The organism is Mesopusillimonas faecipullorum (genome assembly GCF_020539505.1).
Taxonomy (GTDB): Bacteria; Pseudomonadota; Gammaproteobacteria; order Burkholderiales; family Burkholderiaceae_B; genus Mesopusillimonas; species Mesopusillimonas faecipullorum.
In genome coordinates, this window is sequence record NZ_JACDXW010000004.1 from 1 (window position 1) to 57417 (window position 57417).

The 57417-nt window shown below is 60.3% G+C and carries 53 protein-coding genes and 1 pseudogene (1 of these 54 only partly in view); 31 read left to right on the plus strand and 23 right to left on the minus strand.

Features of this window, described 5'->3' with window-relative positions:
• The 18 genes from H0484_RS08330 to H0484_RS08415 all read left to right on the plus strand — a co-directional run.
• A partial coding sequence (locus H0484_RS08330; protein ID WP_226954130.1) for a TraM recognition domain-containing protein occupies positions 1–761 on the plus strand: 761 nt, incomplete at its 5' end.
• On the plus strand, positions 758–1507 hold the full coding sequence (locus H0484_RS08335) for a TIGR03747 family integrating conjugative element membrane protein (protein WP_226954131.1): 750 nt from the start codon (positions 758–760) through the stop codon (positions 1505–1507). The genes H0484_RS08330 and H0484_RS08335, both read left to right, overlap by 4 nt.
• A gap of 98 nt (positions 1508–1605) precedes the next feature.
• Complete coding sequence (locus H0484_RS08340) at positions 1606–1989, plus strand: integrative conjugative element protein, RAQPRD family (protein ID WP_226954132.1); 384 nt, start codon at positions 1606–1608, stop codon at positions 1987–1989.
• Complete coding sequence (locus H0484_RS08345; protein WP_022579861.1) at positions 1986–2219, plus strand: TIGR03758 family integrating conjugative element protein; 234 nt, start codon at positions 1986–1988, stop codon at positions 2217–2219. The genes H0484_RS08340 and H0484_RS08345 overlap by 4 nt, the downstream gene beginning before the upstream one ends.
• A gap of 16 nt (positions 2220–2235) precedes the next feature.
• Positions 2236–2595, plus strand: coding sequence for a TIGR03745 family integrating conjugative element membrane protein (locus tag H0484_RS08350; protein ID WP_226954133.1), 360 nt, complete (start codon positions 2236–2238; stop codon positions 2593–2595).
• 13 nt (positions 2596–2608) lie between these two features.
• Entirely contained in the window at positions 2609–3019 is a 411-nt protein-coding gene (locus tag H0484_RS08355; RefSeq protein ID WP_033981950.1) for a TIGR03750 family conjugal transfer protein, read from the plus strand.
• Complete coding sequence (locus H0484_RS08360; protein WP_033981951.1) at positions 3016–3708, plus strand: PFL_4703 family integrating conjugative element protein; 693 nt, start codon at positions 3016–3018, stop codon at positions 3706–3708. The genes H0484_RS08355 and H0484_RS08360 overlap by 4 nt, the downstream gene beginning before the upstream one ends.
• Positions 3705–4634 (plus strand): TIGR03749 family integrating conjugative element protein, encoded by a 930-nt coding sequence (locus tag H0484_RS08365; RefSeq protein ID WP_041025070.1) that lies wholly within the window; start codon positions 3705–3707, stop codon positions 4632–4634. Before H0484_RS08360 ends, H0484_RS08365 begins: the two co-directional genes overlap by 4 nt.
• Positions 4624–6033: a TIGR03752 family integrating conjugative element protein gene (locus H0484_RS08370; RefSeq protein WP_226954134.1), complete on the plus strand. Its 1410-nt coding sequence runs from the start codon at positions 4624–4626 to the stop codon at positions 6031–6033. Before H0484_RS08365 ends, H0484_RS08370 begins: the two co-directional genes overlap by 11 nt.
• A complete protein-coding gene (locus H0484_RS08375) occupies positions 6014–6463 on the plus strand; it encodes a TIGR03751 family conjugal transfer lipoprotein (protein WP_226954135.1) in 450 nt (149 codons plus the stop codon). Before H0484_RS08370 ends, H0484_RS08375 begins: the two co-directional genes overlap by 20 nt.
• Positions 6463–9372 carry a conjugative transfer ATPase gene (locus H0484_RS08380; protein WP_226954136.1) on the plus strand — a complete coding sequence of 970 codons (2910 nt, stop codon included), beginning with the start codon at positions 6463–6465 and terminating at the stop codon, positions 9370–9372. Before H0484_RS08375 ends, H0484_RS08380 begins: the two co-directional genes overlap by 1 nt.
• Positions 9373–9387: 15 nt before the next feature.
• A complete protein-coding gene (locus H0484_RS08385; protein ID WP_226954137.1) occupies positions 9388–10152 on the plus strand; it encodes a DsbA family protein in 765 nt (254 codons plus the stop codon).
• Positions 10153–10344: 192 nt separating this feature from the next.
• The gene (locus H0484_RS08390; protein WP_033981957.1) at positions 10345–10839 is read left to right on the plus strand and encodes a JAB domain-containing protein; all 495 of its coding nucleotides are present in this window, start codon (positions 10345–10347) and stop codon (positions 10837–10839) included.
• A 162-nt stretch (positions 10840–11001) separates the two neighbouring features.
• On the plus strand, positions 11002–11448 hold the full coding sequence (locus H0484_RS08395; RefSeq protein WP_226954138.1) for a TIGR03757 family integrating conjugative element protein: 447 nt from the start codon (positions 11002–11004) through the stop codon (positions 11446–11448).
• Complete coding sequence (locus tag H0484_RS08400) at positions 11445–12392, plus strand: TIGR03756 family integrating conjugative element protein (RefSeq protein WP_058137603.1); 948 nt, start codon at positions 11445–11447, stop codon at positions 12390–12392. The genes H0484_RS08395 and H0484_RS08400 overlap by 4 nt, the downstream gene beginning before the upstream one ends.
• A gap of 10 nt (positions 12393–12402) precedes the next feature.
• A complete protein-coding gene (locus tag H0484_RS08405; protein WP_226954139.1) occupies positions 12403–13809 on the plus strand; it encodes an integrating conjugative element protein in 1407 nt (468 codons plus the stop codon).
• Complete coding sequence (locus H0484_RS08410; RefSeq protein WP_058137601.1) at positions 13806–14162, plus strand: hypothetical protein; 357 nt, start codon at positions 13806–13808, stop codon at positions 14160–14162. Before H0484_RS08405 ends, H0484_RS08410 begins: the two co-directional genes overlap by 4 nt.
• A gap of 12 nt (positions 14163–14174) precedes the next feature.
• Positions 14175–15692, plus strand: a complete 1518-nt coding sequence (locus tag H0484_RS08415) for a conjugal transfer protein TraG N-terminal domain-containing protein (protein WP_226954140.1) — start codon at positions 14175–14177, stop codon at positions 15690–15692.
• Positions 15693–15711: 19 nt separating this feature from the next.
• Here the strand turns inward: H0484_RS08415 and H0484_RS08420 are convergent, their stop codons facing one another.
• From H0484_RS08420 to H0484_RS08430, 3 genes are read right to left on the minus strand one after another with little or no spacing between them, the layout of a single operon-like run.
• On the minus strand, positions 15712–16086 hold the full coding sequence (locus tag H0484_RS08420; protein WP_023112374.1) for a DUF3742 family protein: 375 nt from the start codon (positions 16084–16086) through the stop codon (positions 15712–15714).
• A gap of 26 nt (positions 16087–16112) precedes the next feature.
• Positions 16113–16571, minus strand: a complete 459-nt coding sequence (locus tag H0484_RS08425) for a type II toxin-antitoxin system YhaV family toxin (RefSeq protein ID WP_226954141.1) — start codon at positions 16569–16571, stop codon at positions 16113–16115.
• On the minus strand, positions 16571–16888 hold the full coding sequence (locus H0484_RS08430; protein WP_226954142.1) for a type II toxin-antitoxin system PrlF family antitoxin: 318 nt from the start codon (positions 16886–16888) through the stop codon (positions 16571–16573). Before H0484_RS08430 ends, H0484_RS08425 begins: the two co-directional genes overlap by 1 nt.
• Before the next feature lie 308 nt (positions 16889–17196).
• On the opposite strand from H0484_RS08430, the pseudogene mobH reads away from it, so the two are divergent.
• A pseudogene (mobH, locus tag H0484_RS08435) lies at positions 17197–19020 on the plus strand (MobH family relaxase).
• Positions 19021–19081: 61 nt separating this feature from the next.
• Here mobH and H0484_RS08440 read toward each other — a convergent pair.
• The 9 genes from H0484_RS08440 to H0484_RS08480 all read right to left on the minus strand — a co-directional run bounded on the left by H0484_RS08440 (position 19082) and on the right by H0484_RS08480 (position 34551).
• Entirely contained in the window at positions 19082–20479 is a 1398-nt protein-coding gene (locus tag H0484_RS08440; RefSeq protein ID WP_075117007.1) for a UvrD-helicase domain-containing protein, read from the minus strand.
• Positions 20472–22199, minus strand: coding sequence for an ATP-dependent nuclease (locus H0484_RS08445; protein WP_075117008.1), 1728 nt, complete (start codon positions 22197–22199; stop codon positions 20472–20474). Before H0484_RS08445 ends, H0484_RS08440 begins: the two co-directional genes overlap by 8 nt.
• Before the next feature lie 75 nt (positions 22200–22274).
• A complete protein-coding gene (locus H0484_RS08450; protein WP_226954143.1) occupies positions 22275–25280 on the minus strand; it encodes a type III restriction-modification system endonuclease in 3006 nt (1001 codons plus the stop codon).
• Complete coding sequence (locus H0484_RS08455) at positions 25277–25786, minus strand: gamma-glutamylcyclotransferase family protein (RefSeq protein ID WP_226954144.1); 510 nt, start codon at positions 25784–25786, stop codon at positions 25277–25279. The genes H0484_RS08450 and H0484_RS08455 overlap by 4 nt, the downstream gene beginning before the upstream one ends.
• A complete protein-coding gene (locus H0484_RS08460; RefSeq protein WP_226954145.1) occupies positions 25786–27777 on the minus strand; it encodes a site-specific DNA-methyltransferase in 1992 nt (663 codons plus the stop codon). Before H0484_RS08460 ends, H0484_RS08455 begins: the two co-directional genes overlap by 1 nt.
• A 26-nt stretch (positions 27778–27803) precedes the next feature.
• Complete coding sequence (locus H0484_RS08465) at positions 27804–28598, minus strand: DUF4391 domain-containing protein (protein ID WP_226954146.1); 795 nt, start codon at positions 28596–28598, stop codon at positions 27804–27806.
• Positions 28595–30382, minus strand: coding sequence for a DUF262 domain-containing protein (locus tag H0484_RS08470; protein ID WP_226954147.1), 1788 nt, complete (start codon positions 30380–30382; stop codon positions 28595–28597). The genes H0484_RS08465 and H0484_RS08470 overlap by 4 nt, the downstream gene beginning before the upstream one ends.
• A 14-nt stretch (positions 30383–30396) precedes the next feature.
• Positions 30397–33630 (minus strand): DEAD/DEAH box helicase, encoded by a 3234-nt coding sequence (locus H0484_RS08475; protein WP_226954148.1) that lies wholly within the window; start codon positions 33628–33630, stop codon positions 30397–30399.
• Between the two features lie 12 nt (positions 33631–33642).
• The gene (locus H0484_RS08480) at positions 33643–34551 is read right to left on the minus strand and encodes a WYL domain-containing transcriptional regulator (protein ID WP_088142968.1); all 909 of its coding nucleotides are present in this window, start codon (positions 34549–34551) and stop codon (positions 33643–33645) included.
• Between the two features lie 232 nt (positions 34552–34783).
• On the opposite strand from H0484_RS08480, the gene H0484_RS08485 reads away from it, so the two are divergent.
• The 4 genes from H0484_RS08485 to H0484_RS08500 all read left to right on the plus strand — a co-directional run bounded on the left by H0484_RS08485 (position 34784) and on the right by H0484_RS08500 (position 39641).
• On the plus strand, positions 34784–35674 hold the full coding sequence (locus H0484_RS08485) for a LysR family transcriptional regulator (RefSeq protein WP_033982007.1): 891 nt from the start codon (positions 34784–34786) through the stop codon (positions 35672–35674).
• A 134-nt stretch (positions 35675–35808) separates the two neighbouring features.
• Positions 35809–36126, plus strand: coding sequence for a helix-turn-helix domain-containing protein (locus tag H0484_RS08490; RefSeq protein ID WP_023464296.1), 318 nt, complete (start codon positions 35809–35811; stop codon positions 36124–36126).
• Positions 36119–37150 (plus strand): AAA family ATPase, encoded by a 1032-nt coding sequence (locus H0484_RS08495; protein ID WP_033982009.1) that lies wholly within the window; start codon positions 36119–36121, stop codon positions 37148–37150. The genes H0484_RS08490 and H0484_RS08495 overlap by 8 nt, the downstream gene beginning before the upstream one ends.
• Before the next feature lie 139 nt (positions 37151–37289).
• On the plus strand, positions 37290–39641 hold the full coding sequence (locus tag H0484_RS08500) for a S8 family peptidase (protein ID WP_226954149.1): 2352 nt from the start codon (positions 37290–37292) through the stop codon (positions 39639–39641).
• Positions 39642–39739: 98 nt separating this feature from the next.
• On the opposite strand, the gene H0484_RS08505 is transcribed toward H0484_RS08500, so the two are convergent.
• Positions 39740–40045, minus strand: coding sequence for a helix-turn-helix domain-containing protein (locus tag H0484_RS08505; protein WP_003158903.1), 306 nt, complete (start codon positions 40043–40045; stop codon positions 39740–39742).
• Between the two features lie 121 nt (positions 40046–40166).
• On the opposite strand from H0484_RS08505, the gene H0484_RS08510 reads away from it, so the two are divergent.
• Positions 40167–40808, plus strand: coding sequence for a substrate-binding domain-containing protein (locus H0484_RS08510; protein WP_033982394.1), 642 nt, complete (start codon positions 40167–40169; stop codon positions 40806–40808).
• 298 nt (positions 40809–41106) lie between these two features.
• Here the strand turns inward: H0484_RS08510 and H0484_RS08515 are convergent, their stop codons facing one another.
• Both H0484_RS08515 and H0484_RS08520 read right to left on the minus strand, forming a co-directional pair.
• A complete protein-coding gene (locus tag H0484_RS08515) occupies positions 41107–41274 on the minus strand; it encodes a hypothetical protein (RefSeq protein WP_226954150.1) in 168 nt (55 codons plus the stop codon).
• 238 nt (positions 41275–41512) lie between these two features.
• Complete coding sequence (locus tag H0484_RS08520) at positions 41513–41980, minus strand: MgtC/SapB family protein (protein WP_226954151.1); 468 nt, start codon at positions 41978–41980, stop codon at positions 41513–41515.
• A 56-nt stretch (positions 41981–42036) separates the two neighbouring features.
• On the opposite strand from H0484_RS08520, the gene H0484_RS08525 reads away from it, so the two are divergent.
• Positions 42037–43092, plus strand: coding sequence for a DUF72 domain-containing protein (locus H0484_RS08525; RefSeq protein ID WP_226954152.1), 1056 nt, complete (start codon positions 42037–42039; stop codon positions 43090–43092).
• Here H0484_RS08525 and H0484_RS08530 read toward each other — a convergent pair.
• From H0484_RS08530 to hppD, 4 genes are all read right to left on the minus strand, one after another.
• A complete protein-coding gene (locus H0484_RS08530) occupies positions 43085–45430 on the minus strand; it encodes a sulfatase-like hydrolase/transferase (RefSeq protein ID WP_226954153.1) in 2346 nt (781 codons plus the stop codon). The two genes, H0484_RS08525 and H0484_RS08530, sit on opposite strands and share 8 nt — an antisense overlap.
• 150 nt (positions 45431–45580) lie before the next feature.
• A complete protein-coding gene (gene phhA, locus H0484_RS08535) occupies positions 45581–46456 on the minus strand; it encodes a phenylalanine 4-monooxygenase (RefSeq protein ID WP_226954154.1) in 876 nt (291 codons plus the stop codon).
• A gap of 31 nt (positions 46457–46487) precedes the next feature.
• On the minus strand, positions 46488–46802 hold the full coding sequence (locus H0484_RS08540; protein ID WP_226954155.1) for a 4a-hydroxytetrahydrobiopterin dehydratase: 315 nt from the start codon (positions 46800–46802) through the stop codon (positions 46488–46490).
• Positions 46799–47884, minus strand: coding sequence for a 4-hydroxyphenylpyruvate dioxygenase (gene hppD, locus H0484_RS08545; RefSeq protein WP_226954156.1), 1086 nt, complete (start codon positions 47882–47884; stop codon positions 46799–46801). The genes H0484_RS08540 and hppD overlap by 4 nt, the downstream gene beginning before the upstream one ends.
• 124 nt (positions 47885–48008) lie before the next feature.
• Between hppD and H0484_RS08550 the strand changes: the two genes are divergently transcribed.
• A complete protein-coding gene (locus H0484_RS08550; protein WP_226954157.1) occupies positions 48009–48491 on the plus strand; it encodes an Lrp/AsnC family transcriptional regulator in 483 nt (160 codons plus the stop codon).
• Positions 48492–48587: 96 nt separating this feature from the next.
• Here H0484_RS08550 and H0484_RS08555 read toward each other — a convergent pair whose 3' ends face one another.
• Positions 48588–49511: a LysR family transcriptional regulator gene (locus tag H0484_RS08555; RefSeq protein ID WP_226954158.1), complete on the minus strand. Its 924-nt coding sequence runs from the start codon at positions 49509–49511 to the stop codon at positions 48588–48590.
• Positions 49512–49638: 127 nt separating this feature from the next.
• On the opposite strand from H0484_RS08555, the gene H0484_RS08560 reads away from it, so the two are divergent.
• From H0484_RS08560 to H0484_RS08580, 5 genes are all read left to right on the plus strand, one after another.
• Positions 49639–50625, plus strand: coding sequence for a 3-hydroxyacyl-CoA dehydrogenase family protein (locus H0484_RS08560; protein WP_226954159.1), 987 nt, complete (start codon positions 49639–49641; stop codon positions 50623–50625).
• A gap of 40 nt (positions 50626–50665) precedes the next feature.
• A complete protein-coding gene (locus H0484_RS08565) occupies positions 50666–52255 on the plus strand; it encodes a class I adenylate-forming enzyme family protein (protein ID WP_226954160.1) in 1590 nt (529 codons plus the stop codon).
• The gene (locus tag H0484_RS08570) at positions 52242–53390 is read left to right on the plus strand and encodes an acyl-CoA dehydrogenase family protein (protein ID WP_226954161.1); all 1149 of its coding nucleotides are present in this window, start codon (positions 52242–52244) and stop codon (positions 53388–53390) included. The genes H0484_RS08565 and H0484_RS08570 overlap by 14 nt, the downstream gene beginning before the upstream one ends.
• 32 nt (positions 53391–53422) lie before the next feature.
• The gene (locus H0484_RS08575) at positions 53423–54319 is read left to right on the plus strand and encodes a BKACE family enzyme (protein ID WP_226954162.1); all 897 of its coding nucleotides are present in this window, start codon (positions 53423–53425) and stop codon (positions 54317–54319) included.
• Positions 54320–54400: 81 nt separating this feature from the next.
• A complete protein-coding gene (locus tag H0484_RS08580; RefSeq protein ID WP_226954163.1) occupies positions 54401–55534 on the plus strand; it encodes an ABC transporter substrate-binding protein in 1134 nt (377 codons plus the stop codon).
• Positions 55535–55583: 49 nt separating this feature from the next.
• On the opposite strand, the gene H0484_RS08585 is transcribed toward H0484_RS08580, so the two are convergent.
• The 3 genes from H0484_RS08585 to H0484_RS08595 form a co-directional block, all read right to left on the minus strand.
• Positions 55584–56492, minus strand: coding sequence for a LysR family transcriptional regulator (locus H0484_RS08585; RefSeq protein ID WP_226954164.1), 909 nt, complete (start codon positions 56490–56492; stop codon positions 55584–55586).
• Positions 56493–56567: 75 nt separating this feature from the next.
• Positions 56568–57404, minus strand: a complete 837-nt coding sequence (locus H0484_RS08590; RefSeq protein WP_226954165.1) for a class III extradiol dioxygenase family protein — start codon at positions 57402–57404, stop codon at positions 56568–56570.
• Positions 57405–57406: 2 nt separating this feature from the next.
• A protein-coding gene (locus H0484_RS08595; RefSeq protein ID WP_226954166.1) for a protocatechuate 4,5-dioxygenase subunit alpha crosses the window boundary here: on the minus strand, positions 57407–57417 show its end. It continues 346 nt past the right edge of the window; 11 of the gene's 357 nt are visible here — the last part of the coding sequence; its start codon lies beyond the right edge, outside the window; it ends in the stop codon at positions 57407–57409.

Genomic DNA, 57417 nt, shown 5'->3' on the forward strand with positions numbered 1-57417 from the left:
ATTCCATGTTCTCCGACTTGGTTTCGGTCGCCGGCCACATCTACAAGCACGGGATCGACGACGGCCTGCCGGGCGCATCGGCTGGCTCGCGCGTGCCGATCAACGTCCATGCCGATGAGTTCAACGAATTGATGGGCGACGAGTTCATTCCGCTGATCAACAAGGGCGGCGGCGCTGGCCTGCAAGTCACCGCGTACACGCAGACCCTCTCGGACATCGAAGCTCGCATCGGCAACCGCGCGAAGGCCGGTCAGGTGATCGGCAACTTCAACAACCTGTTCATGCTGCGCGTGCGCGAGACGGCTACCGCTGAATTGCTGACCCGGCAATTGCCGAAGGTTGAGGTCTATACGACCACCATCGTCAGCGGCGCGACCGACAGCTCCGACATTCGCGGCGCGACGGACTTTACGTCGAACACCCAGGACCGCATCAGCATGTCCAGCGTGCCGATGATCGAGCCATCGCACATCGTCGGCCTGCCCAAAGGCCAGTGCTTCGCGCTGCTGCAGGGCGGTCAGCTTTGGAAGGTGCGCATGCCGTTGCCGGCGCCAGACCCGGATGAAGTGATGCCGGCGGACTTGCAGCAACTCGCGGGGCACATGCGTCAGAGCTACAACGAGGCCACGCAGTGGTGGGAATTCACCAGCTCCCCGGTCTTGCAGAACGCGGCCTTGCCGGACGACCTGCTCGATGAGGCGGTCATCGCCACACCCATCACCGACACCGGCGATACGGCCAGCGAAGAGGCCGCGCCATGAGCGACGCTGCCTCCACTGCGCAGCGCGAGCAGAACCGCCGCCAGGGCCTGATCGTCGGCACCATCACCTTGCCGTTCCGGCTGCTCGGAGTACTGGTCGGCTCGCTGCTGTTCTCGATCCTGATGGAGTGCATCGGCATGCACCTGTTCTGGAAGGACCAGGGCTGGCAGCACTCTCAGCAGATGTTGCAGTACGAGCTGGGGCACCTGTCCAACCACTTCACGCGCAGCGTGGTCGTGCAGGAACCCGGACGCACGGCGCACGCGCTGGTGGACACCGGCTACGAATGGGTGTTCGTGCGCTCAGGACTGCTGGAGCGCATGAGCCAGACCGCCGAGCGCGCCCGTGCGCCCAGTCAGGGGCAGACACGAAACTTCCGCTACTTCATCAGCCAAGTCTATGTTTGGGCCGAAAGCTACCTGATCGCTGCCGCCTTCACCACGCTCACTTTTTTGGTGCGTCTGTTGGTCCTGGCGCTCACGCTTCCGCTGATCTTCACGGCGGCATTTGTCGGTTTGATCGACGGTCTGGTGAGGCGTGACGTGCGCCGGTTCGGCGCGGGCCGCGAATCCGGCTTCATCTACCACCGAGCAAAAGCCAGTCTGATGCCGCTGGCCGTGCTGCCCTGGGTCACGTATCTGGCCTTGCCGATCTCGGTGCATCCGCTGCTGATCCTGCTGCCGAGCGCCGCCTTGCTGGGACTGGCCGTGAGCCTGACTGCAGGGAGCTTCAAGAAGTATCTCTAAGCGATCAATCCGGTCATTCGCAGGTTCTTATTGTTTGCGGCCTGAAACGCCTCTGATCGCCACGATCAAGCCATTGCTGATCACACAGGAATGGCGCGATGTTGGCTCCGATCAGGCTGCGCGCCGCGCATCGCGGCGTGCCCACTTTTCTCGTGACGGCCCTACTGATGGGGCAGTCTTCGATGGCGTTGGCCGAATCCCCGATGCAGCGTCAGGAGCTGGTTGCCGCGCTGCGCCAGCTCGCCGCGCTGGAGCGCACCGTCGCAGATAGCGCGACGCATACCCCCATCACACCGGGCGAGCGCTACCACTTCGATTACCCGCGACTACTGGCTGACCTTGAGCGTGTGCGCGCTGGCATCCTGGCCCATCTCACACCGTCGCGCGCCCAGCCGCGCGACCTCTCCGAACTGACTGGCGAGTACCGCACTGAGCGGGCTGCCCCGCCATCGCTGCCGACGACTGCGCAGGGCAGACCATGAACGGCGCCCAGGTCTCGGCATTTCAAGCCAACAGCGGCATCGCACCATCCGCGATGGCGACCGTCCTGGTCGGCGTCGTGTTCGCGGTTCTGCTCGTCTGGGGCGTCTGGGCCATCCGAACGGCCTACGTGGGGTGGGCCGAGAACCGCCTCAACCAGCGCCAGTTCCTCGGCGTCTGCATCCGCTTCGTCGCGATGTACCTCGTGCTGACGTTCTTCCTCCTCTCCTGACCTGAAGGGATTGACCATGCCAAACCGCATCCTCACTACTCGTTTTGTCCAACGCGCCGCCGTCGTCCTGGGTGCCGCCGCATTGCCCGCGCTGACGTTCGCGCAAGGCCTGCCGCAGTTGGAAAACCCGACCCGCGGCGCTGGCAGCGGCATCATGGACACGATCAGGAACTACGGCTACGACATCATCATGCTCGTGGCCCTGCTGGTGGTGGCGTCGATGTTTATCGGCGTGTGCTATCACGCCTACGGCACCTACGCGGAAATCCACACTGGCCGCAAGACGTGGGGCCAGTTCGGCCTCACGGTCGCCATCGGCGCTGTCCTGCTCGTGATCGGCATCTGGCTGCTCACCGAAGCCACCGGCATCCTGTAAGCGAGGACGGGCCATGTCCGAGCAACAGCATGTCCGTGCCGATGGGACAGTCACGTTCCTTCCACACCGGCTCAACAGGCACCCGGTGGTCGTGCGCGGCCTCACCGCCGACGAGTTGTGGATTTGCTGCGGCCTGTCTGGCGCCGCCGGCCTGGTGGTCGGCGCTCCGTTGTCCTGGGTGTTCCGCACGATTGCCATCGCGCCGACCTTCGTTGTCCTGGGCGTGGCGCTGGGCGTGTTCATCGGCGGCGGCATTCTGCGCCGCCTCAAGCGTGGGCGTCCCGACACTTGGCTGTACCGGCAGTTGCAATGGCGGATTGCCACGCGCCATCCGCTGATGGCCGGTTGGGTGGGCGACGATGTGCTGATCTCGCGCTCTGGCTTCTGGACTACCCGCAGGGGCAGGCATGGGGGCGCACGATGAGCCGTTTCAAGAACGAGATCACCCACCTGCAGGCGCACATCAGGACGCTGCGCCTCGGCGCGGGTGCGCTGGTCGTCGTCGCCCTGGTCATGGGCGGAGGATGGTGGAGCGCACCGCGCGACCTGACCATCCACGTCCCGCCTGACCTGCGCTCCGGCAGTACCCGCAAGTGGTGGGAAGTACCGCCTGAATCGGTCTATGCGTTCACGTTCTACGTGTTCCAGACCCTCAACCGCTGGCCGACGAATGGCGAAGAAGACTACCCGCGCAATCTCCACACGCTCTCGCCGTACCTCACCCCGTCCTGCCAGGCCTTCCTGCGCGCGGACTACGACTACCGCCGCAGCACCGGCGAACTGCGCCAGCGCGTGCGCGGCATCTATGAAATCCCCGGTCGCAGCTATGGCGACAACCCCACGGCGCGCGTGCGTGTGATTTCCGACCGCGACTGGGTGGTGACATTGGACATCAGCGCCGACGAGTACTACGGCGCCGAGCAGGTCAAACGCGCCTTGGTGCGCTACCCCGTAAAGGTCGCGCGGGTGGACGTCGATCCCGCCCGCAACCCCTTCGGCCTGGTGCTCGACTGCTACGAAGGCACGCCCCAGCGCATCAGCGCACCGGAGCCGACGCGCCCAGTGCCTGGTGGAATGACGCCGCAAGCGCCTCAAGGAGGTAATTCCCCATGAAGCATCCTGTACTCGCGCTGCTGGGGCTGCTGGCCGTGGCCGCCACAGTGGTCGCGTCCCCCGCCGTCCAGGCGGTGGAAATCCTACGTTGGGAGCGCATGCCGCTGGCGGTGCCGTTGAAGGTCGGCCAGGAGCGCATCGTGTTCATCGACCGAAACGTCCGCGTGGGCGTGCCTGCGGGCGTCGGTGAGCGGCTGCGCGTGCAGAGCGCGGGCGGCGCGGTGTACCTGCGTGCCAGCGAGCCAATTGAGCCAACACGGCTGCAATTGCAGGACGCCGACACGGGCGCGCTGATCCTGCTCGACATTGCGGCGGAACTGCCCAAGGACAGCGAAACTGAGCTGGAGCCGGTGCGCATCGTTGAAGGCGACAGCAACCCGGCGCGCTATGGCGGTCAGCCTGACGGACCCGATACACCCCAGACGCGCGTCCAGAATCAGGCGGACACCCGGACGACGCGGCGCGAAACGCCAATCCCTGTCGTGTTGACACGCTTTGCGGCACAGAACCTCTACGCGCCGCTGCGCACCGTGGAACCCTTGCCAGGCGTTATTCGGGTCAACCTGCGCCGCGACCTCGACCTCGGCACGCTGATGCCGACCTTGCCGGCACGCGCGGTCGCGGTCGCCTCGTGGCGACTGGAAGACCAGTGGGTCACTGCCGTGCGCTTGACCAACAGCAGCAACGACTGGATCAACCTCGATCCGCGCATGCTGCACGGTGATTTCCTCACCGCCACCTTCCAGCATGAGGCGCTCGGCCCACGCGGAACATCTGAGGACACGACCGTCCTGTACCTGGTGACGCGCGGGCACGGCCTCGCGCAGTCGCTGCTGCCGGCGATCCATCGCTTCGACCCCGCAGTGCATCTTCCGCAGCCAAAAGCAGCAGCCAGCGACGACAGGGAGGCCCGCCATGCGCAGTAACGGACTCCTGAAGTGGCTACTGATCCCCGTGGCCCTGCTGGTGCTGTTTGTCGCCATCCGGCTGTTCTCTGGAGGCGGTGCGTCGGCGCCGCCCACCGCAGATGGCGGCGGCAGGCTCACGCCGGAGGAAATGAAGGCGCTGGGCATCGAGGGCGATACCCCGCGCGACACCGTGGCGACGCTGGTTGCCCAGGTGAAGCAGTTGCGCACCGAGCTTCAGACCGCGCTGTCCGACAACAGGTCGCAGCGCGAGGAGAATCAGCGACTGCGCCAGCGCGAGAGCGCCATCGACCAGCGTATCAGTTCGGCCCTCGAATCCGAACGCTCCGACCTGCGCCGTGACCAACAGCAGGCGGCCAGCGCGCGCCAGCAGACCGAGGGGCTGCTCGCCGACCTGCAGCAGCGCCTGGACAGCATCGGCGGTCGTGGCGGCGGCCATGCCGATTTGCCGGTGGGGCTGGGCCTGCGTGACGGCGACGAGGCCGGCATGGAAGGCAGTATGCGCTGGGTGGAGCCTGATGACGCGAAACAAAGCGATGGACGAGGCAGGTCGAATGGCGGCATAAACTTTCCCACCAGCTTCGGTTCTGCACAGAGCACGCTGGAAACCACAGCGCAAACCGTGGCGAACGCGGGCGCACGCGCCGCTGGCGTCAAGACCGCGACGCCCGTCTACACCGTGCCGACCAACTCAACGCTGATGGGGTCGGTGGCAATGACGGCGCTGATTGGCCGCGTGCCGATCGACGGCACGGTGAACGATCCGTACCCCTTCAAGGTCTTGGTCGGACCGGACAATTTGACCGCGAACGCCATCGACATTCCCGATGTGGCCGGAGCCGTGTTCTCCGGCACCGCATCAGGCGACTGGACGCTCTCGTGCGTGCGCGGCCAGGTGCGCAGCATCACCTTCGTGTTCCATGACGGAACCATCCGCACCATTCCCGAGGATCGCGAGGGCAACCAGCAGAACAACCAACAACGTGACGGCCTGGGCTGGATCAGCGACCCGCACGGCATTCCCTGTGTCAGCGGCGAGCGGCGCAGCAATGCGCAGCAGTACCTCGGCACCCAGGCCCTGATCACGGCGGCTGGCGCTGGCGTGGCCTCACTGATCGAATCCGACAGCGGCAGGGCGTCCTATGTCGGCGCCGACGGCTCCATCGGCAGCGTGGGCATCAGCGGCCAGGAAGCCGTGGGCCGGATTCTCGCCAGTGGCGTTCAGGACATGTCGAGCTGGGTCAACAAGCTCTACGGCCAGGCCTTCGCTGCCGTTTATGTGCAGCCCGGTGCCAAGGTCGCCGTCCACCTCGAAAAGCCGCTCGCCATCGACTTCGACCCAGAAGGCCGCAAGGTCGATCACCGCGCAGGAGAAAGCCATGCTCTCGAACTTGAATAGCTGGTCTCAAGGCCTGGCGCTGGCGTTGGCCGTCGCGCTGCTCGGCGGCTGCGCGACCAGCAAGGAAAAGCTGCTGACCCACGGCGACAGCACGATGATGGATATCTGGCAGCAGAACGCCGGAGACGGCGGCGGTGGCGCCGGCCAGGTGGCACGCAGACAGTTGCTCGATGCGCGCCAGAGCCTTCGCCGTCCGCTGACCGAGGCCGACGTGCAAGCCGTACCTGCCGAGCAGATGCGCTACACGCGCACCGCGCGCAATGAGGTCTATCGCCAGTTCCAGCGCCTGCCCAACCCAGACCTCGTGATGTACGTGTATCCCCATTTGGCGGGCACCGACCCGGTGCCGATTCCGGGCTATACGACTGTGTTCCCGCTGTACCAGCGCGTGCAGTACGCCATGCCAGGCGAGCGCGTGGAGGACTACTGATGCGTTGGAAACTCCCCTGGCCGAGGCTGGCCACACCGAAGCTGGCCGCGTCCGGCGCTGGCGATGACGAGGAGCCGGACGGCTGGCAGCGCCACGTCGAGGCACTGCACCAGGCCGGTATCCCCGAACCCGGCACGGCGGTGCAAGATCACAGGCCGGCGACCATGGCAGACGAGCAGACGCTGTATGAGGTCGCGCCGTCGTTCGTGGAACTACTGCCCTGGGTGGAGTTCCTGCCGCAGTCGAAGGCCATGTTGCTGGAGGACGGGCAATCGGTGGCGGCCTTTTACGAGCTGGTGCCGCTGGGCACCGAAGGCCGGGAACCCGGCTGGCTCGCGCAGGCCCGCGATGCCTTGGAGAACGCGCTGCAGGACAGTTTCGATGAACTGGACGAAACCCCCTGGGTGTTGCAGCTCTACGCCCAGGACGAGCCCAGTTTTGACCAGTACATGCAGACCCTGCGCGACTATGTGCAGCCGCGCGCCCGTGATACAGCGTTCAGCGAGTTCTACCTGCGCTTCTTCGGCCACCATCTGCGCGCGGTGGCCAAGCCGGGCGGCCTGTTCGAGGACACCGTAGTCACGAGATTGCCGTGGCGCGGCCAGACCCGCCGGGTCCGCATGGTGGTCTACCGCCGCGTGACCGGGCAAGGGCAAAACAGCCGTCGCGGGCAGACGCCCGAGCAGATGCTCAATATCGTCTGCGACCGCCTGTGCGGCGGACTGGCGAACGCCGGCATTCAGGCCCGGCGCATGGTCGCGGCAGATGTTCATGACTGGTTGCTGCGCTGGTTCAACCCGCGCCCCACGTTGCTCGGGCCTGGGGCCGAAGACCGGGAGCGCTTCTATACATTGGCGCGCTATCCCGACAGTGCGGAGGAAGGCGAGGACGGCGAGATCGAGCTGGCGAGCGGACGGGATTTCAGCCAACGGCTGTTCTTCGGCCAGCCGCGTTCCGACGTGGCGCACGGCACCTGGCATTTCGACGGCATGCCGCACCGCGTGCTGATCACCGACCGCCTGCGCATGCCGCCAGGCACGGGACACCTGACCGGCGAGACGCGCAAGGGCGACGCCATCAACACGCTGTTCGACCAGATGCCCGAGGACACCACCCTTTGCCTGACGCTGGTCGCCACGCCGCAGGATGTTCTCGAAGCGGATCTCAATCATCTGGCGAAGAAGGCCGTGGGCGAAACCCTGGCATCCGAGCAGACGCTCAAGGACGTGCATGAAGCTCGCTCTCTGATCGGCAGCGCGCACAAGCTCTATCGTGGCACGCTGGCGTTCTACCTGCGCGGGCGCGACGAGGCGGAACTGGATCGGCGCGGCCTCGACCTGGCGAACGTCATGCTCAACGCCGGTTTGCAGCCGGTTCGCGAAGACGACGAGGTGGCACCGCTGAACAGCTACTTGCGCTGGCTGCCGTGCTGCTACAACCCCGGCCAGGATCGGCGCAAGTGGTACACCCAACTGATGTTCGCCCAGCACGCGGCGAACCTCTCGCCCGTGTGGGGCCGCGCCCAAGGTACGGGGCACCCCGGCATCACGATGTTCAACCGCGGCGGCGGGCCGATCACCTTCGACCCGCTCAACCGCCTGGATCGGCAGATGAATGCCCACCTGTTTCTGTTCGGCCCGACAGGTTCGGGCAAGTCAGCGACCCTCAATAACCTCTTGAATCAGGTCACGGCGATCTACCGTCCCCGCCTGTTCATTGTCGAGGCCGGCAACAGCTTCGGCTTGTTCAGCGACTTTGCCCGGCGCCTGGGCCTGACCGTGAATCGGGTCAAGCTCGCTCCGGGCTCTGGCGTTACCCTGGCGCCGTTCGCGGATGCGCGCCGGCTGATCGAGACGCCCAGCGACGTGCAGACGCTCGACGCCGATGCGCTGGACGAAGACCTGCCACCCGATGCTGTGGCCATGGAGGCAGATGAGCAGCGCGACGTACTGGGCGAATTGGAGATCACCGCGAGGCTGATGATCACCGGCGGCGAAGATAAAGAAGAAGCCCGGATGACGCGAGCCGACCGCTCACTGATCCGTCAGTGCATCCTCGATGCCGCCGAGCACTGCCACAGCAAGGATGGCGAGAAGCGCACCGTTCTCACGCGCGATGTGCGCAACGCGCTGCGCACGCGCAGCCAGGATCCGACGCTGCCGGAAATGCGGCGTGTGCGGCTGCTGGAGATGGCCGACGCCATGGACATGTTCTGCCAAGGCACGGACGGCGAAATGTTCGACCGCGACGGTTCGCCATGGCCCGAAGCCGACATCACCCTGGTGGATCTGGCGACCTATGCCCGCGAGGGCTACAACGCGCAGCTTTCTATTGCCTACATCAGCCTGATCAGCACGGTGAACAACATTGCCGAGCGCGATCAGTACCTGGGCCGCCCGATCATCAACGTCACCGACGAAGGGCACATCATCACCAAGAACCCGTTGCTCGCACCCTACGTGGTGAAGATCACCAAGATGTGGCGCAAGCTGGGGGCCTGGTTCTGGCTCGCCACACAAAACATCGACGACTTGCCGCGCGCTGCAGAGCCCATGCTCAACATGATCGAGTGGTGGATCTGCCTGTCGATGCCGCCCGATGAGGTGGAGAAGATCGCGCGGTTCCGCGAACTCTCGCCTGCGCAGAAGGCGCTGATGCTTTCCGCGCGCAAGGAAGCCGGGAAGTTCACCGAGGGCGTCATCCTCTCCAAGAGCCTGGAAGTGCTGTTTCGGGCCGTGCCACCGAGCCTCTATCTCGCGCTCGCGCAGACCGAACCCGAGGAAAAATCCGAGCGTTACCAGCTCATGCAGCAACACGGCATCAACGAACTCGATGCGGCCTTCAAAGTGGCCGAGAGAATCGACCAGGCGCGCGGCATCAAGTCGCCAGCCGTGGGCCTGCCGCAATAGCCGCCGGAGACTGCCGTGAAACCGAAACGCCCTTCCATTCCTATGCCGGTGCAGGCGTTCCGCCGTCGGCGCTCGCGCAAGCGCTGGCCCTGGTTCTTGGCCGCTGGATTGATCGCGCTGCTGTTGATATGGATCGTGTCCCGCATTCCCAGCGAACCCGCGTCGCTGCCTCCCGCACCGGTCAGTGCTGCGCAAGTAGCCGGGCCTCCCTGGCAGATGGGCAACCCCGAGAGCCGATTCACGCTGACGCTCTATGCCGACCTCGAATGTCCGTTCTGTCGAGCGTACTTCCCGCAGCTCAAGCGCTGGGTGGATGCCAACGCGGACGTAGCCCTGCAATGGCACCACCAGCCGCTGGCCGCGCACGAACCGGCCGCCTCCGCCGAGGCACGCCTGGCCGAGTGCGCCGCCGAGACAGGTGGGCATGCGGCCTTTTGGCAGGGCATTGAATGGATCTATGCGCACACACGTAGCGACGGCTTGGGCTTGCCCGAGGGTCTGCGCTATCCCGGCCTCAACCCAGCCGTCGAGCAGTGTTTGGCCAGCGAGCGACCGGATAGGGTGATTCGCGCTCAGGCCGAGGAAGCCACCAAGGGCGGCGTGACCGCGACGCCTTCGATTCGTCTGCAGGATCGCCAAACCGGTCAGGCAATCGTGCTGCCGGGGCCGATCGAAGGCGATGCACTGCTGTCGGCCATGGACATGCTGGTGGCTGAGGATGCCGCCGCTCCACCGACCACCGAAATGCCTGCCGACGTTGTCGGCGACATGCCCAGGTAGCCTGCGGTCATTGAGGCTACGGCGCAGCACGCTGCGCTGACCGCGACCCGTTCGCCTCGCATCCTGGCCGCGAACGATCACCGCAGCAGCGGTGATGGATGCACCCTGTTCCCTTGTTTTTTTTCCTATCCCAGGAGGGCTTGCCCTCCTGGGGCATGTGCGCCCTTCGATTTCCCTGTCTGGAGGTTCGCCATGTCTGTCGTCATCAATGACTCCTGCCTGGAGTCACTTTCCGATATTGCCGCTCAGCACGAAGACTGGATCGTTCAGCAAGCCATCGTGCTGCTGGAGCGACGGGTTTTCAAAGCCGGGCCACGTCTTGAACGGCCCGCTGCGGTCAGGGACTACCTTCGCTTGAAGCTGGTCGCCGAGCCCAACGAGATCTTCGTCGTTGTATTCATGAACAGCATGCACGACGTGCTGGCCGTGGAGCCGATGTTCCATGGAACGATCAATGCGACCTCGGTTTATCCACGGGTCGTGCTGCAGCGCGCTTTGCAACTGAACGCCGCTGCGGTCATCTTCGCCCATCAGCACCCCTCGGGTTCCACCGAGCCATCCAATGCGGATCGCGTGCTGACCGAGCAGTTGAAGACCGCCTTGGCGCTTATCGACGTGCGCGTACTCGACCATTTCGTGATTGGTCAGGGCACGCCGTACTCGTTCGCCGAGTCGGGTCTTTTGTAGGAAAGCACGTGGTTCACTGATCACAACGGGGGCTTCGGCCTCCGCTTTCTCCATGCGGCGGCACAACCAGGTATGCGGGGTGCCCGCGATGCGCATTGTTTGTTGGGGCGGCAGCGGGTTCGCGTTCGACTATGGCTCTGATCAACTTCAAGGGCACGCGACATGCCAGCATCTTTACTCTGCTTCGCATCCGGCTGGCGAACCCTTGGCCTGGCCGTTGCACTGCCGGCGTCCTTGGCTGTTTTGAGCCCAGCCACCTTCGCCGCCGATGTGGTGGTCTTCACCGACAGCCGCCACCCGGTCAAGACCATGGGTGGCGAGCGGTTGATCGAGTTGGATGAAGGCCCGCGCATCGAAGCCGAGCTTTCCGCACAGCTGCCCGCCGACCCTGAACAAGCCACGGCCATCGTCAAGCGCCGCCTGAACAACGGCGGTGCCGACCTCCAGCGCCGCATTGCGTCGGCATACCAGGGCGTCGCCGACGCATGGAACCTGGGCGTCACCAGCATCCCGGCGGTCGTGGTGGATCAGCGTTACGTGGTCTATGGCGAGCCGGACGTGGCCCGTGCCGTCGCGCGCATCGAGCAACACCGGAGGCCGCAGCCATGACCCGACCCTTCGAGCGGATGCGCCGTCTGCGTGCTGGCGTGGCCTCGGTGCTGCTGCTCAGCGCTACCGGCAGCTACGCCCTCAACACCGCAACCATCGTTGGCTCAGTAGCATCACCAGACTGCCTCGAATACCGCGTCGTCGGCATCTGCTACTGGCTCTACTGCACCTGGACGGGCTGCACGGTGCGCACGTCCATCAAAGTCCGCCACTACATCCCCGATGCGGTCGTCTCCAGCTACAGCAACACCGGCGAGAACCCCTGGGTCGAAGTCCGGGCGATGAGCGCACCCAACCCGTCCGCACAGGCCGGCGGTGACGGCACCACCAACGAAGACCACGAGAACAATCTCGCCAAGTTCAAGAACGCAGACGTGATCGGCCACCCCGGCGTCGAGGTGTTCAACCAGTTCGTCTCATCCTCGGGCTACTTCTGCGAGGGCGCGGGCACGGCGTTCATGCCGTACCTGCTCAGCACCCTGGACACGCTGGCCTGGCGTTACAACGTGCCCGAGATGGTCTACCCGGAGGCGCTGATTCCGGGTAGGCGCGAGGTCGGCGCGCGCACCACGCTGAACCTGTGGGGCAACGTGTATCCGCGTGGCGGTTTCCTGCACCAGGCCGACGACCACAAGGCTGGCGCCGTGGTGGCCCAGCGCGCTGGCGATGTCGTCACGCGCCGTGGACAAATCCACGTTTATCAGCCGCTGCTCGCCAACTCGCGGCCCGGCTACTGGCCTGCCGGTGCGCTGATGGAAGGCGATGCCTCGACGGGCAAGTGGCAGGAACTCACGCCCGTCCTGTCCTCTTCTTGCACGGTGTTCCCGCGCGGCGGCTTCCTGACCCAAGCCCAGCAAGGCGACTACGCCTGGGCGCTGTGGCGGCCCTATGCGTGCTGCGAACGCCGGGGGCAAGTGTTCCTCGGCAGCGTCGATTTCCAATGAGGGTACGGCGATGAAGCGTCCTGAACTGATGATCCTCTCCCCAACGGCACGCCGCCTGCTGCGTCCAACGGTATTGACTGGGGTGCTGGCTGGCGCACTCGTTCATGGCGGCGGCCTGGCGTGGGCACAGACCGGCTTTCAGACCGGCGGCTCCGTGATCGGCGACGAGGTGATGTATTCGATCGGCGGCGGCAGCGCAGTGTCCATGAGCCGCGCTGCCGGCATGCGTTCGATCGGCGTCGGCGTGGGCTGGAACAGCAACCTGATCTGCGGCGACATGAGCATCCAGACCACGCTGCGCAACCAGCTCAACGGCGTCACCAACGGCTTTCAGCAGATCATGAGCAACGTGATCCAGAGCGCCACCAGCGCGGTGGCATCGCTGCCTGCGCTGATCATCCAGCGCGCCGATCCCGGCCTGTACAACCTGCTGACCAACGGCGTGCTGCAGGCGCGCCTGGATTTCGACCGATCCAAGCTGACCTGCCGTGCCATGGCCGAGAAGATGGCCGACACGGCGGGCGGACAACTCGGCTGGAGCCAGATGGCCGAAGGCATGGCACTGCGCGATGCGGTGTCGAGCACGGATGCCGTGTCGGCAATTGAACAGGCGGAGACGCGCCGCGGCAACGACGGCGTGCCTTGGGTGGGTGGTAGCAATGCGGGCGGCGCAGGCCAGTCGGCCATCCGCGTGGTCGGCGACGTCACCCGCGCAGGCTACAACCTGGTCAACGGCCGCAGCGTGACCGACACATCGTCCATCGCTGCCGCCAGTTGCGCGAGTCTGTCTTGCCAGACCTGGACCTCGCCACAGCAGGCGACCGAATGGGCCACACGGGTTCTCGGCGAACAGGTGCAGCGCACCTGCGATTCCTGCACCAAGACCGAAACGGTGCCCGGCGTCGGGCTGACGCCGCTGATCCAGGATGAGTACGAGGCAAAGCTGGAAGCCTTGCAGGAACTGGTCTCGGGAACGCGCAACACCACATTCGAGAACCTGCGCGCAGCTGGTAGCACCTCGCTGCCGATCACGCGCGGCGTCATCGAGGCGCTGCGCGACGAACCAGACCAGGACCTGCTGGCGCGGCGCCTAGCCTCGGAGGTGGCGCTGTCGTCGGTGCTGGAGAAGGCGCTGCTGCTCCAGCGCACGCTGCTCACCGGCAAGAAAGAGCCCAACGTCGCGGCGAACCAGTTGGCGGTCGAGGCCGTGAACAACGAGAGTGACACGCTCGACCGCGAGATCCGCAACCTGAAGACCGAGCTGGAGCTGCGACGCGAGCTGGCGAACAACTCGCCGATGGCCATCATCCAGCGCCATGGCACACGCGCGGCTGGCTCGCGTGGCATTTACGAAGGCGATCCCATTCCCGACCGCCTCGACCAGCTCCAGAAGGGCAATCCGGGAGGCAACCCATGAACCCGTCGCATGCCAGCTGGCTGCTCAACCGGCGCACGACGAAGGCGCTGCTGTGGACGGTGTTGCTCGTTACCGCCGCTGTGGGCGCCAACGTCGTCGGCATTTACCTCGTCGGCAGCGTCGCCAGCTGGGAGCGATGGTTGACGGCTACGGCGGGTTACTTCATGGCGTGGCGACTGTGCCTGTACGGTGCGACCGCCTACGGCTGGGTCTGGATGCGCCGCCGGCTGCTGGCGCGTGAGGCCCAACGCGGGGCGGATAGACAGGCGCGGCGTCGCCTGGTGCGCAGCGAGATCGCCGGCGTCGCCGCCATTGTGGCGTTGGAAGCCAGCCTGTTGATGCAGGCCGCTTGAGGGGGCGAGGACATGACGCTTTTCACCACCGACTACCTGGAGTACTACCTCACGCTGGTGTCGTGGATCGTCCATAACGGCATATGGGCCGTGCTGGTGGCGAGCGGTGTCTTTGCGCTGCCTTTCATTGCCATCATCGTGCAGGAATGGCTGAAGGCCCGTGCGGAGGGTGCCGACGAAGGCAACAAGGGCGTGCTCTCGGCTGCGCGCATCGAGAACCGGGTGTTCGTTGCCATCATGGTGGTGATGTTCGCCGGTATTCCATTCATCGACGTGGACCTCAACACCATCCGCTACGACAGCGCACGCTCGGCCCAATGCCAGGTCAGCGTGCCGCAACCCACGGATACCGGCTGGTCACAGTCCTTCAGCACTATCAACAACCAATCGGCGAAGGTGCCCGTCTGGTGGGCCTTTATGCACACACTCTCGCGAGCAGTGACCGGTGCCTCTGTGGCGGCGATTCCCTGCGGCACCGACTTGCGGCAGATGCGCATGGAGATCGACGCGACGCGCATCGACGACCCGGTATTGGCTCAGGAAGTGGCGGATTTCTCGCGGGACTGCTACGGACCGGCACGCGCCAAGCTCTTCATGCAGCGCCCGGACCTCGATGAGACACAAATGCACGACGTGACCTGGATCGGCTCGCGCTTCTTCACGGACACCGGCGGCTACTACGACAGCTATCGCTCCAGCACACCACGCGATGACTGGCCCTACGACAGCAACCGTGATGCCGGGCTTGCGCAGGTGGCCAGCGGTGGCGGCTATCCGTCCTGCAGGCAGTGGTGGGCCGATGGCAGCAATGGCCTGCGTGCACGCCTGCTGGGGCAGGTAGACCCAAGCCTGCTGAATCGCCTGGCGGGCTGGGCCGGCTTTCTGAGCCGAGCCGAGGTGGACGACTCGGTGATCCGCACCATCGCCTCGCCACGGCAGCAGAAATTGAACCAGGGCAGCGTCTATACCGACTACGGCGGCCAGATCGACAAGACCCTGCCGAACATCGTGACGCGGGCCACGGGCGACGTCGGAATGGCCGTCGGTGCGATTGCCGCGTTTCCGGCCATGGACGTGGTGCGCCAGGCGCTGCCCATGGTGCTCGCGTTACTCAAGATGGCGCTTGTGATCTGCATCCCGCTGGTGCTGGTCGTGGGCACCTATGACCTGAAGACCGTCGTCACCGTCAGCGTCGTGCAGTTCGCACTGTTCTTCGTCGATTTCTGGTTCCAGCTCGCACGATGGATCGACAGCACCATCCTCGATGCGCTCTACGGCTGGGGCTTCGGCTGGAACCGGCCACACAGCAACTTCGACCCGCTGGTGGGGCTGAACAACGCCTTTGGCGACATGCTCCTGATGTTCGTCACGGGCACGATGTTCCTGGTATTGCCGACCTTTTGGATCGGTGCGCTGACCTGGGCCGGAATCCGCGCTGGAACGATCGCAAACAGTTTCTCAGCAGGTACGAGGGATGCAGGCGCTGCCGGTGGAAAAGGAGCTGGCGCAATGTCAAGGAAGTTGAAGTGACGCACACTCAAGCCGAGTGTCAGTCATCATCCTTGTACATCTCATGAGATGTGTCGTTGTAGAGATTCGGGTCATAACCCGGTGTCTCTCGAAGTTCTTCCAAGGTGGTAGGAAACTGCAAATGGAACTCTTCGTCTGAATGGCTCTGATTTGCTGCCCATCCCACAGCCACGACACAAACCAACAGCAGTGCCAGCCAGAACGCGGAATAGAGCAGTACACCGAGCACGACCAGCTTGACCAACCACAACAGCACGGTGGCACCAGCTACCGGCACACCCTTGGATACCAACCAGTTCGACGCCCGCCGTTCGCCACGCACATAGGCGCGCCATCCACGGCCAAAGCTACGGCCGAGGCGTTCTGCTGTGCTGATGCGGGTCGTGGTGCTCATGATTGTCTCCTGCTGCTGAGGGATACCTATTTCAGTTTGCTCCAATCCTGCTTGCTTGCCTGTACCAATGCGCTCCATTCGTCCGGCGGATTCCCGCGCCCGAGCATCTTCTCGAACACGGCATACGGGTCTGATTTGCTTCCCGAAGACCGCAGGGTCTGTTCATCGTTGACCCAGCCGTACACGATGACCTTCGTCTTCGAGTCGTAGCGGAAGAACAGCCTATACCGTCTTCCGAGCTTGGCCCGCCGCCAGTGGCGATAGGCCGGCCCCATGGTGTTGCCCTGGCGGTATTCGTCGCGCGCCGGATCACTCGGCACCACGTCTTGTATCAACTGGACCAAGGCCCGGAAGAACTTGACGTTGGCGTTCGATCCGAACCCTTCCGGGTCGTTCTCTTGGGCGCGCAGCACGGCCGCACGCAGCTTCATCATCTGCTCGATCAGGTTGTCGTGGAACAGCAGTGTCCAGCCATGCTGTTGCATCAGATTTCCACGTCCTCATCGAAAGCATCGCCCAGCTCCACCTTGTGGCCCGCGTGCTCCAGCATGGTGCGAGCCAGATCCTCGGGCAGGCCGCGCACATTTCGGCCCGCTTCAATGTCGCGCGCCAGCAGGGTCAGGAACGCGGCAATGGCAGGGTCCTCGTGCTCGACGTCGGCGCGCGTCACGACGACTTCGCCGCCACGCAGGTCGAACGCAACCTTACCGCCGGTGTCCACGCCCAGGGCTTGGCGGATGGACTTGGGCAGCGTGATCTGGCCTTTGGAGGTCAGTGTGGCAACTTCGTGAATGGCAGGCATGGCGGCACTCCTGAACGCAATACCCACATTGTAAGGAAATATCCTTACCTCGTCAATGATAGCTCTCACCGGGGTTCTCCAGCATTCAACAATGAATCTCATCGTAGGGTAGGAACAGCCAGCCTTCCCGCATCAATCCGGCCTCACCACCCCCACATTGACGGTGGACGACCAATGCCCACCGCTCTATATCCAAAGGCTTCTAAAGGCCAAAGGGCCGAAATGGCAAGGGAATGGGGTGCAAGGGGAAAGGCCCTACCCGAAAAGGCGAAAAGGCCTCCCGCTTGGCCAGCCACCAGGACACCCACATGCTCTCTCTGTTCCAGCGGAAACGGCCTCCGGTCGCTGCCGCGCCATCGCCGGCACCCACCACCGACCTCCCGAAAGGACTGATCAGGCCGGAATCGGCCGCATCGCTGCTGGCGACACCGCGCCGGCAGAAGCTGCTGGAACACATCTGGCAGCGCACCTCGCTCTCGCGCAAGCAGTTCGGAGCGCTGTACCGCGCGCCGCTGGAACGTTATGCCGAGCTGGTCCAGGCTTTCCCGGCATCCGAAGCGCATCACCATGCCTAGCCAGGCGGCATGCTCGACCACGGCCTGGAAATCGTCGCCTACGCGCTCAAGCTGCGGCAGTCCCATCTGCTTCCCATCGGCGCCAGCCCCGAAGACCAGGCAGCGCAAGCCGAAGCCTGGACCGCCGCCGTTGCCTATGCCGCACTGCTGCACGACATCGGCAAGATCGCCGTCGATCTGCACATCGAACTGGCCGACGGCAGCATCTGGCACCCGTGGCACGGCCCGCTGCTGCACCAGCCATACCGCTTCCGCTACCGCGATGATCGCGAATACCGGCTCCACAGCGCCGCGACAGGCTTGCTCTACCGGCACCTGCTCGACCGCGAAATCCTGGACTGGCTCAGCGGCTATCCGTCCCTGTGGGCGCCGCTGCTCTATGTCATGGCCGGGCAGTACGAGCACGCTGGGGTGCTGGGCGAATTGGTGGTGCAGGCCGACCGTGCTTCGGTGGCCCAGGAACTGGGTGGCGACCCCACACGTGCCATGGCCGCACCCAAGCACGCGCTGCAACGCAAGCTCCTGGACGGGTTGCGTTACCTGCTCAAGGAAGAACTGAACCTGAATCAGCCGGAAGCCTCCGATGGCTGGCTCACCGAAGATGGCTTGTGGCTGGTCAGCAAAACGGTCTCGGACAAACTGCGGGCGCACTTGCTGTCACAGGGTATCGACGGCATCCCTGCGAACAACACCGCCGTGTTCAACGTATTGCAGGAACATGGCATGTTGCAGCCGACGCCCGATGGCAGGGCGATCTGGCGCGCGACCGTGGTCAGTTCGACCGGCTGGTCCCACTCGTTCACGCTGCTGCGTCTCGCGCCCGCGCTGATCTGGGATTCTGGCGAGCGACCGGCGCCATTTGCCGGGACGGTGGTGATTGACACGCCCACCGCAGGCGAAGATGTCGTGGCAGCGGCCATCCTGCCTGCGGACGGCGCTGCGTCCGCCTTGGAGATCCAAGATGCTCCGCCCGAGGCACTGGCCATCCCTGACGCCATGGAGGACATGCTGGCGATGGTGGCAATGGAAAACTCGCCAACCACCCAGCAGGACGTGGAAACCGCAGCGAACGAAGTACCCGCTGATCTTCCCGATGAACCCCTGCCAACCTTGGCCACCGTTGCGCCTTCGCCGCAGGCCTCTACACCCTCGACGGCACATCCCTCCGGCGAGCACTTCATGGCCTGGCTGAAACAGGGCATCGCCACGCGGCGACTCATCATCAATGATGCGAAAGCGCTGGTCCATACCGTGAGCGACACCGCCTACCTGGTCAGTCCGGGCGTATTCCAGCGCTATGCGCAGGAACACCCGCAGGTAGGCAAACTGGCCAAACAGGAGAACCAGCAGGACTGGCAGTGGGTGCAAAAGCGATTCGAACGGCTGCAATTGCATCGAAAACAACCCAGCGGTTTGAATATCTGGACATGCGAAGTCGCAGGACCGCGAAAATCACGGAAGTTACACGGCTACTTGCTTGTCCAGCCAGAACTTATCTTCGGCGAAGTGCCACCCAACAATCCCTACCTGGGCGTTCCGCCTATGCAATTGAACTGATTCAGTCTATGTCGGATACATCGTCACCTTCAAGATCCGCGAACTCTGCGGCCATGGTGGATTAAACGTTGGGAATAGGAAGCTGGATAAATCGCTCTGGTGATGAAATCGTGAGCGATCGAGTAGCCCGAGAAATAGCCACATAAAAGAGCTTGGCCTGTGCCTGACGCTCGTTGGCGAAGTGAGTGGCGTCAGGAATGACCACATGATCGAATTCCAACCCTTTCAATAGTAGCGGAGTTGAGACCGTGCGTTTGGGTAGCCTCCGGCCTGAGTTACTGACTCGCTGACGAATATTGAGAGTCGCTGCTGTCATGGTCTCGGTTCGACCTGCAGAAACCTCGGTCGCTGTCCGTTCGGCATCTCGCCAAAGCTCGTTGCGATAAAGCTTCCATCTTGGGCGTCTGCGGGCCAACCCGAACATCTGGGTAACGGCTTCCGCACCATTACCTTGGTCCAAAGCCGGCACAAGATCCCGCATTGCTTGCTGAAGCGCAGCGTCTCCGGGATCAGGCGCTTCACCTTCCACAATCGGCTTTTTGTGGAAGCAGTCTTTGATCAGAGTGGTGAACGCATGAAGCCTTCCTGTACCGTCGGTTGCTCGATCCCATGTAGATGCGAAATCCCGCAGTCTATTAGCGGCGATTTCCTCGATTGCTTGGTAGCCACCATTTGCAGCTTTGGCCAATCTATAGCAGATGGTCTTGTTGCAATGAATGGCAGCAAAGTTACCCTCCTTGCCGTCGATGCCTTCGAATAGCGTTCCCATATCGAAGGCGTCGTCGGATTCACGGTAGCTGATGCGAGGATCGGACAAGTCGATGACTTCGCCACGCATGAGCTTCAATCGCGTTTCGGCAATCCATTGCCCGAGATCAGGATTCTTGCCGGCCCAGCGGTGAGGCGTTTCAAGCGTCCCTGCAAACGGGAAGCCCGGGTGAATCTCGTCGTCCCAGTTCAACGTCGCGCCGGCGAACTCGAAGATTCCCTGCATCGGATCGCCGAAGATCAAAGTCGGAACAATGCTTGAAAGTTCGACTGCGAGATGGTGCTGTAAGCCGTGACAATCTTGATACTCATCTATCAAGATGCGGTCGTAAGAGGCCGCGACAACTCCGCGGATCGCCTTGACCCCGAGTGCCCACGTGGCACCGCGGTAGAGCTGATTCCATTGCTCGCCAGTCTGCGGCATTCCGTCAGGCGGTTGAGCTACACCGGGGAAAGCATGGGCGTAGCGCATGCACCAGCCAGCGATGGTATCAACAGCGACGCGCGTGTGAGGGATGCCCAAGCGCTTTATACGCGATCGAATGGCATGCACGCCAGCATGCGTGTGGGTCAAAATCAGTGCGCGACCGCTCAAAGCCGCAACATTCGCAATGATCTCTGTCTTACCGTGCCCAGCAGGCGCTACCACTGCAGCGGTACCCAAGGCGAAAAGGTCGGCGGCATCAGGCATATAGCCATGCCTCGGCTTGAGTGAGGGCCGTCGCGAGGGGTGAGGCGGGACTTTCTGCCGCGATCCGCCAGACAATAGGCGCCAAGCCTCGACCGATCCTTTGATCCTTAAACCACTTTTTCCGGCCAGCCACTTCGGCAATCACTTCCCGAAGCTGCGTGTCATCCATCTCGGAAAAAGGCTCCCAGGCTGCAAAATCGCCTCTGATTGTTGCTATGTCCAGGTCGGGGATTTTGATGTTGAGGTTGTTATCAATGGCGTCGTTTCCCCGTTCTTCGCGCGCGTAAACCAGCAACTCTTGAACCAGAGCGTCACTCGCAGCGGAAAAAATCGCCTGCTCGGTGTTGAGACCACCTCCGTACTCAAAAATGGGAACATCAGCCACCGCCAGAGCGGCCACGATGGCGGGGGACAAAACAGTATCCGAATCACGATAGATTGCAGTCGCATATCCGAGGCCAGCGAGAGCAAAAGCCATAGACGATGCCTGCTCGCCATTGCCGTCGGCGAGGGCCGCCCCCAGTTGCTCAATCGGCCGATTGGCATGACGCGCTGGCCATCTTTCGCGCAGACCAAGAAGAAGGCCAAGCTCCGTGTTTCCTTCAGTCACCAAGATGCGACGGGCGAACATTGCCCTGGGCGTGAAACGCATCAGCGCACGAATAGGGTCAGGGGAATCCGGGTGAGCGATAGTGGCTGCTCGTCCTGGTCGGGATGTTTGGATCACGCGCAAACTGGTCGCGCCGGCTTCTCCGAGTGCAATATCTGAGTGCGTGGTCATCAGGACTTGTCCCGTAGGCTTGCCTTCATCCTTCGCCCTGGCTTGATCGGTCTTAAGTTGCGCGATCGCGCCGATAATCCGATGTGGTTCAAGCCCGTGCTCGATTTCGTCGACCAGGACAATAGCCCCTTCAGTAATAGCTGATTTCTGGATCGCCAAGGTGGCGAGTCGTCGGGTGCCAAGGCCGGACAACCTAAGTGGAACTCCGCTGTCGTGAAGTGCGATAGATCCAGAAGATAGACCGGATCGCCCAAGTTCCAAGCCGGGCTCATACGCGCCATCAACGTATGCTCCCAATCGTTTGGCGAACCCTTCGGCCAAGTCGGCCGTGTCGGCTAACGCCTCGATGTCGCTCAGATTGGCACTCGCCCGGGCAGCTCGATATGCCTCTGCGAGACGGGCTGCTGCCTCTCTGTTATCCCCTGTCAGTCTAGCCAGAACCGATCCTTGGCCCCAAGCCAAATGCCGAGCGTCTTCCCCAGCCAACCGAACAAGACCGAACAGTGCGCGGTCGCGGTTAGACAACGTGCGGGGCTCCTCGCTTCGATCGCACACCAGCTCCCAAATAGGCTCCATCGTGGCGTCAACAGTGAGGCGAACTGTTAACACGGGCTCATCATCATCTTCGGGTTCGTCGCGTAGCTGACCAGCACTCGTCCAGCCTCGAATGTAGAGGCCGAGCCGCTCATCCGATTTAAGAGATTTGGAAAGCTCGCCGACAGTAGCCTCGATGACGATGGGGTTGGAGGTGTTGCAGGCGAGGAAGTCGGGCTCAGTGAATGAAAACCAGCGGGACGAAAGTGCCGCTTCGGCTGCATCGAGCAAGGTGGACTTACCCGAGTCACCCGAACCAATTAGGCAGCAGAAGGAAGAGTCAGGCTTCCAGTCCAGCGCAGAGATCCCCCGGAAATTAGAGATCTTGAGGTGTCGAATTTGCATGAGCCCCCTTTCAATGCACTCTGAGTTGATTCTTTAGTGGTCAACCTTGTCGTCTTACGCGACAGATCGGTCTGTCTACATCTTTGCTGCCTCGACCAATAGATCGTCAACCGAGCGTGCAACCACATACCGGACTGGGTTCTCACCAACCGCCAGCGCGTTGAAATGCGCCTTGCCGCATTCGATCTTGGCGCTTTCCTTGTCGCGCAGGTCGTCGGTGAACAGGCTGCTTTTGGTTTCCACCACAAAGTACAGGTGCTGGGTGCCGTCTTCTTCCACCAACACGGCCCAATCGGGGTTGTAGGTGCCCAGCGGCGTGGGCACTTTGAACCAGCCTGGCAGCTTGGCGTAGAGCTTGATGGCGTCGTTCTTCTCCAGCCCATCGGCGAAGTCCCGCTCTGTGGTCGAGTCGTACACCACGTGCTCGTAGATCGACTTCTGGGTATCCAGCAGCATGTTCTTCAGATAACCGGTGAGCTCTTCCTTCTCGAACAGCTCCTGCGCATAGACATGCTGGTCGCCGAGCTTCTGGTACTTGATGCCATCGACCAGGGCCAAGCGCTTGCAGCGGTTGATGGTTTCGGCGGCCAGCTCGATGAACTGCTGCGGGTTGCGTTTGAAGTCGTCCAGCCTGCCACTGCCGGTCAGGATGCTGACGATGGTGCGTCGAGTAAGCTGGGTGCGGTCCTGCAGATCGGTCAGTAAATCCGGCAGCTCAATATCCGCCTCGTCCAGCACCACGGTCGCCGCGCCCGCTTTCTCCGTCGCGGCGACACCCGCCTTGCCGATAGAGATGTCGGCCTTGCGCCATTGCAGCCGTGCCTTGGCAATCACCGGGGCCTTCTGCAACGCTGCAATGCAATCCGTCACCAGCTTGACGTTATCGAATTGCACGCGGTACGTTGTCTGGTGCTTGATGCGGTCCCACAGTGCCTTGAACTCGTCGCTCAGATAGACGGCCTTGCCATCGGTGCCCTTGCGCAGCGGCACTTGCCTGCGCTCATCGGCATTCTTGATATCCAGCCGGCCAGACACCTTACGCAGCACTTCGGCAATCTGAGCCTTCTGCGCATTAAACTCAGGCGGCAGTTCCAAGGTGCCGTTCTTCAGCGCCGTTTTCAGTGAATCCTGTACCTTGCCCTTGGCATCAATATGGCCGGCGGCTTTCAGGTGCTCCCACAGTGCCTTTGATTGCTCGATGCCCAGCGGTGCGGCGTGCCCATCAGCGCCAGTCACGGCAATGGCGGCAAATTGGTGCTGCTCCACGATGCCAAAGCGGATGCCTGTGTCTTTCTCGATTTCCTTCTGCAGGTTTTCGGCAAACTGTTCGTAGTTTTCCGTGGCCACCACGGTCAGGGTGTTGACCTCGAAGCCGCGTACCCGCTCGCCATCCTGGTTGACGCACAGACGCAGGCCACGGCCAATGGTCTGGCGGCGCTCGCGCTCGGTCTGGATGTCGCGCAAGGTGCAAATCTGGAACACGTTGGGGTTGTCCCAGCCTTCCTTGAGGGCGGAGTGGGAGAAGATGAACTTCAGCGGCGTACCGAAGGACAGCAGCCTCTCCTTCTCCTTCATGATCAGGTTGTAGGCGCGTTCGGCATTCTCCCGGTTGCCCGCATTGTTCTCGGCGGTGTCAGTCCAGCCGCCTTTCTTGTCGATGGAGAAATAACCGTTGTGCACTTCTTCGGCGGCGGACTCCAGGTCGATCTCGGCAAACAAACTCTGGTAAGCCGGCAACTTGGCGGCACGGCGATATTCCTCCTCGAACATCTGCGCATACACGCCCTTGACCGGATGGCCGTCCGCATCGTATTGACGGTACTTGTCCACCGCGTCGATGAAGAACAGGCTCAACACCTTGATCCCCAGTGGGCGCAGGTGCTTTTCCTTGTCCAGGTGCTCCTTGATCGTACGGCGAATCATCTCGCGTTGCACGGCCAGCGCATCCACATCACCGTGGGCTTGGCCAGGCTGCAAGAACACTTCGCCGCCAGGGTAGCGCAGTTCCATGAACGCTTCGCCCTTGGCCGTATTGATCTCGCCCACCCGAAAATCGGCGTAGATCGCGCGGCCATCGGCGCTCTGCTGGAGGTCGTCGCCGTCGCTGACCGTCACCTCAACCCGCTGCACACCAGTGGCGGCCTGTTTATCCAGCTCGACCTTGGCGCTGATGCGGCCGCGCTTGTTCTCCACCTTCACCAAACGAACGAAGGGCTTGTTGTGCGCGTCCTCTACCGTGGCCGACGCCACCTCGATCTGCTTGACCAGTTTGCGCTCATAGGCATCCACGGCATCCAGGCGGAACACCATGTGGTGCTTGTCCACATGGGTAGCGGAATAGCGCAGCGTGCAGAGCGGGTTCATGGCATCCAGCGCTTCCTTGCCGCGTCCTTCCAGGCCACCATCCACGCTTTGCGGTTCATCCACGATGATGATCGGCCGGGTCGCCTTGATCAGGTCGATAGGCTTCTCGCCGCCGGTCTTCTCGCTCTCTTTGTAGAGGTTGTTCACATCCTTCTTGTTGATCGCGCCCACCGTCACCACCATGATCTGGATGTTGGCGCTGGTGGCGAAGTTGCGCACCGACCCGGGCTTGCCCGAGTCGTACAGGAAGTAATCGAACGGCACGCCCGCGTAGAGCCCCTTGAAGTGCTCCTCGGTGATTTGCAGGGTCTTGTAGACGCCTTCCTTGATCGCCACCGATGGCACCACGATCACGAACTTGCTGAAACCGTAGCGCTTGTTCAGTTCGAAGATCGTGCGCAGGTACACATATGTCTTGCCGGTGCCTGTCTCCATTTCCACCGTGAAGTCGCCGGACGTCAGCGAGCCGGAAGGCGGCAAGCCACCGCGCAACTGGATGTCAGCCAGATTCTTGAGCATCTCGTCGTCGAGCAGCGTCAAGCGGTTGCCAACGCCAAGGTCGGACTGCGCCACACCCAATGACATCTGCTCTTCATCGGTCAATTTCATGGTCACCGTGAATTCGGTGCGGCAGACCTCCTGACCACGAAAAAGATCGCACACGGCCTCGATGGCCTGCATCTGGTAGTCGAGGTTGGGCTCGAAGTGCAGCTTCATTGGCTCACTCCCTCGATCAAACGGAACTCCCTATCGTGGCGGGTGCGGTCCGGATCATCTGTGGACGCCACGAGTTTGAGCTGCTCAACATAGTCATTCGGCAAGCCGTGTTCCTGCGCACCGGCAATCACCAAGGCTTTGTACCAACCATAAGGCGTTAATGATTCATCTATCGCCGTAGCTTGGTAGGCCTTGGCAAGAACGTTATTGCCATTATGCAGAACATGAGCCTCGATCGCTTCATATCCTTGTCCGAGACCCTCTGCACGGTCGAGCGCAGTCTTATCAGTATCTTCAATTCGGTAAAGAACGCCAATGATGTGCTTGCCTGGGCAGGCGACAACGTCGCATTTCCCCGAGTTGTCTTTGCTTCGCTTGTGCCAGCGAAGTTCATGATCCGGCAATTCGGCCATACCTATCGGCCTCGCAGAAGGGCAGCGCTCCCGTAAACGACTGGAAAGCATGTTCGAGCCATAAGAAAAATACAGAAAAGTATTTGCTGGCATCACAGGCTCCTGACGTTCTGAATGCCGTGCTGCTCCAGAATGGCGGCGAGATTGGTTTTGGCCACGTCGTCGGCAAAAGCGCTGTCGCGGAACACGCAAGTGGTATCGCCAGCGGGTGCGAGTTCCCTGCGCCAAGCGATAATGCCTTGGGCGAGTGGCTCCACCTGCTCACGGGTGATTTTTTCGGCCAGACATGCCAGCAGCACGCCGCCGCCCACCGCATGCACACCAAGCCCTTCGATACTGCGCTTTTCGATGGGCACACATAGGTCAAGGCCGAGCTTGAGCAGCAATTCGTAGAGCACATCGGCCTCGCTGCGGCCTTCGAGCAGGTGATCCTGATGGTCGAACAGTGTGGCTTCCAGATCGTCTGGTTTTGGAGTCCAGGCGCGGATATTGGAGGTGTCGAGCTTGAATACGCGGAAGCCAGTGTCACCTTGCCAGCTGGGGTTGTCGGCTTTGATCTTGACTCCGGCGCGGCGCAGACGTTCCTTGGTGAGCTCAGCGATGGTGCGCGGCCTTCCAATCTTGTCGCAGTATTCAGTAGCTGCCCTTTGGCTCTCAATTGATGGATCAAGCGGCTCAGGGATCTGTGCCAAAACATACCGCCTACTACCAGCGTCTTTGGCATTCTGCTCCATCACAGCATGACCGCACGGGCCCGACCCTGCAAAAAAATCCAGAAAAATCCCATCGTTGCCATGAGCCATTTGAATAACATATCTGATCAGATCAACTGGCTTTGGATAGCCATTGAAGAAAGCCCCGATTTCATTTAGCTGCGCAGTCGCCTTCTGTGTTCCGCCGAATCCATTGAGAACAGAAATAACATGACTCTGGTAATCAGAGCGACGCTTAACGACCTCGATCGCTCCCGACCTTGATATTACAAATGACGTTTCTTGGCCCTTGCTATCTTCAATTGGTGCGCAATCATTTTTAATGAACTCAAGAACAAGATCTTTTGAGCTCCATCCACTTTCAACGACAACCGGATTCACCAACCTACCATTCTCCACGAGTGCATCGCCAATATATGAAGGCCAAGGTGCCACCCTCGAGGTTATGCAGCCATTTTCAAAGTCAGCGGGGAACCCCTTGGGAAGGGCAATCTTGCTAACTGGATTCTTGGGCCCATTCTTTACGATGGTGTTTCTTATCTCTGGTCGAAACAACTTGCTATCTGCAGGTGTACTCGGATCCATTACGGGCGGATGGGGAAAACTCTCCAACGACTTTGCATATAGCAGGATATATTCGTGGCAGATCTTAATTTTTGCCTGATTGTCAAAATTGCCGTCAGTGCGCCAGCTAAACTGAGCTACGAAGTTTTCTTCGCCAAAAATGTCGTCAAATAGCGCTCGCAGCCGAGAAGCCTCAATATCGTCTATAGAGCAAAAAATTACCCCATCGTCCCGCAGTAAATTCCTCGCCAGCTTCAATCGCGGATACATCATATTCAGCCAATCCGTATGAAACCGCCCGCTGGCTTCGGTATTACTACTGATCTTCTGCCCGCCTTCGATTTGGCCGGTTAATTCCAGATAGTTTTTGATGTTGTCCTGAAAATTGTCCGGGTACACAAAATCCTTGCCGGTGTTGTACGGCGGGTCGATGTAGATCAGCTTGACCTTCCCGGCATAGCTCTTTTGCAGGAGCTTGAGGACTTCAAGATTGTCGCCCTCAATCATCAAGTTCTGGGTGGTATCCCAGTCCACGCTGTCTTCCGGGCAGGGGCGCAGGGTGCCGGTGCTGGGCGTGAGCGCCAGTTGGCGGGCACGACGCTTGCCGTGCCAATTGAGGCCGTACTTTTCGTCGGCGTCGGTCACGCTGGCATCGCCCACCAACGCCTTGAGCACGTCCACATTCACGGCCACGCCGCCCGCGCCCTCAGTAATCAATTCCGGGAACAGCGCCTTGAGCTGTTCGATATTTGCCGCCACCAAGTCAGCGGACTGGGCTTCGGGGCTGGCGGCCGTGAGTTTTTCCATGGTCTTCTCCGTCATTCGTTCAATCTTCAAAGTTGTCGGCGCGCAGCGGCCAGTTCGGCCTGGATGCGCTTGAGCGTCAGGTTCAGTTCTACCTGGCGCGCCAGCTGTTTTTCCTTGGTGGCTTGCGCTCGCAGGCGGCCGATCTCGTTCTCCAGCCGCTCACAATCAGCCAGCGCCTGCCAGCGGGCAGCCGCTTGTTCCGGGGTTGTGTCAGCCTGGTAGGTTCCCGTCAGCCGTGCCGCCTGCCAGGCCCACACGCGCTCCATCCAACCCTGATAAAGGGCATGCAGCGTGGTCTGGGGTTGGCGTGCAATCGACAGGGACTGCACGAAGGCGCGCTCGATTTCGGGGGCTATTGCGTCTTCCACTGCGGCGGCATCTTCGGTTGCGTGGGGCAGCGAGGCCAACACTGGGTCGCCGTCGAGCACGACCTTACCTGCCTCGTTCTGCGCCCAGCGTTTGTGCGCCAGCGAGAGGGTCAGTGCCTGGCCTTGCACAAGCAGCAACACGGGATACGGCACGGCCCGATGCACCAATTCGGCAAGGCGAGCGAGACTGGCGGGCTTGACGGTGCCACGCAGGGTCAAGCCAAGCACGGCGACTTCCAGGTATTCACGCTGCGCGTCCCGGTAGCTGGGTACGCCAATGGTGTTGGGCTTGAGTGCGGCAAGCCACTGGATTTCTTCAATGGCGTCCGTGATTAGGCGCTTGTCGGATGCCGTGGGCGCACCGTTCTCCAGCAACAGCTTCTTGGGGACGCGCTGATCCACCCGTGCGCTGTCGGGAAGACACAGTGCGGCAACGACATCCGTCCGGTTCATGACGACAGTTCCGCGCCAAAGGCCTTGATGGTTTCTTCGCTGTCGCGTCCGGCAATGGCTTTGCCCATGGCCTGTTCGATGAGCTTCAACAGCGCAGCAGCGCGTTGGCGGATGAAAGTATCAAAGTCGTCCGAGCGAAGTGCCTGTACCGGAATCACATGCGAAGTCAGGAACTCATCGAGACTGTCGGGGGCAACCTGCTTGGCCTTCTGGATACGGGCGAGGTAGACGCTGGGGGCATCTCCACTGATGAAGCGGTTGGTGCCTGCCGCCAGCGGAGCCTTGTTGACCACGCTGTTCCACTTTTCCTTGGGCAGCTTCTGCTTTTCGCACCAGGCGCGGGGAAAGACGTGGTGGATGTCGATGGCGTTGTTGAAGTAGGTATTGAGATCAATGGGCGTGCCGCTGGCGAAATCACGGCCGCCGTGCTTCATGAGCAAGGCGGCCAGCCCTTTGTAGGCCGCAGCGAGGCGGCTTTGCAGGGAGAGCAGCCTTGTCGGTGCGAAGTTGGCATCGCGGACCGTGCGCGGTTCGCTGCCGCCTTCGACCCAGGCGACCACATCCTGGATGTCCATGCTAAAACGGGTTTCGTTGGCGCCACCGTACAGTTCGCCCAGAACGCCGCTCCAGTACCAGCGCAGCAGCTTTTGCTTGACACCGTGCTGCGTCGTGCGGTCTGCCAGGTGCGCACAGATGGCCGACAACGGAACAAGCTGCGTGGCATACGGCAGGCTTCGGTCATCGAAGATTTTCTCCTCTGCCAGCAACTCGGCAGCCCGCTTGAAGCCTTTCTCCAAATCGGATTCCAGCGCCGTGAAGTCCGCCAGCGGCAACTTCAGCACGTCGGCACGCTTGCAACTGACAGATGTGCCAAGCGCTTTGTGCCGCCGATAGCTGGCCAGCAGAGTGACTGCGGTGAGAAAGCTGGTGCCATCCACCGCCTTGAGCACGTCATGCTTGGCGGTCAGTCGCTCCCGCCGGGCCTCCCAGTCGTCACGCAGATTGAATTCATCGGCTGCGAAGGTGGCCGTCATCAGCTCGAAAACTGTGAGCGTCACGCCGCCGGTATTGACCTTCTCGAACACCTGGCACACGGCTTCGCGTGGCGTGTCCTGGGTCAGTTCGATGGCGGGAACCTTGAACTGCTGGAAGCGTAGCCAGATGTCGTTGCGGAATCGTTGCATGAACTGCATCGCTTCCGCTGCGAACTGGTGATGGGCGCTGAAGCCGCTTTCCCAAGTCATGAAACCCTGAATATCGAAAAGCAATGCCACAGGGAAGAGGCGTTGGCTGTATTGCAAGTCTGGCGTGCTGACGTCCAGCTCAACCTTGCGACCGAAATCGGACGTGACTTGCAGCGTCTCCGGCACCGAGAGAACGGCTTCTTCGCGGTCTGCCGATTCGTCCAGGCATTGGGCCATGTCAAGGAAATACAGGCGGCGAATGTTCGCGCCTTTCTCCGTGCGCGTCGGCACGGGCTGGCCGCTGCGCAGCGCCAGGTACATCGAGGTCAGGCGTTGCTGGCCATCAAGTACGAGGGTCTTTGGAGCAGGCGCGGGCTGCAGGTTGACGCCGGCAAACAGTCGGGGCTTGAACGGTACCCCGCCTGCTTCCAGAAACATGACCGCGCCGATCGGGTAGGACAGCGAGAGGCTCGCGATCAACGACCGAATATGGTTGTCATCCCACACCCAGCCGCGTTGGAAGTCAGGAAGCTGGATCTGCCCCGATGCGATTCCATCGAGGACATCTTTCAATGCGGGTTCGGCGGTGCGAAAGCTCATGCGGGTCCTTGTAATCAAATACTTTGCTCATCGGGCAGCACGACGAGAAATGCCACCACCTCGAAGTCGCCACCACCAGCGAACTCGCCCTTCATGGCGTGCGTGCCGCCAGGTGTGAAGAGGCTGGCAACGGCCCGTTCCTCATGCTTGCCGGCGACGGATGCCACGGCCGCCGCGAGCAGCTTCTGGGCGTGGCGCATGTCCTCACCGCTTTTTGTCGCCTTGTCGAAGCGCGCGCACGCACTGTCATCCGGCCGTTCTCGCCCCAGCGCCAGGCGCTTGAGGCGATCCAGGATGCGCTTGGCCTGCGGGTAGGGCAGCAATACGTGGCCGTCATCGCCGACATGCACCAGGTAGTGCGGCGTGAGCGGGTAGTCGGACGACGCGGCGGATTTTGCCGTCGGGCCGCAGGCTTGCAGGCAAAAGATCACGCCAGGGGGAATGTCGGCATCCAGCGTGGTGGTGACCGCAAAAGCCCCCAGCGGTTGGGTGTCCAGCTTGCCGGGGTGGCTTTTAAGGAACTGCGCGAGGTCGATGCGGAAGTCGGTCAGGGTGAGGTCGGTGATCGCCACGCCGGTGGACAGATCTTCCATGTCGATCACCGTGTCCTGCAGCTTGAGCAGTTGCTTGCGCCGGTACTCCAGGTCGTTCATGGCGTTGCCGGACTGCTGTTCGATCAGGTTTTCTTCGCCGGTGGCCGAGATATCGAGCAGCACCATGCGCCCGCTGACGCGCTGTTCCAGGTTGATGTATTCCTCCAGTTCCATGTTGGGCCAGAAGTTCACGAGCTGGATGCGTTGGTTGGGCGAGCCTATGCGGTCGATACGCCCGAAGCGCTGGATGATGCGCACCGGGTTCCAGTGAATGTCGTAGTTAATCAGCCAGTCGCAGTCTTGCAGGTTCTGCCCTTCAGAGATGCAATCGGTGGCGATCAGCAAGTCGATTTCGCCTTCATCCGCCAGGTCTTGCGGGCGCTCCTTGGCGCGCGGCGCGAAGGCTGAGAGCACGTCTCCCATGTTCTTGCGCAGACCTGGCAAGGTGGACTGGATGCCGGCGCTGCCGGTGACGACCGCTGCGTGCATGCCCTGCTTATCCCTGGCCCAGGGGGCAAGTTGGGCGTAGAGATAGTGCGCCGTGTCCGAGAAGGCGGTGAACACAATGATCTTGCGGTTGGCTTTACCATCGTGGGTGTTGATGGGTTCGGCGCATTTGCGGGCAATCATGTCGCGCAAGGCCGCCAGCTTGGCATCACGGGCGGCATCCACTTGGCGCGCTGCAGCCAGCAGAGTCGCCAGGCGGTTGCGGTCTTCCAGTAGGTCCTGCTTCCAGCGGATCAGATCCACATCGCCCAGCAGCACCTTGACTTTGCGACCGACCAGCAAGGTCTCAAACGCCGGGTCGTCGATATCGACGTCGGCAATGTCGATTTCCTCCAGCGCTTCGGCATGGGATTCGATGCGTGCCAGTGTGTTCTCTACATCCTTGAGTTGGCGCTGCACAGTCAGGGTGAAGGCCGATACACAGCTTTCCATGCGTTTGAGCACGTTCACGCGCAGCAGGTGGATCAGGCTTTCCTCACGATCGGCTTGCCGGAAAAAACCTTCGCCACCACGCACCTGGGTGCTGTATTTGGCGTCGTAGGCGGCCTGCTTGTGGGGCAGCACATAGCGCAGCGGCGCGTAGCTGGCGAGCGTGAGCCGACGGATTTCCTGGTTGATATCGCGGATGGCACGAAATTCGCCCGCAAGGTCCACGTCGGCCTTGATGTTGATGGGCGGCAGTCGGTCGGGAAAGCGGCCGGTCTCGCTGGTGCCGTAATACTTCTCCACATGCCGCCTGGAGCGGGCAATGGTGAGATGGTCCAACAGGGTGAAGTAGTCGAACCCCAGCATTTCTACCAACTGACCGGGAGTCTTTTCACCTTCGTCCAGCGCCAGCCAGCGATTGAATTGCGCCTGTGCCTTGCGGGTCGTCGCCTCGATGCTGGCGATGCCGTGTTCCATCAGGGCGGTATCGTCGCCTTCAGTGGCAAAGGCAATCTGGTTGCGCAGGTCGGCCAGGCGATTGTTCACCGGCGTGGCCGAGAGCATCAGCACGCGGGTCTTGACGCCTTCACGGATGATGCGTCGCATCAGGCGGTCGTAGCGCGACTCCTTGCCCTTGTGCGTGGCCTTGTTGCGGAAGTTGTGCGACTCGTCGATCACCACCAGGTCGTAATTACCCCAGTTCACATGTGACAGGTCGATGTCACCTGAGAGGCCGCCATCGCGCGACAAATCGGTGTGGTTGAGCACGTCGTAGTTAAAGCGATCAGCTGCAAGGATGTTGCGTTTGTCGTTGGCCTTGTAGAGCGTCCAGTTGTCGCGCAGGCGTTTGGGCGCCAGCACCAGAACGCGGTCGTTGCGCAGCTCGTGATATTTGATGATGGCCAGAGCTTCAAAGGTTTTACCCAGCCCTACACTGTCGGCGATGATGCAGCCGCCAAAGCGGTTCAGCTTGTCGATGGCACCCACCACACCATCGCGCTGAAACTTGAACAGCTTCTTCCATACCACGGTATTGCGAATGCCGGTGGCTGACTTGACGATGCGCTCCTCGTCCATCTCGTCACCGCTGTCCTGAAACAAGCGGTGCAGCATCAAGGTGTAGATGGTGAAGGGATCGCGGTGCTCACCCAGGCCTCGCAGCGCCTCAAGTACGGATTCGTGCTCTTCTCCCTGACCCTCGGAGTCGGTTGAAGCAGTAGTTTGCAAGGCTGCCCACTGGTGATCGAACCATTGGGCGAGCTGCGCGGCTTCCTCGGCCGTTTCTGACGCCTGAATCAGGTTCAATGGGTTGCCTGGCGTCAGTCCAAGGCCAGACGTGTTGAAGGCAAACGAGCCCAGGACCACTTGTGCAGGAGCCCCGTCCGGGCCGCGCATGACAGCAGCCCCCTGTGGCACCGACCTCGATGCCCGCCGGAGCGCCACTTTTTCACTGATCCATTTCGCGCACTGATTGGCCAGCCAACGTGCCTGCAGACGATTGCGCGCTGCACGGTCGCCCTCCGTTCCCAAGAGTTCAAGTGCCTCGTTATCAGGAGGCACAATCAATTGAACTTGATCCAAAGCGGATAACGCCTCCCGAATTTCCGCAAAGGCGTAAAGCGAGAACGAAGGCGTTACACAGTCGAGTCGGTTGCCGTGTTTTAGATGGGGCCTCATCAAGTCGATGACGCGCTGTGTTCCGGTGTTTTGGATCAGCTTCATAGTCGTTTCCGTTCAGTCAGCAATCGACATTTCTGCACTCGGCGATGCATACCCTGGCGCAAGCACTGCATTGCGCACGCCATAAATGGCGAGATGGTCTTTCAACCAGAGCCGATATTCAGGGCCGCGCAGGCTGTGGTCAGGGGAGCAGTCCACACTCCACTTGCGCAGGATGTAGCCGGCCGTGGCGGCTCGCAGCTTCATGTGCAGCACGCCGCCCTGCATGCCGTAGTCCATTTCAGTGATTTCGGGTCGGGGCTGATCTGGATGGGGCACCAGTTCCAGCTCGACGATCCGGGTCCACTGAATGTCTTGATCGCTCATCTCATGGGGAGCCACTGACTGGTCCTTGAGGATGACGGGACGTTTGATCCGGGTGATGACGAAGTCCCGGAAATCCTGGGACTTGCGATCGAAGGCGCGAACGTGCCAGCGCAGACCGTTGTCGATCAGCGCGAACGGGACGATCTCCCGCGCGGTGCGGCCACTGGAGATGGAGTGGTATTCGATACCCAGGGGGCATTCGTAATGGATGGCCCGAGTGACGCTCGCCAGGATTGCTAGGTCAGGGTGAGTGAGCCGGGACGGGCTCTCGCTGGCCACCCACGCCTTGATGTGCATCGGTTCACCGTCGCCAAACCCCTGCGTCAGCCACGACAACACTCGCTCGGGTGGGAAATCGAAGATCGGCTGGAAGCTCGAACCCAGGACGTAGAACTTGCCTTTGCCGTCGTAGTCGATATTGCCCGGTGCCAAGTCCTTGTACAGCGCCAGATCCCTGGACGCGGCAGCGGACTGGATACCAAAACGCGCGACCAAGTCCTGGCGGCGCATCTCCCCAATGAAGCGCAGACGCAATTCCACGAACGCGAGGCGGTCACGCTGTGGTTGGGTTAGATCGGCAAGCTGTTCGTGGGGCATCCTGGCTGGCTCGTTCGGGTTAGCGAATGCTTATGCAGATTTCTGCCGAAAGTATATGGTCTGTGTGGAAAGACGTCTATAAATCCAAGTTGATTCGCTAGTTAGCTGCATTATGATAACCATTTTTGAGGCGCAAATGAGCGATCCGGCGTGGACTGGCGTGCATCCAGCAGGTCACTGCGGACGAGAACTGGTGCGAATAGATCGCTGATACGGAACAGGAGCACGGCCCATGGAACTGCGACACCTTCGCTGCTTTGTGGCTCTCGCAGAAGAGCTGCACTTCACACGGGCCGCAGAGCGCCTGCATATCGAACAGCCACCGCTGTCCCGCGCCATCAAGGAGCTTGAGGATGATCTGGGTGTGGTGCTTTTCGAGCGCAACCGCCGAGGCACGGTACTGACCGAGGCGGGTGCAACGTTCCTGAAAGATGTGCGCAGGGTGTTCGCCGTCCTCAAACAGGCTCAGGAGAACGTCCGGGCGGTCGCTGCGGGCTTGAGCGGAAGCCTTCGCATCGCCGTATCCGACGGCGCAATCGATCCCAGGCTGTCGGCCCTCTTGGCCCGCTGCCGCGAGGAAGAGCCGGAGATCGAGATTCGCCTGTCCGAAGTGCCGTTGGCCGATCAGTTGCGTGGTTTGCGCTCAGGCGACTTCTCGATCGGGTTTGCGCACACGGCGGAAGTCGGCGACGGCATCGTTACCGAGCCACTCTGGCACGATCCGCTGGTGGTTGCCGTGCCCGCCCGGCATCCTTTGCTTTCACACAAGGCTGTTCCGCTGCATCAGCTTGCGAGCTACCCACTGGTCTTATGCGATCCGCAAGTATGCGAAGGCTACCATCGTGAACTGGCGCGGCTGCTGCGACCTTTGGAGCGTCCCCCTGACGTCGCCGAGCACGTGTCTTCATTGGACATGATGCTCACCCTGGTCGGTGCCGGCTACGGGGTGGGCTTCATCACCGAAACCAGGATCGCGGCGAGCCTGCGCCCCGATGTGGTGATCCGCCCTCTGGCCATGGATTCCGCAGTCATCACGACCTACTTGCTACGGCCCGCCGGCGAGGACTCGCCGGTGTCGGTGGAGCGGTTCATCGCACGCCTGCGCGCGCATTCGGACGATTGATCCGCAGCGGCCAGGACTGGCTGCCTGAAGCCTGCCAGCGCGGTATCCGGGGGAGAAGTCTCGTCAATGATGTTCACTGGTGGTAAAATTTCAGGGTACTTACGCTCGTCGCAACCCGTGAGAAAGCAAGCGCCATGAATGTTGGACAAGCCATTCGACTGTGCCGAACGCAACGGGGCGTCTCTCAAAGCACCATTGCGAACCGAGCCAATTGCTCCGTGTCGTACTTGTCGATGCTTGAGAACAATAAGCGCGACCCGACACTTTCGACGGTTACAAGAATTGCCGAGGCATTGCATGTGCCTGTCGGCCTGCTGTTCGTTCTGGCTGCCGACCAAAGCGAACTGGGTGCGATAGACGAGCACGTCGCCGATCAGTTAATGCAGTCTGCGCTGGCATCACTGGGAGCATCGGCCAACATGACAGCGCAGGTGGGAGGCCACTATGGCTAATGCCGAACAACTCAAGGCGTTGGTGAAATCCCATATCGAGCGGGATGACCAGCATTTCTATTCTGTTGCCATGCAGGTCGCGGCCCGTGAAGCGAAGGTAGGTCACGGCAAGCTTGCCGAAGAACTCCGCGACATGATCGACGCGGCAAAAGCCCGTGTCGCGCCGGGTGGCCCCGAGGGCAAACTGGTGCCGTTGGCTCGTCCTCGCGGTGAGTTGGCAAACTTGCTGACGGTTTCCTATCCGAAGAATCGTCTGTCGGACATGGTGCTCGATGCGGAGATGGCCGAACAACTTGGTCGCATCATGAAAGAGCAGAGGCATCATTTGCGCATCCGCGAGCATGGCCTGTCGCCAAGACGCAAACTGCTGCTGGTCGGGCCACCGGGCACCGGCAAGACGATGACCGCCTCTGTGTTGGCCGGTGAACTTGGCATTCCGCTGTTCTCCGTTCGACTGGATGCACTGATCACCAAGTTCATGGGGGAGACCGCCGCCAAGCTGCGCCAAATATTCGATGCCATCAATGATGTGCGAGGCGTCTACTTCTTTGACGAGTTCGACGCCATCGGCTCACAAAGAGGGCTGGCTAATGACGTGGGTGAGATTCGGCGGGTACTGAACAGTTTTCTGCAAATGATCGAGAGCGACCAATCCCATAGCTTGATCGTTGCAGCAACGAACCATGTTGAGATCCTTGACTACGCGCTTTTTCGCCGATTTGATGACGTGATCGAGTATCGGCTCCCGAGCGCGCCGCAGGCTACCAAGCTGATCCAGTCGCGGCTTGGGAAGTTCGCGCCCAAGCCCTTTCCGCTCAAGGCCATCACAGCCAAGGCAGAAGGCTTGAGCTACGCGGAGATCAGACGTGCCGTAGATGAATCCATCAAGGAAGCCGTGATGCACGACGAGGAGCGCGTAAAAGCAGATGTGCTGACACGTGCTTTCGATGAGCGCCGCAAATTAAGCCTCAGAATGAACAACAAGAAGGTCGCACCGAGCAATGCCGGATCAACTACAAGCTAAGCGCCCACATTTCATTCTTCGAGACACATCTCAAGCCGTCGAGTTCAAAGCGCACTCTGCTGGCGGTGGATCGACACGCAGCGTGCCGACGTTGCCCCGGCAGCAGCACGGTGCATCCCTTCGCGACCAGGTTGAAAACTTGAAGCCCGCTGCAGCAGAGGCGGTGCAAGGTCAGCGAGACCTGCAACTGGAAAGCGGGTTGGGCTTGCAAATCCAGTTTTCCAGCCAACCTGATGTCGAGTTGGCATTCGAGAGCTTGGCGAACGAAACCAGGAACATTGAACTTCTCAGTGTTCGCCGCGAAGGCAACCAGACCTTCGCCAATGTCTTCGTTCCTGATGGAAAGCTGGCGCACTTCGAGAAATACATATCCGACTATCTGGAGGAGAAGAAGGACAGTCGCGGTCAAGCACGCGATCACCGGAAGTTGTTGGATGCCATCGAATCCATCCGAACTGCAGAAATCAGGGCTCTGTGGACTGACGCTCCCGAACTGCTGCCTGACGATCTTGCGACCGCCTTCTGGTGGGAGGTATGGCTTCCGGTTCGAGGGGCGGGGCAGCGGCAAGTCGTTGTAGAAGACTTCAAGAAGCTTGCTCGATTGGCGGAATGTGTCGTCAGTGACAAGCAGGTCAATTTTCCCGAACGCACGGTGTTGTTGATGTATGGGTCGCAGCAGCAGTTCTCGCGGTCGGTGATGACGCTGAACTGTGTCGCTGAACTTCGCTACGCCAAGGAGACGGCCGAGTTCTTCGACGGCATGGGCATCAGTGAACAACGGGAGTGGGCGGACGACTTGCTGCGTCGCGCCCAGTTGAGGCCATCAGGCGACACCGCTCCGCGAGTCTGCTTATTGGATTCCGGCGTGACGCGCGCGCATCCGCTCTTGGAGCCGTTGATGGATGCGAGCGATTTGCATACCGTGGAGCCAGCCTGGGGCGTGGATGATGAGGCCAATCATGGCACTGGCTTGGCGGGCTTGGCTGCCTATGGCGATCTCACAGACGCCCTGGCGTCTGCGGATTCGATCAACGTCCCTCATCGGCTGGAGTCGGTCAAGCTGATACCGGCGGAAGGTGCGAATGAAGGCGATGCGCGCCACCATGCTTACCTTTTCATGGAAGGCGTTGCGCGGCCTGAAATCTCCGCTCCGAATCGGTCGCGCGTGTTCGCTTCGGCGGTGACAGCCTCGGACTACCGTGATCGTGGTCGTCCTTCCTCGTGGTCTGCTGCCGTCGATAGCCTTGCTGCGGATACCGATGGGGTCGGTGAAAGCCCGCGTCTGTTCGTGCTGTCCGCCGGCAACACGCGCGACCCCAATGCATGGGCGGGGTATCCAGATAGCCTTTCCACCAATCTCGTGCATGACCCTGGCCAGGCATGGAACGCGATCACGGTGGGCGCTTTTACCGACAAGATCGACACGGAAGGTCATCCTTCCTTGAAGCCCGTTGCCGAAGCCGGCGGCCTCAGCCCTTTCACGACAACAACCAGGACGTGGGATCGCGCATGGCCCTTGAAACCCGAAGTGGTGCTGGAAGGAGGCAATGCAGCCAAGGATGAGCTGGGGGCGGTAGGCATGGCCAGCCTGAACTTGTTGACGACCCATAACCAGCCGTTGGATCGCTTGTTCACTACCAGCAATGCCACCAGTGCCGCATCGGCATTGTGCGCGGGAATGGCGGCGCAGATCATGGCGGCCTATCCGCACCTCCGACCTGAAACCGTGCGTGCGTTGCTGGTACATTCGGCGCAATGGAGCGAGGCCATGCGGGGGATGTTCTTGCCCGCAGCGCCCAACAAGGACGACTACGTTCACCTGATTCGCCATTGCGGCTGGGGAACCCCGGACTTGAACCGCGCGCTCTGGAGTGCGGGAGACTCGCTGACCCTACTGGTTGAAGACGTGGTGCATCCTTATGCGAAGGTTCAGGGCAAGGGCATCGTGACGCGCGACATGAATCTGCACTCCTTGCCTTGGCCGAAGGATGAGTTGGAGGCGTTGCAGGACACGCCCGTCGAGATGCGCATCACGCTCTCCTACTTCATCGAACCCAATCCATCAGCGCGTGGTGTTGCATCAAAGTATCACTACCCTTCGCATCGCCTGCGATTTGATGTGCAGCGTCCGCTTGATGCATCCACCGAGAATTTTGTCGCACGGGTGAATGCGGCAGCGCAGCGCGAGGATGAGGGTGACCCTGTGAACCCCTCAGATCCCAATTGGCTGTTGGGCGAACGGCAGCGGCATCGTGGTTCGCTGCATCAGGATGTCTGGAAAGGTACGGCGGCTGACTTGGCCAGCCGTGGCTTCATTGCTGTGTATCCTTCGGCTGGGTGGTGGCGGACACGGCCTGCGCTGGAACGTTATGGCCTGCCGGCGCGATATAGCTTGGTGGTATCCATTCAGACCCAGCAGACGGACGTTGATCTTTACGCTGCTATTTCCCAGAAAATCCCTGTGGCTAATGTTGTGGTTGTCGATACGTAAGAGGCATTCCAGTGTTCCGCTGTCGGGCTAAGCACCCGCCCGGCGCCGTTGGCTGCGACAGCTTGCGCTGCCAATATCCGAAAAGACACTTACGACCGCTATGCCGAATCTTGCGGCTCACTGCCCGCGCTGAGGTTCTTTTCAGTCGCGGCCATCAATTCGCTGGCGCTTATCCCGAGTGCGGCAGCGATTTTCAGTATCAAAGGCAGCGTCGGCACATGCTCCCCGCGTTCGATCTTGCCCATGTGCGAACGCGATATTCCCGCCTGATACGCAAAATCGTCTTGAGCGACCCCCTGCGCGACGCGAGCGGCACGCACGGCCCGCCCGAAAGCTAATGCTGGTTCGGATTCATATGTGGGTGTGCCAGGTGGACGACCTGGCTGAATAGTAAGCTTCTGCATCAACAGAAGCGTCAAACAATCCTCTTAAATTAACCACGTTAAACATATAGACGTTAAACTTCTCTCTTTACTATGATGCTGGTTTGCCCTTGACCTGCTTCGTCGCTTCTGTAGGTTCTCCGTGGACAACATCACCAGCCAACCCGCCCACCTCAGGCTTGCGATTGCGCCAGGCGTATCGTCATCTCAGCTCTCGGCGCTGCTCGCGCTGCAACGAGCGGAAGAACCCGAGGTCAGCATCACGTTCTTTGAAGTGGCAGGTGACGAGCTGCTTGATGGGCTTCGTGAAGGCCGCTACGACGTGGGAATGTCGCTTCAAGGAGCGAGCGATCCGGCCCTGGAAACCCAGCCCTTGTGGATTGAGCACATGGCCGTTGCGATACCGCTGAGGCTTCCCTTGCTTGAGCAGGCATCGCTCACCATCGCCGACCTCCAGAACTATCCGATCTTTCGCTGGGAGGCTGAGACCTGTTCTTCGCTGGATCGTCGGCTGCTCGCGCGTCTGCCTGCTGACCCGCAGAACCTTCAGTACGTGACTTCCTTCGAGATGATGGCGCTATGGGTTTCTGCCGGCTACGGTGTCGGGGTATCCGCACAATCGCGTATCAAGCACGCCCCTGGATGGGGAGTCAGCATGCGACCACTGGACGACGGCCCCTACGAAATCGTGACGCACCTGCATAGGCCCCAGGGGCAAGCGAACCCTGTTTCCGAACGGTTCGAGCGCAGGGCACTGCAGATCGCAAAAGCGCTCCCTTCCTGATCGCAGTGGCTGTCGGTAGCTGCCAGCAGAGGGCGGTGGATTTATGCCTTTCGCCAAGAGGGGTGATGTGGTACATTCAGAGGCCACTTCTGGTTTTAATAACCAGAAAAAATCTTTATTAATCAATGGGTTGGCTGCTTTGGGTGATTCCCATCACCCGCTCCAGAATTCAAAAAAGCCCAGGCCTTGGCCTGGGCTTTTTTTCGTGGTGCGCTGGTACGCGCGCCAAAACCTAGGGGCAGGGTCAGTGCCGCCCCTAGGTGGGCATAAGGGCCGGTGGCGAACTGCCGCCCGGAGATCAACCCGAGTGTGGGCGCTTGCCGGGGTTTTTCTTGTGGTGGGTATTTGCGCCACGCTCCAGGCTTACACGTTGGCCACGGCCTTGTGTCTTGAAGGTCACGCCCTTGGGAGCGACGGGAGGGGGAGTGCGTTTGCGGTCGGCTTCGGTAACGATTTTGTTGCCCATGAAGATCTCACTAGTTTGGTTAAGTTAGCTATTGTTCCATATTTGCAAGGTTTATTCTTGGCGGCAAGGAACAGACAGCGAATATAGCCCGGTAATGCCTGAGTTTGCATGAGCATTGCACAGCGGTTCGGTAGCACACACGGTGAAGCACACCGTTTCCATCGCATTGGCACCTCGCTAAGCACGGTAAGGTGGATGGAAGACGGTTATCCCGGCACGGCCTTGCAGTCACCCATCTTCACTGCTCCCACCTTCGTAATATCGTCAATACAAACAAGGCAATCAAAGTACTGGCGATAGCGGTGGCTTCTTTGCCGTAGCCGGCGGCGACCCCAATGGCTGCTGCCACCCAGATGGTAGCGGCGGTGGTAAGGCCTTTGACCTCTTGGTCGGCCTGCTGTTTGATGATGGCGCCTGCACCCAAAAAGCCTATGCCCGAGATAACGCCTTGTATGACGCGGCTGGTGGAGGCCTCGTCCATGTCGCTAAGAGCCGGCACCATGACAAACAGCGCGGCGCCCATGGAAACTAGAATATGGGTGCGTAGCCCGGCGTCTTTGCCCTTGCGCTCACGTTCGTAGCCTATGGCCGCCCCCAATATGACGGCCAGGCCTAGCCTAAGCAGAATAATGGTGGCTTGGCGCAGGTCGCCCATGTCCGAAAACTCAGAGAGCAAGGCCTGCCATATGCTTGAGGTTTCCGCCATGTCAGGGCTCCTTAAGAAGCGGTTGAAAACTTAAGTCTTATGTCAGTATCGTAAGTATGCAAGAAGATCTTTTTGGCGGTGACGCCTTACCCACTGCAGTGCCCCAGCCCTCTCAAAGCAAAGTGGTGGCAGCCCCCCGAAAAGCAGCCTCCAAGGTGAAGCCAGCCTTGGAGGGGCAAAAGTGGCTGGAGATTGCGCAACAGTTGCCTGCGGGACTGCGTTTTGGCGTCTCCACCTGGTCTTACCCCGGTTGGAAGGGTTTGGTCTGGGAGGGCGATTACGCCCCCAGTGTGCTTTCCAAGCAGGGTTTGCAGGCTTATCACCAGCATCCCCTATTACGTACGGTTTGCATAGACCGCACGTTTTGGCGACCGCTGACGATCGCTCAGTATGCGGCTTATGCTGCTCAGGTGGATAAAGATTTTCGCTTTGTGGTGAAGTGCCCGGCCAGTATTACCGATGCTCAGTTGCGTAGCGAAGAGGGCAAGGCGCGTGAGCCCAACCCTGACTTTCTGAATCCGCAACTGGTGGTCGAACACTTTGTGCAGCCCACCTTGATGGGCTTGGATACGAAACTGGGGGTGTTGGTTTTTCAGCTTAGTCCTTTGTCCTGGGCTTGGCTAAGCCGCCCACAGGCGTTGCTAGAGAAACTGGGCGTCATGTTGGCGGCTGTGCGTCAAGCGCTGGAAGGCAAGCCCGAAGTGATCGTGGCGGTAGAGGTAAGAGACCCTGAACTACTGGGTCAACCGCTGGTAGATACGCTGAAGGCGCATGGCGCCACGTTTTGCTTGGGCCTGCATGGCAAGATGCCGCCTATTGAAGACCAGTTGCCGGTATTGCGGGCGCTGTGGCCCGGCCCGCTGGTGTGCCGCTGGAATTTGAACCGGGTCTTTGGGGCGTATGGCTACGCCGATGCGCAGAAAAAGCACGACCCGTTCAATGCTTTGCTAAGTGAAGACTTGCACACACGTGCGGTGCTGGCCCGCACGATACTTGGCATTACCGGCGCGGGCCAAGCGGCTTACGTCACCATCAGCAACGATGCCGAGGGTTGTGCGCCGCTTTCCATACAAAACTTGGCCCATGCCCTGACTGCTAAGCCCATTAAGTAGGGCTTAGCGAGCAGGTTTTCCCCATATTTTTTTCTATGATGGCGCGGTCGGTGGCGTCGGTCTTGCCGTCGTGGTTGAAGTCATACCAACTGGATTGGGCTACGCCTTCGTATAGATTCAGCTGGCTCAGCTCCGTCCAGTTCGCCAGATCGGTTTGGTCTACCACGCCGTCGCGGTTGCCGTCGCCGGGGCAATGCACAGTGTCGTATAGGTAGTTATAGCGGGCCACTTGGTCGCGGGTGTCCATTTCCGCCTTGAGCTTGTCATAGGCTTGTTGGGCGTCGGCGGGTAGGGGGGCGGTGATAACGGGCGAGCCCACGGCAATGGCGCTGCCGCTTCTATCCAGTTTGGGGTTGGGCACTGCCATGTCTATCTGATAGAGCTCGTCGGTATTGACGTTTTCCAGATAGCTGGCATTGATGGGGTTGGCGGTGTCGGTGGTGTAGGTCTTGCGGTCCAGGCGTACCAGTTTGTACAGCCCGTCACTGACCGCCTTTTGTGAATCCGGCAACACGTCTACCTGGTCGTCTGCGTCTAGGGCCTGGCGGTAAGACATGACTTGACCGCATTGGCTGAAGCCGTCTGCGGGCACACCGGCCAAGCCCGAGCCCGCGCCGTACCAGATGCCGCTTTGGTCATCGCACAAGGCTTTGTTGGGGAAGATGGTGAAGCAGACATTCGCGGCTTCCAGCACGCAAGGTTGGGGCGTGGCGGTGGTAGAGGGGTTGGTGAAATTGGTGCCCATCTCGGTGAAGTTCAGGGTGCGTATGGCGCCGTGGCCGGGGGTGGTCAGATAAGCCAGCATGGGCTGGGCGTCTACGGGCCGGTTGCTGGGCACTTGGGTGGCCAGGTCGGCGCCCGCGATTTCCGCAAACAGTTGGTAAAGGTCGGGCGAGCTGACCTGATGCGAGACTTCGCGCCCCGGCTGTTCAACCATAGGGCCGGCAACCAGCAGGGGTACCGACACACCGGTCTGATACGGAAAGCCTTTGGCGCGTGTGGGGTCGAATTGGCCGGGGGCGGTGAACTTGACGCTGTTCACGTAAGTGCCGTTATCGCCCATGACCACGACCACCGTATTGGTTTTCTCGGGTTGGTAGTTCAGGGTGCCGTCTGGGTTCCAGGTGGCGAGTTTCAGCTCTACCAACAGGCGGCCGATTTCTTTGTCCATGGCCTCTACCATCAGGTTGGTGATGATATGGTCATCGATCAAGCCGGTAATCTGGCCGGGCACGCCTTCCAGATCGCTGGCGGGTGAGCACAGCAGGTTGTCGTTGCGGCCTGGGGTGGTTTCAGAGATCAAGGCCAAGGGGGGCACTTGCAAGGGTGCATGCACAGCGGAGTAGCCCACCGACATCATCCACGGGGTGTCCTGATCTTGCTGGGCGGCCCAAGCTACGGCGCGGTCGGTTTCCATGGTGCTGCGATAGCCACGCGCACTGGGGTCGGTGGCGCCGACCTTGCGGGTGCGGCCATCAGGCCAGCTTTGTACGAATTCGCCGGTGTAATAGCCGTTCTGAGTGGTGAAATCCAGATGCGTAGGCAGGCTGGACTGGCAAGACTGACCAGGGTCGAAGATGCCGCCGCGTTCCATGCAACTACGGCCGGGCGTGGGAATCTGGGCGCTACGGCTGATGGGTTCGCAACTATTGGTGACGAAGTAGCAGGCCCCGCTATCAGCGCCGTTGGTCGGGTCCATGGTGGTGTTAGAGACGAAGCCGCATTTATGCGTACCTTCAGCCAGATTGCTCAGGCCGGCGCGGGTGTCTATGGGGTAGGGGGCGCCGTCAAGATAACCATCGAAGTAATCCCAACCTAGTTTCCACATGGTCTGGTGGCCATAAGGCAGATTGGCGGCGGTGCCTAAATCGGTGCCTGTCAGGTGCATTTTGCCTATGAGCGCGCTGGTGTAGCCTTGGCTGCGCAATAGCTTAGGCAGGGTGACTTCATAAGGTGAGATTTCGGAATTGGCCAGGTCGGTGGAAACCACGGCGTTCAGAATATTGGTGCTAGAGGGGTAGCGACCGGTAAAGAACGTGGCGCGCGTGGGCGTGCAGGTGGGCATGGACCAAGCCTGGCGAAATTGCAGGCCGGCCTTGGCAATGGCGGTCAGGTTTGGGGTCTTGGGGGGAACTGCACCACCATAGCCGTAAGAGGTCAGCTGGTCTAGACCGAAGTCGTCTATGACAACAAACAGAATATTGGATTTTTGTGTGGTGGGCGGGACGGGGTCAGGCTCGGGAGCTGAGTCGTTGCTGCTGGAGCAGGCTGCCAACAGCACGGCTGAAGCGCCGGCTGCCAGCAGGAACGACAGTTTGCTTCGAGGAAGCTTGTTCATTTTTGATTCTCCCGGAGGCCGCATGCGATGCGGGCTCTATGCGCTCGCTGATATGTGAGTTTATGTGACAGCATAAAACCTAAAATGCCCATAGCGGCATACCATAAAGCGGGGAGGTACTTCTGCGTGAAAGACTAAAAAATAAAAATTTCAGGCACGCTTGGCGTGGTGATAGGCGCCTGTTCCGCGCGTGTAAAGCTCGTCGGAAGCCAGGATGTCGCCGGGTTGCAGCACGGCTTGTTGCGCGCTGCTTTGGTAAAGGGGCGCAAAGTCTACCTGTGCCAGTTCCAACAGCTCGTCCAGGTCGCGCAAGACAAAATAACATTCTTGAAAATCGTCGATGCGGTAGTGGGTACGCATGACTCTTTCCAGATTAAAACGGATGCGATGCGGCGAAGGGTCTTCCAGGCAAAACACGCTTTCAGTGCGCGAGGAAGCAATGCCGGCCCCATAAATGCGCAAGGCGCCGTCTTCTTGCAGCAAACCGAACTCAACCGTGTACCAGTGCACGCGGGCCAGTTGGTCCAGCGCCCCCAGCTTTTGCGCACGCAAGCCGCCTTGGCCATAAGCATGCAAAAAATCGGCCAGGGCGGGGTTCATCAACATGGGCACATGTCCGAATACATCATGGAAGACATCGGGTTCTTGCAGGTAGTCAAGCTGCTCGGGGCTGCGTATGAACTGCCCGACCGGGAAGCGTCTATTGGCCAAGTGTGTGAAAAATACTTCATCGGGCACCATGCCGGGCACGGCAACCAGCTGCCATCCCGTGTGCCTCATCAACACCTCCGAGAGCCGACGAAAATCTGGAATTTCGTCGGGCCGCATGGGTAGGTGTTGCATGTTCTCTAGGAAGGCTTTGCAAGCGCGACCGGGTAATAGGCGACTTTGGCGTTCGAAAAGCGTCTTCCAGACACCGTGTTCTTGGGCGGTGTAGTTTTCCCAATTTTGATCGATCACCCAGTTCGGGCTGGGCGGAGTGCCGGCGGCTAGGCCATGGGCAGGGCTTGAGGTTTCATACAGCATAAGGGGCCTCCGTAAGAAGCGGGCAGGTGCTTCAAACCTGCTTGAGGGCGGTAAAGGGCAAGTACAGTGCGTCTATGATCTTTGCCATTGCCAAATCACGTTGGCTAAGCCCCTCTGCATCATGGGTAGTCAGGGTGATGTTGACCCGGTTGTAGACGTTGAACCATTCGGGGTGGTGATCGCTTTTTTCGGCATGTAGGGCCACCTGGGTCATGAAGGCGAAGGCTTGAGCAAAGTCGGCAAACACCAACTTGCGGCTGATGCAACCGCCACGCTCGGGGCTGTATGCCCAAGCGGGCAGGGTGGCCAGGCCGGCTTCGCGCTCAGTGTCTGTCAGGCGTTTCATTCGGTGGCCTGCAGCACGCCGCGATGGATCTGGTCGCGTTCCAGCGATTCGAACAGCGCCTTGAAATTACCTTCGCCAAAGCCTTCGCGGTAGTCGCCCTTGCGCTCAATGAACTCGAAGAACACGGGGCCCAGCAAGGTTTCGGAAAAAATCTGCAGCAAGAGCCTAGCTTGGCCCCCTTCGGTGGTGCCATCCAGCAAGATGCCGCGAGCCTGAAGTTGGTCTACAGCCTGGCCATGGCCAGGCAGGCGCCCATCCAGGTTTTGGTAATAAAAGTCGTTGGGGGCGGTTAGCAGCGGCACACCTGCTTGCTTGAGCTTGTCTATGGCGCTGATCAGGTCGTCGCACAGCAAGGCAATGTGTTGTATGCCTTCGCCATTGAATTGCATCAGGAATTCTTCGATCTGGCCGCCGCCTTGCTTGGCTTCTTCGTTAAGCGGAATACGGATCTTGCCATCGGGAGCCGTCATGGCCTTGGAGGTCAGGCCGGTGTATTCGCCCGTGATGTCAAAGTAGCGGATCTCGCGGAAGTTGAAGAGTTTCTCGTAAAAGTTGGCCCAGTAAGCCATGCGGCCCCGGTACACGTTATGCGTTAAGTGGTCTACCACCTTGAAGCCATGCCCTTGGGGGTGGCGGTCGACGCCGTCCAGCCATTCGAAATCTATGTCATAGATAGACTTGCCCTCTTCGTAGCGGTCTATCAGGTATATGGGCATGCCGCCTATACCTCGAATGGCAGGCAGGTTGAGTTCCATAGGGCCGGTGGCAATATGGATGGGGCGCGCGCCTTTTTCCAGCAGCATGTTGTAGGCCTTGTGCGCATCGCGTACGCGAAAGGCCAAGCCACAGGCCGAAGCCCCGTGCTCGGCGGCAAAGTAGCCGGCTTCGCTTTTGGGTTCTCGGTTAACAATGAAATTGATACCACCCTGGCGGTATAGGGAAACGTCTTTAGAACGATGCCTGGCTACCTCGGTAAAGCCCATTTGCTTGAAAAGGGGCTCAAGCACATCAGGGTTGGGCGAAGCAAACTCAACGAACTCGAAGCCATCCAGGCCAGCGGGGTTTTCAAATAGATCAGCCATGGTTTCTCCTGGGGAGCAATAGCGTTGCGTGTATCTGTTCATGATACTGAAAGCGCTGCGCAGGATTCCTGCAATCTTGCTAGGGAAAATGATTTTTACGCACGAAAACTGCGTAAAATGAAATATGGCTACAGAAATTCAACTGGATTCCATCGATATTCGGGTGCTTCGTGCGCTGCAAGAAAACGGCAGAATCACCTACGATGAACTCGCCGACAAAGTCAGTTTGTCGTCGTCGGCTGCGTTGCGTCGCGTCAAAAGGCTGGAAGAAGCCGGCGTTATTGCACGCTACGTGGCTTTGCTCAAACCCGAAAGCGTGGGCCTGGGCCTTACCGCCTACCTGAACGTGCGTCTAGAGAAATTCACGGCCACGCATAAACGCAACCCCATGGATAGCTTTCGGGCCGCAGTGCAAACTTGGCCCGAGGTGGTGGAATGCAGCGCCCTGACAGGCGAAATGGATTACCTGTTGTGCGTGGTGGTGGCCGACATGGCGCATTACTCGCGCTTTGTCCTGGATACCCTTTTGAGTCATCCCAGCGTGCAAGACTGCAAAACCAGCTTTGTGCTTGATCGCGTCAAGCGTACAACGGCCTTGCCTATTTAAGTCGGGCGACCCACACACGCTTCTTACAGAAAGTGGTCCAGCAGTCGTCGGCTGCTGCGATCCAAGGCGCTGGTGTCCCGAATTGGAAACCTGAATTCAAACGAACATCTGCACATCGTCCGGCAGCAAATGACGCTGCCGGAAATGTTGCGACACGAGTTCTACGATCAGGCGACGTCCTTCGCGGACGGCCAGCGAGTGTGTGCGGGCTTCGTTGACATAAAGCGACCACGTCAAGTAGATGCCTTTCAGGGGCGACCAGCTTAAGCCTTTGCATACTTCCTGATCAAACAGTGCGCAGGCCGGCAACACGATGTAAGCGCCGGCCCGGCGCGCCATGACCAGCCCTATGGCGACGGTGTCTGCCTCAGCTATCAGGTTGAAGCGCGACTCGCTGCGTGCCAAGGCGTTTTCAACTTGCATACGCAAACCATTGGGCCGATTGACCAGTACCAAGGGCAAACCCGCCAAGCGGCTGGTGTCCAAGATTTCGTCAGGTTTCAGACATGCACTTTCAGGGCCTACCAGTACCGTGGGCTCGCGCAATAGCTTGGTTTGCGCATAGCTCGACATGGATGCGGACTTGAAGGGCAGTACGGCCAAGTCCACCAAACCTGCCGACATATGATCGCTTAGCGCATTGCTGGCGCCCTCAAAAATGCGAAGTTTTACGCCCGGCATATCGTTGATGCCTTGGGTAATGAAGTCGGCTGTAAAAATGTGGTGCCACGAAGCCGGCAAGCCCACGGCCAGCTGGCCGGCTGCCTTGTCACCCACTTGCTCTTTCAGCAAAGTCAGCTGGCGCAGAATGGGCCCGGCGCGCTGAGCCAGCAGCTCACCCGCTTCGGTCAGGGTGACGCCCCCGCGCGTGCGGTGAAACAAGCTGGCGCCCAGGCTGTGTTCAAGTGTGGCCATATGCCGAGAAAGCGCCGACTGCGACAGATGCAGTTCTTGCGCGCTGCGGTTGATACTGCCGCGCTCGGCCACGCGCAGAAAATATTCAAGCAAGTGATAGTCCACGGCCATTGCCTCCACTGCTGATGCTTACCCGATTTATGGGTAATAACTATAGCGCCAAATCATTAACGGTTAAGGACGGGGTTTGGTTAGGATAAGGAATGCCAGTCTTTCCAGTTGGAGTTCAAGCATGAGTCGTCAATCCTCGCCCCTGCTACCCGTCGAGCAGGTCAAGTCTGTGGGCATGGTCGGTACCGGCTCAGTGGGGGCCAGTTGGGCAGCCTTGTTCTTGGCCCAGGGCCTGAGCGTCTACGCCTACAACCCCGATCCCGATGCAGAACGTTTGGCTCGCGCTTTCATTCAAGAGGCCTGGCCTTCGGTATTGGCGCTGTGCGAACTGCCACCCGAGACCCAGGTGCCGGGCGAGCGACTGGTTTTCGTTGATTCGCTTCAGCGGCTGGCGCAAGTGTCCGATGTGCTGCAAGAGAATGCGCCTGAGCGCCCCGAATTGAAAGCACAGATATTGGCTGAGCTGGATCAGCATGCACCGGCTTCCAAGATCATTCTTTCCAGCACAGGCGGCATTCAGCCCAGCTTGATGCAGCAGGCTTGCGCGCGTCCCGAGCGTCTGGTGGTGCTTCACCCCTTCAATCCCACCCATCTTGTGCCGCTGGTCGAGGTGGTGGGCGGGCAGCAAACTTCGCCCGAGGTGGTGGATTGGGCCATGGAGTTTGCACGACGGGTGGGTAAACACCCCGTCAGGCTTAAGCGCGAGGCGGTTGGCCATATGGCCAACCGTTTGCAATTTGCCTTGCTGCGCGAATCAGTGCATTGCCTGATAGACGGCATTGCCAGCGCGGAAGACATCGATGATGCCGTGCGCTACGGCTTGGCGCCTCGTTGGACGCTGTTGGGCGGCCTGCTGACTCTGCATTTGGCGGGTGGTGCCGGCGGCCTGAAAGGCATATTGGATCATGCCGGCGATGCCATCGAGGGCTGGTGGAATGATTTGGGCAGCCCTGTTATGGATGAGCAGACACGAGCCAAGTTGGTGCAAACCACTGAAGAAATTGCCAGGCACAGGCCGGTAGAAGACTGGATACGGTGGCGCGATGAGAACTTGCCCACCTTGCTCAAGCTCCAGCGTCAGATGACCGCGCCTTTAGGCGAAGACTAGGGAGGGGGCGGCGAGCGCTTGCCAGCTTCGCCCATGCACCATGGACATCGACATTCGCTTGTGGGGAGATCTGAGTCGCACGCTGGCGCGTCAGTACGGTGCCAAGGCGGCTTTCGTCGATGTGGATGGCAATAGTCTTAGCTTCGAAGGCTTCGATAAACGCGTCAACCGCCTGAACCATGCTTTGGCCAGCCACGGCTGCGTCAAGGGCGAGCGGGTAGCCATACTGGCAAAAAATTGCACGGCCTACGTAGAAACCTATGGCCTGGCCAAAAGCGGCATGGTCGTGGTGCCTTTGAATTGGCGCTTGGCTCCCGAGGAGCTGGCGAGCTTGCTGGCCCATAGTCAGCCGGCAGTCGTGATTGCCGATGAGCAGCACGCAGCGCTGATAGACAGCTTGCGCACGGAGCTGGCGTTTACCCGCTTGTTTATCATTATTGGGGCCGCTCGCCAGGGTTGGGCAGCCTACGAAGAGGTGCTTGCTCAAGGTTCGGAGCAAGAGCCGCAGCCAAGCTCGCCCCTGCACCCCGACGACGCCATCTGCCTGATGTACACGAGTGGCACCACGGGCACGCCCAAGGGAGTAGCCCTAAGCCATCGAGGCATACTGGGCAATGCCAGGGTTTCCGCCCAACAGGTGCTGCAATTAAAGCCTGCCGATCGTGCACTGGCCGTCATGCCTTTCTTTCATGTGGGCGGCATGTGGTATTACCTGCACGCCAGCTACAGCGCGGGTTGTACCTCGGTGATCTTGCCGGGCTTCGACCCCGAGGCCGTGCTGGCGCGCATCCCGCGTGACGCGATTACGCACGTGCATCTGGTGCCCACCATGATCAGTGCCTTGCTGGCCAGCCCAGCCCTGGCGCAGGCCGATTTAAGCAGCCTGCGCTTGATCTTCTATGCCGCGTCCTCTATACCGGTGGTATTGCTTAAGCAAGCCATGAAAGCCTTTGCGCACTGCGGTTTTCTGCAGTCTTATGGTGCAACCGAAACCGGTATGTTGACGGTGCTGAACGAAGCGGACCATCTTGTCGCGTTAGAGGCGGGCAAGTCGCATTTGTTGGCGTCTTGTGGACGGGTGTTGCCAGAGAATGAGTTGCTCATTGTTGATGACAGCGGGCAATGCTTGGTGCAGGGGCAAGGCGGCGAAATTGCCGCTCGAGGCGCCTACATGATGCTGGGCTATTGGGGTAACCCGCAAGCCACCGCCGCTGCGTTACGCGACGGCGTCTTTCACACGGGTGACATGGGCCATGTCGATGATGAAGGCTATGTGTACCTGGTAGACAGAAAGCAAGACATGGTCGTGACGGGCGGTGAGAACGTCTACCCCAGCGAGGTGGAGCAAGTGCTTTACCAGCATCCTGCCGTTGCCCAAGTGGCGGTGTTCGGTATTCCTGACCCGGTATGGGTGGAAAAAGTGGTGGCCGCTGTTGTGTTTAAAGATGGGCAAGCGCTGTCAGAACCGGCGCTTATTGCTTATGCCAAGCAGCATCTTGCTGCCTACAAGTGCCCCAAGCGTGTGTTCATCGAGCAGCAATTGCCGACCAGCGCCGTGGGGAAAATCGTCAAGAAAACGCTAAGACAAAAATTCAGCGTACCAGAGGAGGCCCCCCATGCATCATCATGACGAAGAAATCGTCGAATTCCGCCACCATCTGGCGCGTTGGGTAGACGAGCGGTTAACGCCGCAAGCCCAGGCCTTGGATGAGTCAGGCGAGTTTCCCGCCGAGCTATTTCGTGAATTAGGCGCGCTAGGGTATATGGGCGCCATGTACCCCGAGTCGGTAGGCGGCTCGGGCATGCGTTTTCCCTACACGGCCTTCACAATTTTGTGCGAAGAGCTGGCGCGCGGATCTATGGGTTTTGGCGCAGCGGTGTGCATGCAGGGGTCGACCGCCACGCACACGCTGCACGAATGGGGCAATGACACCTTGCGTGAGCGCTATCTGCTGCCCGCCTTGCGTGGCGAAAAGATAGGCGCCTTTGCCATCACCGAACCCGACGCCGGTTCCGACGTGGCCTCGCTGCGCACCCGCGCCACGCGGGTGGAAGGCGGCTACCTGCTTAATGGCAGCAAAATATTCACTTCCAATGGCACGGTGGCGGATTTCATTACCGTAGTGGCCACCGTAGACCCAAGCCTGGGCGCCAAGGGGCTGGAGCTCTTTGTCGTCGACACTCAAACCCCAGGTTTTCGGGTGGGCCGCAAGCTGGATAAGTTCTCTATACGCTGCTCGGATACGGGCGAATTGGTCTTCGAAGACGTGTTCGTGCCTGACGATCATTGCCTGGGGGATGGTAAAGGGGGCGGCTTCAAGAAAGCGTATCAGTCCCTTACGGTAGACCGTATTTTTACCGCAGCCCTGGCCTTGGGAACTGCGCAGGCGGCCTGCGATGCCGCCGTGCGTTATGCGGGCGAGCGTAAGCAATTTGGCCAAGCCATAGGCAAGTTCCAGGCCGTGCAGTTCAAGCTGGTAGACATGCTGACCCAGCTTGAGCAGGTGCGCATTTATACCTATTACGCCTCAGCCCTGGCTGATCAGGGTAAGCCCATTACCACCGAAGCGGCGATGGCCAAGATTGCCGCAGGCGACGGCTGCAATGAAATATGCCAGAAGGCGTTGTCTATTTTTGGCGGCTATGGCTTGATGAACGAATTTCCCGCCCAGCGTTTTTTGCGTGACTCTTACTTTCCCATGATAGGCGGCGGCACCAGCGACATCATGCGCCTGATCATTGCCCGTCAAATGAGTTTGGCCTAGCCTTGTTTTTAACGCTTACCCGAGAGGTTTTCATGAGCACCAACAAAGTCATTATCACGGTGGCCCCCACAGGCGGCATGGCCAGTAAAAAGCAAAACCCCAACTTGCCCACCCAACCCCAGGAAATCGCCGACGACGTCCATCGCTGCTACAACGCCGGTGCCAGCGTGGTGGCCGTGCATGCCCGGCGCGAAGATGATCAAGCCACCTGCGACCCCGCGGTCTATACCCGCATCAACCGGCTTATCCGCGATAAATGCGACATCGTGTTGAACAACTCCACGGGCGGGGGCATCAACGGCGACATGGTGCACCAGGTAGGTAATACCGAATACTGGGAGATCCGCTGGGAAGAGCGCCTGAAAGGGCTGGAAGGCGAAGGCGTGGAAATGTGCACGCTGGACGCACAATCTATTTTCGCCAGTTTTGGCGGCAAAGAAATCATGGTGGCCACCATGCCCTCGCGCATTCGTCAGTTGGCGCGCATGATGCAAGAGCGCGGCATCAAGCCTGAATGGGAGGTATTCGGTTTGGCAGACATTGTTCAGGACGTCAGCCGCGTTATTGCCGAAGGCCTGGATACCGCGCCGCATTTCATCAACATCGTGTTGGGGGTCAATGCGTTTCAGGGGGCGCTGCCTTACACGCCGCGCTTGTTGCAAACCATGGTCGACCATCTGCCGCCCAAGTCCATCTTTAACGTCAGCGCCATTGGTGCCGCTCAGTTGCCCGCTGCCATGAACTCGCTGTTGCTGGGCGGGCACGTGCGCGTCGGCCTGGAAGACAACCTGTATTACCGCCAGGGTGAACTGGCAAGCAATGTGCAGTTGGTAGAACGCCTGGTGCGCATGGTACGTGAACTGGGCTATGAACCCGCCACCGCTACTGAAGCAAGGGAAATCATGGGGCTGCGGCCACTGGCCTCTTGATGGCATGCTGCATCCAGCGCTGACTTCAGCCTGTGCATGAATCGATTTGACAGCACCTTATACAAAACCAGGAGACAAACTATGACAAGCAAAAAAATTCTTACCACGCTGATCGGCCTGTGCATAGCAGGCGCAGCCCATGCTGATGTCAACGTTGGCGTCATCGTCAGTGCTACGGGCCCTGGGGCCTCGCTGGGTATTCCCTATCGCAACGCTTTCAGTGTCATGCCCGATACGCTGGGTGGCGAAAAGGTCAACTACACCATTCTGGATGACGGTACCGACCCCACCAGCGCCACCCGCAACGCACGCAAACTGGTGCAAGAACAAAAAGTCGATCTGATCATAGGTTCGGGCACTACGCCGTCTGCCGTGGCCGTTGCCGAGGTGGCATCCGAAACCAAGACACCACAGATTTCGCTTTCGCCTTTGCCAGGTACCAATGCGGGCTCCGACTGGACGTTCTCGGTGCCTCAGCCCATGAGCGTCATGATGAAAACCGTGGCCGACCACATGAAAGCCCAGGGGGTTAAAAAGGTGGCCTACATAGGTTTCGCCGACGTGTGGGGCGATCTGGTCTATAACGGGTTTTCCGCCCATGCCAAAGATTTAGACATAGAAGTCCTTACCAACGAACGCTATGCGCGTAACGACACCAGCGTCATGGGCCAGGTTATCAAACTGATTGCCGCCAAGCCCGACGCGATTCTGATCGGGGGCAGCGGTACACCCGGCGCCTTGCCTCATACCACGCTGCGCGATCGCGGTTACACGGGGCCCATTTATCACAACCCCGCTGTGATCAACAAAGACTTTCTGCGCGTAGGCGGCTCCAAGATCGAAGGCGCTTATGCGGTAACAGGGCCGGTGATCGTGGCCGAGCAGTTGCCCGACAGCAACCCTATCAAAGAGGTAGCGTTGGAATTCATCAAGGCTTACGACACCGAGTACGGCCCTGGCAGTCACAATGCCTTCTCGGCCTACTCATGGGACGCCAATCTGCTGGCCAACCATGCCGTTGCCGAAGCCAAAAAGAAAGCCCAGCCTGGCACACCTGAATTCCGTGCAGCCATTCGCGACGCGCTTGAGCAAACCAAAGAACTCGTGGGCACGCATGGCGTATACAACATGACGCCCACCGATCACACCGGCGTAGACGAACGCTCCGCAGCTTTGGTGCAGGTTGAAAAGGGCGGCTGGAAACTGGTGCAATAAGCATTTTCCGGCATAGTCGTGGGCAGGCCTTGGTGGCCGGCCAAGGGCCTTAAGGCGCCTTGGCATCGGTCAGCAGCCTGCCCACTGTTTCTTGCAGGATTTCCATCAGAATGCGTTGCATGGCGGTGGTTTGCCGGTTGGAATTCACCCCCAGTGCAATCTTGGCGCTAAGCTTGGGCTCTACGATTCGGCAAAGCTTGAATCCGCTGTCATTGGCCAAGGCCGTTACGGCATTGGCCGACAAAATGGCATAGCCAAAATGGCATTGCACCAAGTCCAGTATCGATCCCACCCCGTCAACTTCTACGCTGATGTTGGGGCGCAGCCCTAAATGGGCCAGGCCGCTTTCTACCAGCATGTGGGTGGCATTCGGGCGGCTGGGCAGTATCAAGGGGTAATTGGGCAGGCTGCGGGCGGCCACCACGCTGGGTACCTTGGCGTCGTCGGCGCGGGCCACCATGAACAGCTCTTCTTCTACCAGGGGCAGCAGGTCTATGTCGGGAGACGAAGACGCGTTATAGAGCAAGGCCATATCCAAACTGCCGGAAATCAGGGATTCCTGCATGCTGGCGGTCAGGCCTTCGCGTATGACCAGCGTAGCGGCCGGCAAGCGTTGCTTGAAGGCGCTAAGCACCGGCACCACCAGCAGCTTGAGCAAGCTGGGGGGCAAGCCCAAAGCCACCTTACCCACCAATGCCCCACGTGCGCGGCTCATTTCTTCGCGCAGGCGCTCGGCCTGATGCAAGATGCCACGGCTGTATCCCAGCAGCAGCTTGCCCGCGTCAGTCAGGCTGACACCGCGCCCGTTGCGCAGCAGCAGGTTCTGGCCGAACTCCACTTCCAGATTGCGTATCTGCCGGCTGAGTGCCGGCTGGGCAACGTCCAATACGATGGAGGCACGCGTAAAGCTGCCTAGCTCTGCCACGCGTACAAAGTACTCCAACTGTTTTAAATCCACGACGGGCTCCCGGTTTGCATACCCGCGATTGCAATGTAAAAACGCGCGGGATGCAAGCCGAGATTGTGACCGGCCTTAGATGGGTTCCATCAACATCGTGGCGGCTGCGGTGTTGGAGATAGGGATGTGGTAGCTGGCGTGCACCAGTTTTACCCGCCCCGGCACCGTGGCGCGCGCGGCCAGCCAGTTGACCAGTTCCACGCCTTCGTTACCCACCTGCTCGACCAGATCCACATCGCTGAATTGGGTGGCCCACTGCGGGTCGTTCAGCATGCTGTCCATGAAGCGTTCGTCGAAAGGCTTGTTGATATGGCCGGCGCGTTGGCCCTCCAATTGATGCGACAAACCGCCCGAGCCTATGACCAGCACCTTGAGATCTTCCGGATAGGAGGCAATGGCCCGGCCTATGGCTTCGCCCAGCTTGAAGCAACGGCGTGGGGACGGCATGGGAAACAGCGTGGTGTTGATGGCCACGGGTATGCTTTTTACCGGCCATTTTTGATGCGGCCAAAGCAGCGCCATGGGCAGGGTGAACGAGTGGTCTACCAGCATCTCCTGGCAGCTGACCACGTCGAACTCATCGCGCACCAAGTTGTCGCGTAAATGCCATGACAAGTCTTCAGCACCCGGAAAACTGGGTTGCGGCGGAATGCCCCAGCCTTCGTCTTCACTGACGTATTCGGGAGCCGTGCCTATGGCAAAGGTAGGCAACTTGTCGAGAAAGAAGTTAAGGCCGTGGTCGTTGTAGCAAGAGACCACAACGTCTGGTTTGACTTTCTCCAGCCACTCATGGATGGGTGGAAAGCCGTCGAAGAAGGGCTTCCAGTAGGGATCGCTCTGGAGGTTCTTGGCGATGGCCTTGCCCAAGGCGGGCACGTGTGAAGTGGTCATGATACCGACGATCTTAGCCATGATTATTTCCCCG

Bases quoted from the DNA above. Each gene is read 5' to 3' on its own strand.
- H0484_RS08515 (WP_226954150.1), bottom strand. From the start codon at position 41,274: ATGGGCAACAAAATCGTTACCGAAGCCGACCGCAAACGCACTCCCCCT.
- H0484_RS08370 (WP_226954134.1), top strand. From the start codon at position 4,624: ATGCGCAGTAACGGACTCCTGAAGTGGCTACTGATCCCCGTGGCCCTG.
- H0484_RS08425 (WP_226954141.1), bottom strand. From the start codon at position 16,571: ATGCAACAGCATGGCTGGACACTGCTGTTCCACGACAACCTGATCGAG.
- H0484_RS08390 (WP_033981957.1), top strand. From the start codon at position 10,345: ATGTCTGTCGTCATCAATGACTCCTGCCTGGAGTCACTTTCCGATATT.
- H0484_RS08480 (WP_088142968.1), bottom strand. From the start codon at position 34,551: ATGCCCCACGAACAGCTTGCCGATCTAACCCAACCACAGCGTGACCGC.
- H0484_RS08365 (WP_041025070.1), top strand. From the start codon at position 3,705: ATGAAGCATCCTGTACTCGCGCTGCTGGGGCTGCTGGCCGTGGCCGCC.
- H0484_RS08440 (WP_075117007.1), bottom strand. From the start codon at position 20,479: ATGCCTGATGCCGCCGACCTTTTCGCCTTGGGTACCGCTGCAGTGGTA.
- H0484_RS08570 (WP_226954161.1), top strand. From the start codon at position 52,242: ATGCATCATCATGACGAAGAAATCGTCGAATTCCGCCACCATCTGGCG.
- H0484_RS08575 (WP_226954162.1), top strand. From the start codon at position 53,423: ATGAGCACCAACAAAGTCATTATCACGGTGGCCCCCACAGGCGGCATG.
- H0484_RS08450 (WP_226954143.1), bottom strand. From the start codon at position 25,280: ATGAAGCTGCACTTCGAGCCCAACCTCGACTACCAGATGCAGGCCATC.
- H0484_RS08530 (WP_226954153.1), bottom strand. From the start codon at position 45,430: ATGAACAAGCTTCCTCGAAGCAAACTGTCGTTCCTGCTGGCAGCCGGC.
- H0484_RS08495 (WP_033982009.1), top strand. From the start codon at position 36,119: ATGGCTAATGCCGAACAACTCAAGGCGTTGGTGAAATCCCATATCGAG.
- H0484_RS08470 (WP_226954147.1), bottom strand. From the start codon at position 30,382: ATGAGCTTTCGCACCGCCGAACCCGCATTGAAAGATGTCCTCGATGGA.
- H0484_RS08430 (WP_226954142.1), bottom strand. From the start codon at position 16,888: ATGCCTGCCATTCACGAAGTTGCCACACTGACCTCCAAAGGCCAGATC.
- H0484_RS08445 (WP_075117008.1), bottom strand. From the start codon at position 22,199: ATGCAAATTCGACACCTCAAGATCTCTAATTTCCGGGGGATCTCTGCG.
- H0484_RS08590 (WP_226954165.1), bottom strand. From the start codon at position 57,404: ATGGCTAAGATCGTCGGTATCATGACCACTTCACACGTGCCCGCCTTG.
- H0484_RS08485 (WP_033982007.1), top strand. From the start codon at position 34,784: ATGGAACTGCGACACCTTCGCTGCTTTGTGGCTCTCGCAGAAGAGCTG.
- H0484_RS08455 (WP_226954144.1), bottom strand. From the start codon at position 25,786: ATGCCAGCAAATACTTTTCTGTATTTTTCTTATGGCTCGAACATGCTT.
- H0484_RS08405 (WP_226954139.1), top strand. From the start codon at position 12,403: ATGAAGCGTCCTGAACTGATGATCCTCTCCCCAACGGCACGCCGCCTG.
- H0484_RS08410 (WP_058137601.1), top strand. From the start codon at position 13,806: ATGAACCCGTCGCATGCCAGCTGGCTGCTCAACCGGCGCACGACGAAG.
- hppD (WP_226954156.1), bottom strand. From the start codon at position 47,884: ATGGCTGATCTATTTGAAAACCCCGCTGGCCTGGATGGCTTCGAGTTC.
- H0484_RS08465 (WP_226954146.1), bottom strand. From the start codon at position 28,598: ATGAACCGGACGGATGTCGTTGCCGCACTGTGTCTTCCCGACAGCGCA.
- H0484_RS08360 (WP_033981951.1), top strand. From the start codon at position 3,016: ATGAGCCGTTTCAAGAACGAGATCACCCACCTGCAGGCGCACATCAGG.
- H0484_RS08420 (WP_023112374.1), bottom strand. From the start codon at position 16,086: ATGAGCACCACGACCCGCATCAGCACAGCAGAACGCCTCGGCCGTAGC.
- H0484_RS08565 (WP_226954160.1), top strand. From the start codon at position 50,666: ATGGACATCGACATTCGCTTGTGGGGAGATCTGAGTCGCACGCTGGCG.
- H0484_RS08550 (WP_226954157.1), top strand. From the start codon at position 48,009: ATGGCTACAGAAATTCAACTGGATTCCATCGATATTCGGGTGCTTCGT.
- H0484_RS08350 (WP_226954133.1), top strand. From the start codon at position 2,236: ATGCCAAACCGCATCCTCACTACTCGTTTTGTCCAACGCGCCGCCGTC.
- H0484_RS08525 (WP_226954152.1), top strand. From the start codon at position 42,037: ATGCAAGAAGATCTTTTTGGCGGTGACGCCTTACCCACTGCAGTGCCC.
- H0484_RS08580 (WP_226954163.1), top strand. From the start codon at position 54,401: ATGACAAGCAAAAAAATTCTTACCACGCTGATCGGCCTGTGCATAGCA.
- phhA (WP_226954154.1), bottom strand. From the start codon at position 46,456: ATGCTGTATGAAACCTCAAGCCCTGCCCATGGCCTAGCCGCCGGCACT.
- H0484_RS08475 (WP_226954148.1), bottom strand. From the start codon at position 33,630: ATGAAGCTGATCCAAAACACCGGAACACAGCGCGTCATCGACTTGATG.
- H0484_RS08460 (WP_226954145.1), bottom strand. From the start codon at position 27,777: ATGGAAAAACTCACGGCCGCCAGCCCCGAAGCCCAGTCCGCTGACTTG.
- H0484_RS08560 (WP_226954159.1), top strand. From the start codon at position 49,639: ATGAGTCGTCAATCCTCGCCCCTGCTACCCGTCGAGCAGGTCAAGTCT.
- H0484_RS08400 (WP_058137603.1), top strand. From the start codon at position 11,445: ATGACCCGACCCTTCGAGCGGATGCGCCGTCTGCGTGCTGGCGTGGCC.
- H0484_RS08505 (WP_003158903.1), bottom strand. From the start codon at position 40,045: ATGCAGAAGCTTACTATTCAGCCAGGTCGTCCACCTGGCACACCCACA.
- H0484_RS08395 (WP_226954138.1), top strand. From the start codon at position 11,002: ATGCCAGCATCTTTACTCTGCTTCGCATCCGGCTGGCGAACCCTTGGC.
- H0484_RS08415 (WP_226954140.1), top strand. From the start codon at position 14,175: ATGACGCTTTTCACCACCGACTACCTGGAGTACTACCTCACGCTGGTG.
- H0484_RS08335 (WP_226954131.1), top strand. From the start codon at position 758: ATGAGCGACGCTGCCTCCACTGCGCAGCGCGAGCAGAACCGCCGCCAG.
- H0484_RS08345 (WP_022579861.1), top strand. From the start codon at position 1,986: ATGAACGGCGCCCAGGTCTCGGCATTTCAAGCCAACAGCGGCATCGCA.
- H0484_RS08380 (WP_226954136.1), top strand. From the start codon at position 6,463: ATGCGTTGGAAACTCCCCTGGCCGAGGCTGGCCACACCGAAGCTGGCC.
- H0484_RS08490 (WP_023464296.1), top strand. From the start codon at position 35,809: ATGAATGTTGGACAAGCCATTCGACTGTGCCGAACGCAACGGGGCGTC.
- H0484_RS08340 (WP_226954132.1), top strand. From the start codon at position 1,606: ATGTTGGCTCCGATCAGGCTGCGCGCCGCGCATCGCGGCGTGCCCACT.
- H0484_RS08540 (WP_226954155.1), bottom strand. From the start codon at position 46,802: ATGAAACGCCTGACAGACACTGAGCGCGAAGCCGGCCTGGCCACCCTG.
- H0484_RS08375 (WP_226954135.1), top strand. From the start codon at position 6,014: ATGCTCTCGAACTTGAATAGCTGGTCTCAAGGCCTGGCGCTGGCGTTG.
- H0484_RS08355 (WP_033981950.1), top strand. From the start codon at position 2,609: ATGTCCGAGCAACAGCATGTCCGTGCCGATGGGACAGTCACGTTCCTT.
- H0484_RS08520 (WP_226954151.1), bottom strand. From the start codon at position 41,980: ATGGCGGAAACCTCAAGCATATGGCAGGCCTTGCTCTCTGAGTTTTCG.